General features: G+C 66.4%; 57 protein-coding genes (2 of these 57 running past the window's edge). 27 read left to right on the forward strand and 30 right to left on the reverse strand.

The window, feature by feature from the left end; translation table 11 throughout:
* A protein-coding gene (locus LZ585_RS03110) for a DUF4175 domain-containing protein (protein WP_315857629.1) crosses the window boundary here: on the forward strand, window positions 1-964 show its 3' end. Its footprint begins 1,577 nt before the window's first position; 964 of the gene's 2,541 nt are visible here — the last part of the coding sequence; its start codon lies beyond the left edge, outside the window; it ends in the stop codon at window positions 962-964.
* Here the strand turns inward: LZ585_RS03110 and LZ585_RS03115 are convergent, their stop codons facing one another.
* The gene (locus tag LZ585_RS03115) at window positions 965-1,690 is read right to left on the reverse strand and encodes a zinc-ribbon domain-containing protein (protein WP_234854991.1); all 726 of its coding nucleotides are present in this window, start codon (window positions 1,688-1,690) and stop codon (window positions 965-967) included. It lies immediately after the preceding gene.
* A 70-nt stretch (window positions 1,691-1,760) separates the two neighbouring features.
* Between LZ585_RS03115 and LZ585_RS03120 the strand changes: the two genes are divergently transcribed.
* From LZ585_RS03120 to LZ585_RS03130, 3 genes are read left to right on the forward strand one after another with little or no spacing between them, the layout of a single operon-like run.
* Window positions 1,761-2,435: a cell division ATP-binding protein FtsE gene (locus LZ585_RS03120; protein ID WP_234854992.1), complete on the forward strand. Its 675-nt coding sequence runs from the start codon at window positions 1,761-1,763 to the stop codon at window positions 2,433-2,435.
* Complete coding sequence (locus LZ585_RS03125; RefSeq protein WP_234854993.1) at window positions 2,432-3,358, forward strand: cell division protein FtsX; 927 nt, start codon at window positions 2,432-2,434, stop codon at window positions 3,356-3,358. The genes LZ585_RS03120 and LZ585_RS03125 overlap by 4 nt, the downstream gene beginning before the upstream one ends.
* Window positions 3,355-4,140: a lysophospholipid acyltransferase family protein gene (locus tag LZ585_RS03130; RefSeq protein ID WP_234854994.1), complete on the forward strand. Its 786-nt coding sequence runs from the start codon at window positions 3,355-3,357 to the stop codon at window positions 4,138-4,140. The genes LZ585_RS03125 and LZ585_RS03130 overlap by 4 nt, the downstream gene beginning before the upstream one ends.
* A gap of 6 nt (window positions 4,141-4,146) precedes the next feature.
* On the opposite strand, the gene LZ585_RS03135 is transcribed toward LZ585_RS03130, so the two are convergent.
* The 3 genes from LZ585_RS03135 to LZ585_RS03145 form a co-directional block, all read right to left on the reverse strand.
* On the reverse strand, window positions 4,147-5,109 hold the full coding sequence (locus LZ585_RS03135; protein ID WP_234854995.1) for an acetyl-CoA carboxylase carboxyltransferase subunit alpha: 963 nt from the start codon (window positions 5,107-5,109) through the stop codon (window positions 4,147-4,149).
* 121 nt (window positions 5,110-5,230) lie between these two features.
* Entirely contained in the window at window positions 5,231-5,770 is a 540-nt protein-coding gene (locus LZ585_RS03140; protein WP_234854996.1) for a L,D-transpeptidase family protein, read from the reverse strand.
* The gene (locus LZ585_RS03145) at window positions 5,767-6,951 is read right to left on the reverse strand and encodes a MalY/PatB family protein (RefSeq protein ID WP_234854997.1); all 1,185 of its coding nucleotides are present in this window, start codon (window positions 6,949-6,951) and stop codon (window positions 5,767-5,769) included. Before LZ585_RS03145 ends, LZ585_RS03140 begins: the two co-directional genes overlap by 4 nt.
* A 77-nt stretch (window positions 6,952-7,028) precedes the next feature.
* Here LZ585_RS03145 and def (LZ585_RS03150) point away from each other — a divergent pair, with 77 nt between their 5' ends.
* From def (LZ585_RS03150) to fmt, 3 genes are all read left to right on the forward strand, one after another.
* Window positions 7,029-7,556: a peptide deformylase gene (gene def, locus LZ585_RS03150; RefSeq protein ID WP_234854998.1), complete on the forward strand. Its 528-nt coding sequence runs from the start codon at window positions 7,029-7,031 to the stop codon at window positions 7,554-7,556.
* Window positions 7,553-8,053, forward strand: a complete 501-nt coding sequence (gene def, locus LZ585_RS03155; RefSeq protein ID WP_234854999.1) for a peptide deformylase — start codon at window positions 7,553-7,555, stop codon at window positions 8,051-8,053. Before def (LZ585_RS03150) ends, def (LZ585_RS03155) begins: the two co-directional genes overlap by 4 nt.
* A gap of 61 nt (window positions 8,054-8,114) precedes the next feature.
* Window positions 8,115-9,008 carry a methionyl-tRNA formyltransferase gene (gene fmt / locus LZ585_RS03160; RefSeq protein WP_234855000.1) on the forward strand — a complete coding sequence of 298 codons (894 nt, stop codon included), beginning with the start codon at window positions 8,115-8,117 and terminating at the stop codon, window positions 9,006-9,008.
* Window positions 9,009-9,078: 70 nt separating this feature from the next.
* Here fmt and secA read toward each other — a convergent pair whose 3' ends face one another.
* Window positions 9,079-11,796, reverse strand: coding sequence for a preprotein translocase subunit SecA (gene secA, locus LZ585_RS03165; protein ID WP_234855001.1), 2,718 nt, complete (start codon window positions 11,794-11,796; stop codon window positions 9,079-9,081).
* A gap of 198 nt (window positions 11,797-11,994) precedes the next feature.
* Here secA and LZ585_RS03170 point away from each other — a divergent pair, with 198 nt between their 5' ends.
* The 4 genes from LZ585_RS03170 to LZ585_RS14850 all read left to right on the forward strand — a co-directional run bounded on the left by LZ585_RS03170 (window position 11,995) and on the right by LZ585_RS14850 (window position 14,759).
* Complete coding sequence (locus LZ585_RS03170; protein ID WP_234855002.1) at window positions 11,995-12,834, forward strand: peptidylprolyl isomerase; 840 nt, start codon at window positions 11,995-11,997, stop codon at window positions 12,832-12,834.
* Window positions 12,834-14,087 (forward strand): bifunctional glutamate N-acetyltransferase/amino-acid acetyltransferase ArgJ, encoded by a 1,254-nt coding sequence (gene argJ, locus LZ585_RS03175; RefSeq protein ID WP_234855742.1) that lies wholly within the window; start codon window positions 12,834-12,836, stop codon window positions 14,085-14,087. Before LZ585_RS03170 ends, argJ begins: the two co-directional genes overlap by 1 nt.
* A 22-nt stretch (window positions 14,088-14,109) precedes the next feature.
* The gene (mutT, locus tag LZ585_RS03180) at window positions 14,110-14,508 is read left to right on the forward strand and encodes an 8-oxo-dGTP diphosphatase MutT (protein ID WP_234855003.1); all 399 of its coding nucleotides are present in this window, start codon (window positions 14,110-14,112) and stop codon (window positions 14,506-14,508) included.
* A 122-nt stretch (window positions 14,509-14,630) separates the two neighbouring features.
* Window positions 14,631-14,759 carry a hypothetical protein gene (locus tag LZ585_RS14850; RefSeq protein ID WP_256445641.1) on the forward strand — a complete coding sequence of 43 codons (129 nt, stop codon included), beginning with the start codon at window positions 14,631-14,633 and terminating at the stop codon, window positions 14,757-14,759.
* Between the two features lie 88 nt (window positions 14,760-14,847).
* On the opposite strand, the gene infB is transcribed toward LZ585_RS14850, so the two are convergent.
* From infB to pip, 6 genes are all read right to left on the reverse strand, one after another.
* Window positions 14,848-17,430 (reverse strand): translation initiation factor IF-2, encoded by a 2,583-nt coding sequence (infB, locus tag LZ585_RS03185; RefSeq protein ID WP_234855004.1) that lies wholly within the window; start codon window positions 17,428-17,430, stop codon window positions 14,848-14,850.
* An 8-nt stretch (window positions 17,431-17,438) separates the two neighbouring features.
* Entirely contained in the window at window positions 17,439-18,059 is a 621-nt protein-coding gene (locus LZ585_RS03190) for an RNA-binding protein (protein WP_234855005.1), read from the reverse strand.
* 18 nt (window positions 18,060-18,077) lie between these two features.
* A complete protein-coding gene (nusA, locus tag LZ585_RS03195) occupies window positions 18,078-19,697 on the reverse strand; it encodes a transcription termination factor NusA (RefSeq protein WP_234855006.1) in 1,620 nt (539 codons plus the stop codon).
* Between the two features lie 3 nt (window positions 19,698-19,700).
* Window positions 19,701-20,318, reverse strand: a complete 618-nt coding sequence (gene rimP / locus LZ585_RS03200; protein WP_234855007.1) for a ribosome maturation factor RimP — start codon at window positions 20,316-20,318, stop codon at window positions 19,701-19,703.
* A 128-nt stretch (window positions 20,319-20,446) separates the two neighbouring features.
* Window positions 20,447-21,529 (reverse strand): glycosyltransferase 61 family protein, encoded by a 1,083-nt coding sequence (locus LZ585_RS03205; RefSeq protein ID WP_234855008.1) that lies wholly within the window; start codon window positions 21,527-21,529, stop codon window positions 20,447-20,449.
* A 63-nt stretch (window positions 21,530-21,592) separates the two neighbouring features.
* On the reverse strand, window positions 21,593-22,567 hold the full coding sequence (pip, locus tag LZ585_RS03210) for a prolyl aminopeptidase (RefSeq protein WP_234855009.1): 975 nt from the start codon (window positions 22,565-22,567) through the stop codon (window positions 21,593-21,595).
* A gap of 48 nt (window positions 22,568-22,615) precedes the next feature.
* Here pip and ubiG point away from each other — a divergent pair, with 48 nt between their 5' ends.
* On the forward strand, window positions 22,616-23,350 hold the full coding sequence (gene ubiG / locus LZ585_RS03215) for a bifunctional 2-polyprenyl-6-hydroxyphenol methylase/3-demethylubiquinol 3-O-methyltransferase UbiG (RefSeq protein ID WP_234855010.1): 735 nt from the start codon (window positions 22,616-22,618) through the stop codon (window positions 23,348-23,350).
* On the opposite strand, the gene LZ585_RS03220 is transcribed toward ubiG, so the two are convergent.
* From LZ585_RS03220 to LZ585_RS03230, 3 genes are all read right to left on the reverse strand, one after another.
* Window positions 23,347-23,820, reverse strand: a complete 474-nt coding sequence (locus LZ585_RS03220) for a MarR family winged helix-turn-helix transcriptional regulator (RefSeq protein WP_234855011.1) — start codon at window positions 23,818-23,820, stop codon at window positions 23,347-23,349. The two genes, ubiG and LZ585_RS03220, sit on opposite strands and share 4 nt — an antisense overlap.
* A 115-nt stretch (window positions 23,821-23,935) precedes the next feature.
* A complete protein-coding gene (gene grxC, locus LZ585_RS03225; RefSeq protein ID WP_234855012.1) occupies window positions 23,936-24,205 on the reverse strand; it encodes a glutaredoxin 3 in 270 nt (89 codons plus the stop codon).
* Window positions 24,206-24,233: 28 nt separating this feature from the next.
* Entirely contained in the window at window positions 24,234-24,971 is a 738-nt protein-coding gene (locus LZ585_RS03230) for a double zinc ribbon domain-containing protein (protein ID WP_234855013.1), read from the reverse strand.
* 30 nt (window positions 24,972-25,001) lie between these two features.
* On the opposite strand from LZ585_RS03230, the gene LZ585_RS03235 reads away from it, so the two are divergent.
* Together LZ585_RS03235 and hemH are read left to right on the forward strand one after the other, a co-directional pair.
* A complete protein-coding gene (locus LZ585_RS03235) occupies window positions 25,002-25,841 on the forward strand; it encodes a methyltransferase domain-containing protein (protein WP_234855014.1) in 840 nt (279 codons plus the stop codon).
* Window positions 25,838-26,866 carry a ferrochelatase gene (gene hemH, locus LZ585_RS03240; protein ID WP_234855015.1) on the forward strand — a complete coding sequence of 343 codons (1,029 nt, stop codon included), beginning with the start codon at window positions 25,838-25,840 and terminating at the stop codon, window positions 26,864-26,866. The genes LZ585_RS03235 and hemH overlap by 4 nt, the downstream gene beginning before the upstream one ends.
* A gap of 37 nt (window positions 26,867-26,903) precedes the next feature.
* On the opposite strand, the gene LZ585_RS03245 is transcribed toward hemH, so the two are convergent.
* Window positions 26,904-27,557 carry a L,D-transpeptidase gene (locus LZ585_RS03245; protein WP_234855016.1) on the reverse strand — a complete coding sequence of 218 codons (654 nt, stop codon included), beginning with the start codon at window positions 27,555-27,557 and terminating at the stop codon, window positions 26,904-26,906.
* A gap of 221 nt (window positions 27,558-27,778) precedes the next feature.
* Between LZ585_RS03245 and LZ585_RS03250 the strand changes: the two genes are divergently transcribed.
* Window positions 27,779-28,291, forward strand: a complete 513-nt coding sequence (locus LZ585_RS03250) for a CAP domain-containing protein (protein ID WP_234855017.1) — start codon at window positions 27,779-27,781, stop codon at window positions 28,289-28,291.
* Window positions 28,292-28,348: 57 nt separating this feature from the next.
* On the opposite strand, the gene LZ585_RS03255 is transcribed toward LZ585_RS03250, so the two are convergent.
* From LZ585_RS03255 to hslO, 6 genes are all read right to left on the reverse strand, one after another.
* Window positions 28,349-28,864 (reverse strand): L,D-transpeptidase family protein, encoded by a 516-nt coding sequence (locus tag LZ585_RS03255; protein ID WP_234855018.1) that lies wholly within the window; start codon window positions 28,862-28,864, stop codon window positions 28,349-28,351.
* 62 nt (window positions 28,865-28,926) lie between these two features.
* Window positions 28,927-30,165 carry a class I SAM-dependent RNA methyltransferase gene (locus LZ585_RS03260; RefSeq protein ID WP_234855019.1) on the reverse strand — a complete coding sequence of 413 codons (1,239 nt, stop codon included), beginning with the start codon at window positions 30,163-30,165 and terminating at the stop codon, window positions 28,927-28,929.
* On the reverse strand, window positions 30,162-32,006 hold the full coding sequence (locus tag LZ585_RS03265) for an ABC transporter ATP-binding protein (protein ID WP_234855020.1): 1,845 nt from the start codon (window positions 32,004-32,006) through the stop codon (window positions 30,162-30,164). Before LZ585_RS03265 ends, LZ585_RS03260 begins: the two co-directional genes overlap by 4 nt.
* Complete coding sequence (locus LZ585_RS03270) at window positions 32,003-33,142, reverse strand: CCA tRNA nucleotidyltransferase (protein WP_234855021.1); 1,140 nt, start codon at window positions 33,140-33,142, stop codon at window positions 32,003-32,005. Before LZ585_RS03270 ends, LZ585_RS03265 begins: the two co-directional genes overlap by 4 nt.
* Window positions 33,139-33,732 (reverse strand): CoA pyrophosphatase, encoded by a 594-nt coding sequence (locus tag LZ585_RS03275; protein WP_234855022.1) that lies wholly within the window; start codon window positions 33,730-33,732, stop codon window positions 33,139-33,141. The genes LZ585_RS03270 and LZ585_RS03275 overlap by 4 nt, the downstream gene beginning before the upstream one ends.
* Window positions 33,729-34,742, reverse strand: coding sequence for an Hsp33 family molecular chaperone HslO (gene hslO, locus LZ585_RS03280; protein WP_234855023.1), 1,014 nt, complete (start codon window positions 34,740-34,742; stop codon window positions 33,729-33,731). The genes LZ585_RS03275 and hslO overlap by 4 nt, the downstream gene beginning before the upstream one ends.
* Window positions 34,743-34,886: 144 nt before the next feature.
* Between hslO and LZ585_RS03285 the strand changes: the two genes are divergently transcribed.
* Window positions 34,887-35,330, forward strand: coding sequence for an NUDIX domain-containing protein (locus tag LZ585_RS03285; RefSeq protein ID WP_234855024.1), 444 nt, complete (start codon window positions 34,887-34,889; stop codon window positions 35,328-35,330).
* On the opposite strand, the gene LZ585_RS03290 is transcribed toward LZ585_RS03285, so the two are convergent.
* Window positions 35,327-36,628, reverse strand: a complete 1,302-nt coding sequence (locus LZ585_RS03290; RefSeq protein ID WP_234855025.1) for a PP2C family protein-serine/threonine phosphatase — start codon at window positions 36,626-36,628, stop codon at window positions 35,327-35,329. The two genes, LZ585_RS03285 and LZ585_RS03290, sit on opposite strands and share 4 nt — an antisense overlap.
* Window positions 36,629-36,689: 61 nt before the next feature.
* Window positions 36,690-37,946, reverse strand: a complete 1,257-nt coding sequence (gene ilvA, locus LZ585_RS03295; RefSeq protein WP_234855026.1) for a threonine ammonia-lyase IlvA — start codon at window positions 37,944-37,946, stop codon at window positions 36,690-36,692.
* A 114-nt stretch (window positions 37,947-38,060) separates the two neighbouring features.
* Here ilvA and LZ585_RS03300 point away from each other — a divergent pair, with 114 nt between their 5' ends.
* Window positions 38,061-39,287: an argininosuccinate synthase gene (locus LZ585_RS03300; protein ID WP_234855027.1), complete on the forward strand. Its 1,227-nt coding sequence runs from the start codon at window positions 38,061-38,063 to the stop codon at window positions 39,285-39,287.
* 99 nt (window positions 39,288-39,386) lie between these two features.
* A complete protein-coding gene (gene mog, locus LZ585_RS03305; protein ID WP_234855028.1) occupies window positions 39,387-39,935 on the forward strand; it encodes a molybdopterin adenylyltransferase in 549 nt (182 codons plus the stop codon).
* A 27-nt stretch (window positions 39,936-39,962) separates the two neighbouring features.
* Here the strand turns inward: mog and LZ585_RS03310 are convergent, their stop codons facing one another.
* The 3 genes from LZ585_RS03310 to LZ585_RS03320 all read right to left on the reverse strand — a co-directional run bounded on the left by LZ585_RS03310 (window position 39,963) and on the right by LZ585_RS03320 (window position 41,470).
* The gene (locus tag LZ585_RS03310) at window positions 39,963-40,313 is read right to left on the reverse strand and encodes a DUF2513 domain-containing protein (RefSeq protein WP_234855029.1); all 351 of its coding nucleotides are present in this window, start codon (window positions 40,311-40,313) and stop codon (window positions 39,963-39,965) included.
* A gap of 67 nt (window positions 40,314-40,380) precedes the next feature.
* A complete protein-coding gene (locus LZ585_RS03315) occupies window positions 40,381-41,097 on the reverse strand; it encodes an LrgB family protein (protein ID WP_234855030.1) in 717 nt (238 codons plus the stop codon).
* On the reverse strand, window positions 41,090-41,470 hold the full coding sequence (locus LZ585_RS03320; RefSeq protein WP_234855031.1) for a CidA/LrgA family protein: 381 nt from the start codon (window positions 41,468-41,470) through the stop codon (window positions 41,090-41,092). The genes LZ585_RS03315 and LZ585_RS03320 overlap by 8 nt, the downstream gene beginning before the upstream one ends.
* Window positions 41,471-41,612: 142 nt before the next feature.
* Between LZ585_RS03320 and LZ585_RS03325 the strand changes: the two genes are divergently transcribed.
* The 4 genes from LZ585_RS03325 to LZ585_RS03340 all read left to right on the forward strand — a co-directional run bounded on the left by LZ585_RS03325 (window position 41,613) and on the right by LZ585_RS03340 (window position 47,569).
* Window positions 41,613-45,065: a chromosome segregation SMC family protein gene (locus LZ585_RS03325; RefSeq protein WP_234855032.1), complete on the forward strand. Its 3,453-nt coding sequence runs from the start codon at window positions 41,613-41,615 to the stop codon at window positions 45,063-45,065.
* A 50-nt stretch (window positions 45,066-45,115) separates the two neighbouring features.
* Window positions 45,116-45,571 carry a RidA family protein gene (locus tag LZ585_RS03330; protein WP_234855033.1) on the forward strand — a complete coding sequence of 152 codons (456 nt, stop codon included), beginning with the start codon at window positions 45,116-45,118 and terminating at the stop codon, window positions 45,569-45,571.
* Window positions 45,571-46,323 (forward strand): glycerophosphodiester phosphodiesterase family protein, encoded by a 753-nt coding sequence (locus LZ585_RS03335; protein ID WP_234855034.1) that lies wholly within the window; start codon window positions 45,571-45,573, stop codon window positions 46,321-46,323. The genes LZ585_RS03330 and LZ585_RS03335 overlap by 1 nt, the downstream gene beginning before the upstream one ends.
* 115 nt (window positions 46,324-46,438) lie before the next feature.
* Entirely contained in the window at window positions 46,439-47,569 is a 1,131-nt protein-coding gene (locus LZ585_RS03340) for a GNAT family N-acetyltransferase (RefSeq protein ID WP_234855035.1), read from the forward strand.
* Window positions 47,570-47,609: 40 nt separating this feature from the next.
* On the opposite strand, the gene LZ585_RS03345 is transcribed toward LZ585_RS03340, so the two are convergent.
* On the reverse strand, window positions 47,610-48,095 hold the full coding sequence (locus LZ585_RS03345) for a peroxiredoxin (protein ID WP_234855036.1): 486 nt from the start codon (window positions 48,093-48,095) through the stop codon (window positions 47,610-47,612).
* Window positions 48,096-48,175: 80 nt separating this feature from the next.
* Here LZ585_RS03345 and LZ585_RS03350 point away from each other — a divergent pair, with 80 nt between their 5' ends.
* The 3 genes from LZ585_RS03350 (at window position 48,176) to copM (ending at window position 50,467) form a co-directional block, all read left to right on the forward strand.
* A complete protein-coding gene (locus tag LZ585_RS03350; RefSeq protein WP_234855037.1) occupies window positions 48,176-49,378 on the forward strand; it encodes an NAD(P)/FAD-dependent oxidoreductase in 1,203 nt (400 codons plus the stop codon).
* 70 nt (window positions 49,379-49,448) lie between these two features.
* The gene (locus tag LZ585_RS03355) at window positions 49,449-50,015 is read left to right on the forward strand and encodes an RsmD family RNA methyltransferase (protein WP_234855038.1); all 567 of its coding nucleotides are present in this window, start codon (window positions 49,449-49,451) and stop codon (window positions 50,013-50,015) included.
* Between the two features lie 80 nt (window positions 50,016-50,095).
* On the forward strand, window positions 50,096-50,467 hold the full coding sequence (gene copM, locus LZ585_RS03360) for a CopM family metallochaperone (protein ID WP_234855039.1): 372 nt from the start codon (window positions 50,096-50,098) through the stop codon (window positions 50,465-50,467).
* Window positions 50,468-50,470: 3 nt separating this feature from the next.
* On the opposite strand, the gene LZ585_RS03365 is transcribed toward copM, so the two are convergent.
* Window positions 50,471-51,643, reverse strand: coding sequence for a pyridoxal-phosphate-dependent aminotransferase family protein (locus LZ585_RS03365; protein ID WP_234855040.1), 1,173 nt, complete (start codon window positions 51,641-51,643; stop codon window positions 50,471-50,473).
* Window positions 51,644-51,786: 143 nt separating this feature from the next.
* Between LZ585_RS03365 and LZ585_RS03370 the strand changes: the two genes are divergently transcribed.
* Together LZ585_RS03370 and ygfZ are read left to right on the forward strand one after the other, a co-directional pair.
* Window positions 51,787-53,544 carry an ABC transporter ATP-binding protein gene (locus LZ585_RS03370; RefSeq protein ID WP_234855743.1) on the forward strand — a complete coding sequence of 586 codons (1,758 nt, stop codon included), beginning with the start codon at window positions 51,787-51,789 and terminating at the stop codon, window positions 53,542-53,544.
* Window positions 53,541-54,260: a CAF17-like 4Fe-4S cluster assembly/insertion protein YgfZ gene (gene ygfZ, locus LZ585_RS03375; protein ID WP_234855041.1), complete on the forward strand. Its 720-nt coding sequence runs from the start codon at window positions 53,541-53,543 to the stop codon at window positions 54,258-54,260. The genes LZ585_RS03370 and ygfZ overlap by 4 nt, the downstream gene beginning before the upstream one ends.
* Here ygfZ and LZ585_RS03380 read toward each other — a convergent pair.
* Together LZ585_RS03380 and efp are read right to left on the reverse strand one after the other, a co-directional pair.
* A complete protein-coding gene (locus LZ585_RS03380) occupies window positions 54,252-54,806 on the reverse strand; it encodes an MOSC domain-containing protein (protein WP_234855042.1) in 555 nt (184 codons plus the stop codon). The genes ygfZ and LZ585_RS03380 overlap by 9 nt on opposite strands.
* A 60-nt stretch (window positions 54,807-54,866) precedes the next feature.
* On the reverse strand, window positions 54,867-55,066 hold the 3' portion of the coding sequence (efp, locus tag LZ585_RS03385) for an elongation factor P (protein WP_234855043.1). The gene runs 364 nt beyond the window's last position; only the last 200 of its 564 coding nucleotides appear in the window; the start codon falls outside the window, past its right edge — the gene reads right to left on this strand; its stop codon occupies window positions 54,867-54,869.

Here is a 55,066-nt window from a genome sequence, read left to right on the forward strand (position 1 = left end):
CAGTCCCGATGAAATCCAGCGGCTGATGGACGAGTTGAAGGCGGCGACGGACGCCTATACCGAGATGCTGGCACAGCAGGGGGAACAGCAGGATCCCTCTGAACGGTTTGCCGAAGGTCAGCCGGGCCAGCAGATCACCAGCGACCAGATCCAGCAGATGATGGACGAAATCCAGCGGCTGATGAACGAGGGCCGCATGGCCGAGGCCCAGGAATTGCTGGAACAGTTCAACCGCATGATGGAGAATCTGCAGGTCCGCCAATCCCGGGGCGGGCAGGGCCAGGAAGGCAGCAGCGGCAACCAGCCGATGAACCGCCTGGCCGATACCCTGCGCGAACAGCAGCAACTGTCGGACGAGGCGTTCCGCGACATGCAGGATCAGTTCGGCCAGGGGCAGATGGGCCAGCCTTCGCCCAATGCGGAAGGCTTGGCCCAACGCCAGCAGCAGTTGCGCAATGAACTGGGCCAGCAGCAAGGCCTGTTGCCCGGCCAGGGATCGCCCGGCGGTGATCAGGCGCGCCGTCAACTGGACGAGGCAGGCCGCGCGATGGAGGATGCCGAACAGGCACTGCGCGACGGCGATACCGGCGGCGCGCTGCAACGCCAGGCCGATGCGATCGAGGCCATGCGCGAAGGGATGCGCGCGCTTGGCGACATGATGGCCCAGCAGCAGGGGCAGCAAGGACAACAAGGCCAGCAGCAGGGACAGGAAGGCCAGCAGCCCGGCGGCGGCGACCGGGCCGGGGAAGGTCAGACCATGGGCCAGCGTCCCGCCCTGGATCCGCTGGGCCGTCAGCGCAGCGGCAATGGCAACGTCATCGCCGGGGGCGATCCCCTGGCCGAGGGCGTTGATCCGGCCCAACGCGCCCGCGACCTGCTGGATGAAATCCGCCGCCGCAGCGGCCAGGCCGAGCGGCCCCAGGACGAACGCGATTACCTGGGCCGCCTGCTGGATCGGTTCTGATCAGCGGATCAGGCCGCTCGCACGGTCCTGCAACCAAAACCGCGCCTCGTCCAGGTCGGCGCGGAATTGCATCAGGCCATCGCCCCATGCACCCCTGCCGGCCAGCGTGGGGGCCAGCAGATACAGCACCACAACCCCCGCAGCCAGCATTACGGCCAGGCCAAAGCCCGCCCCATAGCCGCCCCGCTTGCGACCGGTCCCAGCCCTGGGGGCGGGGGCGTCCTGCCTGACAGGCGCCGGGGCCGGTTCGTTGACGACTGCTGCCGGGACGAGTGTTGCTCGGGCGTGCCGCGTGGGGGCAGGCGGCACCGGTGCGGGTTCCGGCAGGGCGGGATCGACAGGCCTGGGATCCTGATGCCGGGTGATGGTCGTGGCGGGCCATTCGGGATCGGCGGCGGGACGCTGCGCCGGGGCAGGTTTGGCGGGCATGGGTTCGCCGTCATCGGCCGCACGGGCGCGGCGTTCGTGTTCGACCTCATCCCTCAGGATGTCCAGCACGCTGGCGGGCAGGCGGCGGTTCAGCGGGGGCGGGTCTGCGGGCAGTTCCGCAGCCGCGCGGACCTGGGGATCGGACAAGGCCAGTCGCGGCGTGGCGTGCCAGACATTGCCGCAGGCGCTGCACTCGACCTCTCGCCCCTGCGCAGGGATGGCGCCGTCGGGAATGCGGTATTCCGCGGCACATCCGGGACAGATCAACCGTATTTCCGCCATTCCGACCCCTCGCATTCGCCTTTTGGCTGTTCTATCAAGCGCGGGGCCGGCTTCCAAGCCGGGCTGGAAAGAACGGGGGTTGCGCGTGATCGAGATGCGGGATGTCGGCTTCGGCTATCACGGGGGGGCCGAGCTGCTGTCGAACATGACGCTGACCCTGCAGCCGGGTATGTTTCATTTCCTGACCGGCCCGTCTGGGTCGGGCAAGACGACGCTGCTGCGGCTGTGCTATGCCGATCTGCTGCCCACATCGGGGCAGATGACGGCCTTTGGCGACGATGTGCGGCAACTCACGCGCGACGGCATCGCCGACCTGCGCCGCCGGGTAGGGGTGGTTCACCAGGACACGCAGTTCCTGGATCACCTGCCGGTGGCGGAAAATGTCGCCCTGCCGCTTTCGGTGTCGGGGCAGGCGGTGGATATGGACGCACTGCGCGACCTGCTGGGCTGGGTGGGGCTGACCCAGCACGCCCGCGCCATGCCGCCGTCCCTGTCGGGGGGCGAACGCCAGCGCGCGGCGCTTGCCCGCGCGGTGATCCTGTCGCCCGACCTGGTGCTGGCGGACGAACCCACGGGCAACCTGGATTGGGATATGTCGGTCCGGCTGATGCAGTTGCTGATCGAGTTGAACAAGTCGGGCAAGACCGTTCTGGTCGCAACCCATGACCTGAACCTGATCCGCGCGGCCAAGGCGCAGGTTGCGGCGCGCGTGTTGCGGATCGCGAACGGGGCATTGCATCTGGCGGGGGCCGATCTGTGAAGCGGACTGATTTTCGGACATTGAACCTGCGCGCCTTGTGGCAAGGCCTGATGCGCGACGGCGGGACCGGCGACCGGATCGTGCCGCCCACCGGCTTTACCGCGCAACTGACGCTGTTCGCAGCCGCCGCCATGGCCTTTCTGGCGGTCTTTGCCCTGGCCCTGGCCTTGGCAACGGGGCGGCTGGCCGACCGCTGGGCCAGCGAACTGGCGGGATCCGTGACGGTGCGGGTCAGCGCGCCCCTGGAGGAACAGGCCACGGCGACCCAGGCGACCATGCAGATCCTGGCGACAACACCCGGGGCTGGCCAGCCGCGCCTGCTGCCTGCGGATGAGGTCGCGGCCCTGCTGACCCCCTGGTTCGGCCCCGATATGCCGGTCGATGCCCTTCCGGTGCCGTCCCTGATCGAACTGCCCATCGCGGCCGAGGATTTCGACCCCCAGGGCCTGCGCCTGCGGCTGGAGGCCGAGGCGCCGGGTGCGACCCTTGACGATCACACCGAATGGCGCCGTCCCCTGGTCACGGCGGCGAACCGGCTGCGGATGATGGGCATCGTGTCGCTGCTGCTGATCGGGGCGGCCTCTGCATCCATGATCACGCTGGCGGCCAAGGCGGCCTTGGCCGCGAATGGGCAGGTGATCCGGGTGCTGCGCCTGATCGGGGCGCGCGACATCACCATTGCCACCGCCTTTGTGCGCCGGTTCACCAAGCGCGCGGCGGTGGGGGCGACCTTCGGCACCCTGTTCGGCATGGCGGGCATCGCCATGCTGCCGGGCATGGACGCGGCGGGCGGGTTCCTGACCGGGCTTGGCTTTCAAGGCTGGGGCTGGCTGCTGCCCCTGCTGATCCCGGTAGTGGCCGCCGCCGTCGGCTTTTTCGCAACCCGCTGGGCGGCGCTGAAGATGCTGGGGGCGGTGCGATGACGGCCCGGGCGGCATCGCCCATCCCCGGTCCGCTGACGCCCTGGCAATATGTGCAGAACGTGCTTTACTACATCCATGTCGCCCTGGCGACGGTGGTGATCGGATTGCTGGGCCTGCCCGCGCTTTTGTGCGATGGCCGCGCCGGGGCGAACCGGGTCGCAACGCGCTGGATCGGATATATGCTGTGGGCCGCGCGGCTGCATCTGGGCATCAGTTGCGAAGTGCGCGGCACCCCGCCCACCGAAGATTGCATCATCGCCGCCAAGCACCAGTGCTTCCTGGACATCCTGGTCATTGCCCATGCGGTTCCCCGCCGCGCCTTCATCATGAAGCGAGAGGTGATGCGCGTGCCGATCATGGGCTGGTATGCTTGGAAGGTCGGCTGCATCCCCATCGACCGGACCAAGGGCCGCGACGCCATGCGCGCCATTTCCAGCGAGATCAACCGGCGGATTACGGGCGAAGGGCTGGGCCAGTTGATCATCTATCCCGAGGGCACGCGCACCAAGCCTGGCGAACGGCGCCCCTACAAGCACGGGGTCAGCACGATCCGGGCGGGCACCGGCCTGCCGGTGGTGCCGGTGGCGGTCAATACCGGACTGTTCTGGCCGCGCAAGGGATGGGGCATCCGCCCCGGCCGCGCAGTGGTGGAATTCCTGCCGGTCGTCCCCCCCGAGGTTCCCGCCGAAGGCTTCGTCCCCCGCCTGGAAGCCGAGGTCGAGACCCATTCCGACCGCCTGATGGCCGAGGCCGGGTTCGTCCATCAGGTCGATGCTGCCTGACCGCGCTCAGGCGGCCAGGCTTTTGGACCCCATGTCCAGGAATTTCTGACGCCGGTCCCGGATCAGGTCGGCGGGCTTCTTGCCGTCCAGTTCGGCCAGCATCGCGGCGATCTCCTCGCCCACGGCCTTGATGGCGGCAGCGGGGTCGCGCTGCGCGCCGCCCACGGGTTCGCCGATGATGCGGTCGATCACGCCCAGCTTTTTTAGATCCTGCGCGGTCAGGCGCAGCGCCTCGGCCGCGTCGCGCATCCGTTCGGCATCCTTCCACAGGATCGAGGCGCAGCCCTCGGGCGAGATCACCGAATAGATCGAATGTTCCAGCATGGCGATGCGGTTGGCCGTGGCGAATGCCACCGCGCCGCCCGACCCGCCTTCGCCGATGATGACGCTGACCAGCGGCACGCCGATCTCCAGGCATTTCTGGGTTGAACGGGCGATGGCCTCGGACTGGCCGCGTTCCTCGGCGCCCTTGCCCGGATAGGCGCCGGGCGTGTCCACCAGCGTGATGACCGGCAGCCTGAAGCGATGCGCCAGATCCATCAGCCGGATCGCCTTGCGGTATCCCTCGGGGCGCGCCATGCCAAAGTTGTGGTGGATGCGCGTCTTGGTGTCGTTGCCCTTTTCGTGGCCGATCACCACGCAGGGCGCGTCGTTGAAGCGCGCAAGGCCACCCATCACCGCGTGATCGTCGCCAAAGGCGCGGTCGCCTGCCAGGGGCGTGTATTCGGTGAAAAGCGCATCAATGTAATCGCGGCAATGGGGACGGTCGGGATGGCGCGCAACCTGCGTCTTGCGCCAGGGATCCAGCGATTTGTAGAGATCGCGCAGCAGGTCGCCGGATTTCCGGTCAAGCGCCGCCGCTTCTTTCTCGACATCCACGGTGTTTTCGGATTTGCGGGCCAAGGCGCGAAGCTCCTCGGCCTTGCCCTCGATGTCGGCAAGCGGCTTTTCGAAATCCAGATAGACCATGCGGGGTGCGCCTTCGGGCTGTTCGGTTTGCGCCCCTATATGATCGCAGAGGCGTGGGATTGCAACGGAGGCCGGGGGTTTCACACCCCCGGACCCCCGTGGGATATTTTCGTGAAGAAGATCAGGGAAGGATCTCGACCGTCGTGCCGATGCGGGCAGCGGCGTAAAGTTCGCCGATTTCGGCGTCGGAGATGGCGATGCAGCCTGCCGTCCAGTCGCCGGGCAGGATTTCGCCGCCGGGCCGCTGATTGGGCTGGCCGTGGATGAAGATGTCGCCGCCGGGATCGACACCCAGGGCCGCGGCGCGCGCCCGGTCCTGCGGGCGGGGGTAATCCAGGCCCAGTGACAGGTGATAGGCGCTGCCCGGGTTCATCCGGTCGATGGAGAACGTTCCCTCGGGCGTTTTGCCATCGCCCTGCTGGCGCTTGTCTCCGTTCGGCGCGAAGCCGAGGGCGATGCGATAGGTCTTCAGCGGCCGGCCGTCGCGGAAGGCGGTCATGCGGCGGTCGGATTTCCGGATCACGATATGATCCACCGGCCCGGCCAGCCGCGCCGTCAGCGGCGGGAGGGGGAGGGGGCGCGGGGGCGGCAGCATGATCCATGCCGCCGCCAGCAGGAACAATGCCATCAGGGCCGAGAAGAGGCGGGCCAGCCCCCTCATTGCAGGTCTGCGAAGGCGTCTTGCAGGCGCGCCACCGCCTCGGTCACGCGGGCGCGGGGGGTGGCAATGTTGAAGCGCAGGAAGGTCTCGCCCCCCATACCGAAGGTGGCGCCGTGGTTGGCGGCGATGCGTGCGGTCTTTTCGACGCGGGCGGTGAATTCGGCAGGCGCCATGCCCGTGCCCGAAAAATCGACCCAGGACAGGTATGTTGCCTGCAAGGGCATGGACCGCAGGCCGGGGATCGCGCTGATGCCGTCGTCGAAGATCCGCCGGTTGCCGTCGAGATAATCCACAAGCGCGTCGACCCAGGCCGCGCCCTCGGGCGAATAGGCGGCGGCCACCATGTCCATTCCGAACAGGCCCGGAGAGATGCCGCGCGCCATCAGCGCCGCCTTGAAGTGGTCCCGCAGCGCCTTGTCCGCGATGATCGCGTTGCCGATATGGGCGCCTGCGATGTTGAAGGTCTTGGTGGCAGCGGTCAGCGTGACCAGCCGGTCCGCGATGTCCGGGCAGACGGTCGCGGTGACGCTGTGCTTGTGGCCGGGCATCACAAGGTCGCAATGGATTTCGTCCGACACCAGGATCAGGTCGTGGCGGATGCAGAAATCGGCCACCTGGCGCAGTTCCCCGGGCGTCCAGACACGGCCGCCGGGATTGTGGGGGGAACACAGGATCAACAGTTTTTCCCTGCCCGTCAGGCGGCTTTCCCAGGCGTTCCAGTCCATGCGGTAAAGGCCGCCATCCTGCGCCAAGGGCAGTTCCACCAGATCCCGCCCCGCCGCGCGGATCACGCGGGCAAAGGCGTGATAGACGGGCGACATCACGATCACGCCATCACCCGGCTGCGTATAGGCGTCCAGTGCCATCGCCACCCCGTTGACCAGACCGGCACAGGTCAGAATCCAGCCGGTCTCGATCTGCCAGCCGTGGCGGTGTGCCATCCACCACTGGATCGCGCCCAGATATCCTGGGTTGGTGCCGGGATAGCCATAAACGCCGTGAGCCGCGACGGCTTCGACTGCGCGCTGCACGGCGGCGGGTGGGCGAAAGTCCATGTCGGCCACCCACATCGCCAGCCCGCCGTCGTCCGGCAATACGCCGTAAGCCGCCTGCATGTCGTCCCATTTGGAACATTGCGTGCCCACTCGGTCGATGATCTGGTCGAAATCGGGTCTGGTCATGGTCCTGCCTGTGCGCTGTTTTCCCCTGCATACGCCGCTTGTTGCTTATGGTGAAGCCTTGCCCTAAATCGCGAAGGATGAGCAGCCTGCGTCCTATCCTGATCCATCCCGACCCGCGCCTGAAGAAGGTCTGCGACCCCGTGGCCCGCATCACCCCGGATATCGAGGCCCTGGCTGCCGATATGCTGGCCACGATGTATGACGCGCCGGGCGTAGGGCTGGCCGCACCGCAGGTGGGGATCTTGTCGCGTATCTTCGTGATGGACGCGACCCGCGATCCCGAGGCCGAGCGCCGCCCCCTTGTGCTGGTCAACCCCGAGGTGACATGGGAATCCGAGGAACTGAACACCTATGAGGAGGGCTGCCTGTCGATCCCCGAGCAATACGGCGATGTGACGCGTCCCAAGCAGGTGCGGCTGCAATGGCTGGGCTTGGACGGCAAGACGCATGAGGAGGAGTTCGACGGGCTGTGGGCCACCTGCGCCCAGCACGAGTTGGACCATCTGAACGGGATCCTGTTCATCGACCACCTGTCCGCCATCAAGCGCCAGATGATCACCCGCAGGATGGTCAAGCTGAAGCGGGAAAAGGGCCGGGCTTCTTGACCATACGTGCCTTTCTTCCTTATGCCGACCGGCGCCTGCATATCCCCGCCGATCCGGTCGGGGCCGTGACCGAGACGGTGCGGATGATCTGGGACGACATGGTGGACACGATGGAGGCCATGCCGGGAGTGGGGCTGGCCGCGCCGCAGATCGGCATCATGCTGCGGCTGGCGGTGGTGGATGCGTCCGACAAGCGCGGGCAGGCGATCAGGATGGCCAATCCCGAAGTGCTGCATTCCAGCGTTCAGTTCCGCAGCCATGAGGAAGCCAGCCCCAACCTGCCCGGCGTATCCGCCGCCATCAGCCGCCCGCGTGCGGTGACGGTGCGGTTCGTGAACGAGGCGGGCGAAGTCGAGGATCGCGATTTCGTGGGCCTGTGGGCAACAAGCGTGCAGCACCAGATCGACCATCTGGACGGGCGGATGTATGTCGATCACCTGTCGCCCCTGCGGCGCAAGATGCTGGTCGCGAAATCGGCCAAGCTGGCGCGGCGGTGAAAGACCGGGGGCCAGCCCCCGGACCCCCGGGATATTTGACACCAAGCTGAAAGGGCTGCCGATGCGGGTGATTTTCATGGGAACGCCCGAGTTTTCGGTGCCTGCGCTGCGGGCGATTGCTGCGCGGCACGAGGTTGTGGCTGTCTATTCGCAACCGCCCCGCGCAGCCGGGCGGGGGCAGAAGCCGCGCCTCTCGGCGGTTCATGGGGTTGCCGAAGAGTTGGGGATTGACGTTCGCACGCCGCTGCGGCTGCGCGACGCCGCAGATCAGCAGGCCTTTGCGGCGCTTGAGGCGGATGTGGCGGTGGTGGTGGCTTACGGCCTGATCCTGCCGCAGGCGGTGCTGGATGCGCCACGGTTGGGTTGCCTGAACATCCACGCCTCGCTTTTGCCGCGATGGCGGGGGGCGGCACCAATCCATCGGGCGGTGATGGCGGGGGATGCGGAAACCGGGGTGGCGATCATGCAGATGGAGGCGGGGCTGGATACCGGTCCGGTGCTGGCCGAGGCGCGCACGGCCATCGGGGCCGAGGAGACGACCGCCGACCTGCATGACCGGCTGTCGGCAATGGGTGCGGGTCTGATCGTCGACGTGCTGGCCCGGTTGCCGCTGCCGGCGGTGCCTCAGGCGGCGGAAGGCGTGACCTATGCCGCCAAGATCGACAAGGCCGAGGCGCGGGTGGACTGGACCCGCCCCGCCGCCGAGGTTGATCGGCTGATCCGGGGCCTGTCGCCCTTTCCGGGCGCCTGGTGCGAGATTGCGGGCGAGCGGGTCAAGCTGCTGCGCAGTCGCGTTGTCCCGGGGCAGGGCGCGCCGGGCGAGGTTCTGGAGGGATTCACCATCGCTTGTGGCAATAGCGCGGTCGAGGTGCTGGAAGCCCAACGGTCGGGAAGGAAGCCTATGGCAGCGCAGGAGTTGCTGCGCGGGTGGGAACTTCCCGGGGGGCTGGAATAGCGGCCTGACAGGGGCGGACCCCCATCAGGCCGACTTTCTCATGCGGCCCGCTTGAACCAAGCGGCGCGCGTCAGATCGCGCCGTGGCAGTGCTTGAACTTGTTGCCCGATCCGCAGGGGCAGGGGTCGTTCCTTGACGGGTTGCCCCAGGTGCTCACGTCGTTTTCGTCAAAACCCTGGACCAGCGGTTCGGGCTTTCCCGCGTCATCGTCGGACTGGCGGTCGGCGCCATGTTCCATGGTCAGGTGTTCCTGTGACGCCTTTTGCTGCTGGGCCATCTGGCGCAGCATATCCTCGCGTTCCGCCTCGGTCAGGGGGCGGATTTGCGCAAGGCGCTGTGTCACGTCAAGGCGCAGCCCGTCCAGCATGGTTTCGAACAGCTGGAAGGCCTCGGTCTTGTATTCCGACAAGGGGTCGCGCTGCGCATAGCCGCGAAAGCCCACGACCGAGCGCAGGTGTTCCAGCGTCAGCAGGTGGTCGCGCCATTTTCCGTCGATCATCTGCAACAGCACCTGCTTTTCGATGTTGCGCATGTTTTCCGGTCCGAAGGCCTGGGCCTTGTCCGCCTGATAGGTATCGGTCGCCTTTTCGATGCGTTCGCGGATCGCGTCCTGGTCCACGCCTTCCTCGGCCGCCCAGTCGGCGACGGGCAGGTTCATGTTCAGCCGCTCGCGGACGGCGGTCTTCAACCCCTCCAGATCCCATTGCTCGGGATAGGATTTCGGCGGCATGAATTCGTCGATCAGGTCATCGATCACCTGATGGCGCATGTCGGCGGTGATCTCTCCGACCTCGGTGCTGTCCATGATCTCGCGGCGCTGGCTGAAGATCGCCTTGCGCTGATCGTTCATCACGTCGTCGAATTTCAGCAATTGCTTGCGGATGTCGAAGTTGCGGCCTTCCACCTTGGCCTGGGCGCGTTCCAGCGACTTGTTGACCCAAGGGTGGACGATGGCCTCGCCTTCCTTCATGCCCAGGGTGGACAGGACCTTGTCCAGCCGTTCCGACCCGAAGATCCGCATCAGGTCGTCGTCCAGAGACAGGAAGAACAGCGACCGGCCCGGATCGCCCTGGCGCCCGGACCGGCCGCGCAACTGGTTGTCGATCCGGCGGCTTTCATGGCGTTCGGTGCCCAGCACGAACAGCCCGCCCGAGGCCAGCACCTTTTCCTTGTCGGCGGCGTGTTCGGCCTCGATCTGGGCGCGGATTTCGTCGGGGTTCGCCTCGGGGTCGGCCGCAAGCGCAGCCAGCACCTTCATTTCCACGTTGCCGCCCAACTGGATGTCGGTCCCGCGACCGGCCATGTTGGTGGCGATGGTGACGGCGCCGGGCTTGCCCGCGTCGGCCACGATCTGCGCCTCGGCCTCGTGCTGGCGGGCGTTCAGGACGTTGTGGGGGATGTTCTGCTTCTTGAGCAGATCGGACAGCATTTCCGATTTCTCGATGCTGGTGGTGCCGACCAGGGTGGGCTGGCCCTTGGCATGGGCTTCCTTGATCGCCTCGATCACGGCGGCGTATTTTTCCTGCGCCGTGCGATAAACCCGGTCGTGTTCGTCGATACGCGCGATGTTGCGGTTGGTCGGAACCTCGACTACGCCCAGCTTGTAGATTTCGGCGAATTCCTCGGCCTCGGTCGCGGCGGTGCCGGTCATCCCGGCCAGCTTGCTGTAAAGGCGGAAATAGTTCTGGAATGTGACGCTGGCCAGGGTCACGTTTTCAGGCTGGATCGTCACGCCTTCCTTGGCCTCGATCGCCTGGTGCAACCCGTCGGACAGGCGGCGGCCCTTCATCATGCGGCCGGTGAATTCGTCGATCAGCATCACCTCGCCGTCGCGGACCATGTAATGCTGGTCCTTGTTGAACAGCTTCCAGGCGCGCAGGGCCTGGTTGGCGTGATGGACGATGGTCGTCGATTCCGGGTCATAAAGTGTCTGCCCCCCGGGCAGGATGCCGTCGGCTTGCAGGCGACGTTCCAGGAATTCGTTGCCTTCCTCGGTAAAGGTGGCGTTGCGGGCCTTTTCGTCCAACTTGTAGTGTTCTTCGGTCAGCAGCGGGATGTACTGGTTCAGCGTGACGTACAACTCGCTGCGGTCCTGGCTGGGGCCGGAGATGATCAAGGGCGTGCGCGCCTCGTCGATCAGGATCGAGTCCACCTCGTCCACGATGGCGAAGTTGTGGCCCCGCTGGACCATTTCCTCGACGCTGCCCTTCATGTTGTCGCGAAGGTAATCGAAGCCCAGTTCGTTATTGGTGGCATAGGTCACGTCGGCGGCATAGGCGGCGCGCTTTTCAGGCTCCGCCTGGAAGGGATAAACGACGCCCGTGGTCATGCCCAGTTGGCGGAACACCTTGCCCATCCAGTCGGCGTCGCGTTTCGCCAGATAATCGTTGACGGTGACGATGTGGACGCCCTTGCCGGTCAGCGCGTTCAGATAGGCGGGAAAGGTCGCGACCAGAGTCTTGCCTTCGCCCGTCTTCATTTCGGCGATATTGCCCTGGTGCAGGAAGATGCCGCCCATCACCTGCGTATCGAAGGCCCGCAGGCCAAGGGCGCGGCGGGCACCCTCGCGGCAGTTGGCGAAGGCTTCGGGCAGGATGTCGTCCAGGCTTTCGCCCGCCGCCACGCGCCCCTGGAATTCGCGGGTCTTGTCGATCAGCTGCTGATCGGTCAACGGGCGGAACTGATCCTCCAATGCGCTGACCCGGGCCACCAGCCCGCGCGTTCCCTTGACCTTGCGGTCATTGGGGCTTCCAAAGACCTTCTTCGCCAGATTACCGATGCCGAGCATACAAACCTTCGCAATCACGTTGTTGGGAAAGGCGGACGCGGCCGGGCCTACTTGCCGCGACCTGCCGCATTGCCGTATCAGGGGCCTGAACGAAAGCGGCGGCGGCGCCTTCCACGGAGTTGGACCGGGATCTATGCCTCGCCCGCGCGACTGTCAACGCTGGCCCGCCCCCTGGGCCGCATGAGCAAAGGGATCCCCATGCTGAAATCGTCCATTCTGGCCGCCCTGCTGGCCACGGCCCTGCCTTTCGCGGCTTATGCCCAGGACAAGGGCGCCGGTACGGTCGTCGCTACCGTCAACGGCACCCCCATCACCCTGGGCGAGATGATCGTGATGAAGGAAGCCGCGTCCCAGGATCCGCAGATGGCCGATATGCCGGATTCCGCGCTGTACGAAATGATGCTGGACCAGTTGATCCAGCAGACCGCCGTGGCCGCCGCCGGCAAGGAAAGCGCGGGCGTGCGTGCGCAGCTGGAAATCCAGCGCCGCAACACCCTGGCCGCCGCCGCCATCACCGAGGTGACCAGGGCGCAGCCGACCAACCAGGAAATCCAGGCGGCCTATGACGGGCTGTTCGCGGCACAGGAGCCGGCCACCGAATATTCCGCCGCCCATATCCTGGTCGATACCGAGGAAAAGGCCAACGAGATCAAGGCCCAACTGGACGGCGGCGCGGAATTCGGGGCCTTGGCCGAACAGAACTCGACCGGTCCCAGCGGGCCGAACAAGGGCGATCTTGGCTGGTTCGCAGCCGACCAGATGGTCAAGCCCTTTGCCGATGCCGTCAGCGCCATGGAAAAGGGCCAGATCTCGGACCCGGTGCAGACGGAATTCGGCTGGCACGTGATCAAGCTGAACGACACCCGCCTGCGCGAGGCTCCTCCGCTTGACGAGGTGCGCGAGCAGATCAGCCAGATGGTCCTGCGCGACAAGGTGCAGGCGGAAATCGAGCGCCTGACAGCCGAAGCGACGGTCGAGAAGACCGAGGGCATCGACCCCGCCCTTCTGAACAAGACCGAACTGCTGGAGACGGAATGATGGGCAAGGCCGGGCTTCCCGTATCGCCCCTGGCGCCCGCCCGCTTTCCCGACCTGCCGGTGATCGCCGGCATCGAATTCGCCAGCGGTGCCGCAGGTGTGAAATACCAGGGCCGCACGGATGTGACGCTGATCCGCATCGCGCCGGGATCCACCCTGGCGGGCGCGTTCACCAAATCCTCGACCCGCGCGGCCTGCGTGCTGGACAACCAAGCCAAGCTGGCGATGGGCGGCGATGCACCCGACGGGGCGGCGATCATCGTCAATTCCGGCAACGCCAACGCCTTTACCGGCGCGCGGGGCCAGGAATCGGTCGATGCCGTGACGGATGCGGTGGCGCAGGCCACGGGCGTTCCGGGAACCCGCGTGTTTTCATCCTCGACCGGCGTGATCGGCGAGCCGCTGCCGCATGACCGGATCATCGCCATCGTGGGCGATCTGGCAGCATCGCTGGACGCAGGCGGGATCGCGGATGCGGCGCGCGCGATCATGACGACCGACACCTTCCCCAAGGGTGCGCAGGCCGTGGTGGCGGGCGAGGGCGGGGATATCCGCATTGCCGGCATCGCCAAGGGATCGGGCATGATCGCACCGGACATGGCGACAATGCTGGTCTATGTCTTCACCGACGCGACCATCCCCGCGCCGTTGTTGCAGCAGGCATTGTCGTCGGGGCTGGATGTGACCTTCAACGCGATCACGGTGGACAGCGACACATCGACTTCTGACGCGTTGATCCTGGCCGCGACTGGGCGCAGCACGGCGGCGGCGATCACGTCGCTGGAGCATGGCACGGGGGCCGCCTTCGTGACCGCGCTGCACGGCGTGATGCGCGAGTTGGCGCAGCTTGTCGTCCGCGACGGCGAGGGGGCGACGAAATTCGTCGAGGTTCGGGTGACCGGGGCTGCGTCGGATGCCGATGCCCACAAGGTCGCCATGTCCATTGCCAACTCCCCGCTGGTCAAGACCGCCATCGCGGGCCAGGACGCCAACTGGGGCCGCATTGTCGCCGCCGTCGGCAAGTCGGGCGCCGAGGCTGATCGCGATCGCCTGACCATCCGCTTTGGCGACATGGTGCTGGCCGAGAACGGCTGGCGTTCGCCCAGCTATGACGAGGCAGCGGCAAGCTCCTATATGAAGCAACAGGATCTGGTGATCGGGGTCGATCTGAGGCTGGGGCAGGGCGCGCGCACCGTGTGGACCTGCGACCTGACCCATGGCTATATCGACATCAACGCCGACTACCGGTCGTGAAGGTCGTGTCGGAGACGCGCAGGTGAAGACCGTTCTTGTCGCCGCCGTGGCGCTGATCGACGCCGACGGGCGCGTGCTTCTGGCGCAGCGCCCCGAAGGCAAGTCGATGGCCGGGTTGTGGGAGTTTCCGGGCGGCAAGATTGAACCCGGCGAAACGCCCGAGGCAGCCCTGATCCGGGAACTGCACGAGGAACTGGGCATCGACACCTGGACAGCCTGCCTGGCGCCGCTGACATTTGCCAGCCACGCTTATCCTGACTTCCATCTGCTGATGCCAGTATTCGCCTGTCGCCGGTGGAAGGGAATCGTTCAGCCTCGAGAAGGGCAGCAACTGGCCTGGGTCCGTGCCAGGGATTTGCGCAATTACCCCATGCCGCCGGCGGACGTGCCCCTGATCCCGATGTTGCAGATGTGGCTTTGAGGACGCATTTGGGGGGCAATCTTTTTCAAACTGCCCCCCAAATGTCCTAGACCGCCGCATCGTTAATACTCTGTGAACGGTTTCATGACAGGCTGGTGGCAGAGGGAACAGGAGGGCTTGACATGATTCGCACGATTTCGATCGGCAGCCATATTCTCATCCAGGGGCTTTTCGAATGTCTCGCCCCCAACGGGAAAATGGTTGTCCGCATCGGCGCACGCACTTTCGAGGGAACGCCGGTCACGCGCTGATCCGGAACACGACGCACCACGACGAATGCAGAAGGGGCGGCCATGCAAGGCCGCCCCTTTTTGTCGCCGCAGGGATCGATGCGCCGCCTTACAGCGTGCGCTCGACTTCCTCGCGCTCAAAGATTTCGATGACATCGCCCTTGCGGATGTCGTCATAGTTTTCGAACGCCATGCCGCATTCCTGGCCGGAAATGACTTCCTTGACCTCGTCCTTGAAGCGCTTGAGCGTCTTCAACGTGCCTTCGTGGATCACCACGTTGTCGCGCAGCAGGCGCACGCCTGCCGAACGGCGTGCCACGCCTTCGGTGATCAGGCAGCCTGCGACATTGCCCACGCCGGTGACGCGGAACACTTCGCGGATTTCGGCATAGCCGATGAAGTTTTCGCGCACTTCGTTGGACAGCAGGCCCGATGCCGCCGCCTTGATGTCGTCCACCAGGTCATAGATGATCGAGTAGTACCGGATCTCGACACCCTTCTGGTTGGCCGAATTGCGGGCCGGGGCGTTGGCGCGGACGTTGAAGCCGATAACGGGGGCATTGCTGGCCTCGGCCAGACCGATATCGGATTCGGTGATCGCACCCACGCCGTAATGCAGGACACGAACGCGAACCTCGTCGTTGCCGATCTTTTCCAGGGCCTGCACGATGGCCTCGGCGGAACCCTGCACGTCGGCCTTCACGACCACCGGCAGTTCGGACACGCTTTCATCCGCCTTAGCCTTGGCCATCAGCTGTTCCAGCGTGGTCGCGGCACCGGCGGCAGCGCGTTTGTCCTTGGTCTGCTGGATGCGGTAGTTCGCGATCTCGCGCGCCTGGGCTTCGGTTTCCACCACGTTCAGCACGTCGCCTGCGGCAGGGGTGCCGTCCAAGCCCAGAACCTCGACCGGGACCGAGGGTCCGGCCTCGTCCACACGTTCGCCCTTGTCGTTGATCAGCGCGCGGACCTTGCCCCACTGTTCGCCCACGACAAAGATGTCACCGCGCTTCAGCGTCCCGTTCTGAACCAGAACGGTGGCAACAGGACCGCGGCCCACGTCCAGCTTGGCCTCGATCACGGCGCCCTGGGCGGCACGGTCGGGGTTGGCCTGCAGTTCGAGGATCTCGGATTGCAGGGCAATGGCTTCCAGCAGTTCGTCCAGGCCCTGGCCGGTCTTGGCCGATACTTCGACATCCTGCACGTCGCCGGACATCTTCTCGACCACGACTTCCTGGTGCAGCAGCGAGGTGCGCACGCGGTCGGGATCGGCCGAGGGCTTGTCGATCTTGTTGATCGCCACGATCATCGGCACCTTGGCGGCCTTGGCGTGGTTGATCGCCTCGACCGTCTGCGGCATCACCGCATCATCGGCGGCAACCACCAGCACGACGATATCGGTGACTTGCGCGCCGCGCGCCCGCATCGAGGTGAAGGCCGCATGGCCCGGCGTGTCCAGGAAGGTCAGAACCGCGCCAGATTCGGTTTTCACCTGATAGGCGCCGATATGCTGGGTGATCCCGCCCGCTTCGCCAGACACGACATTGGCCTTGCGCAACGCGTCCAGAAGCGAGGTCTTGCCGTGGTCCACATGGCCCATGATCGTGATGATCGGCGGACGCGACTGCAGATCCTCGGCCTTGTCCTGGACCGTGTCGATGACCTGTTCCACATCGGAATCCGAGACGCGAACCGCCTTGTGGCCGAATTCCTCGATCACCAGTTCGGCGGTATCGGCGTCGATGGGCTGGTTGATGGACACCATCATGCCCATCTTCATCAGCGACTTGACGACATCGGCGGCGCGTTCCGCCATGCGGTTGGCCAGTTCGGACACCACGATGGTTTCCGGCAGCTGAACGTCACGCACCTGCTTTTCAGGGCGCACATTGCCCATGGCCTTCTGGCGGGCGCGATCCTGCTTGCGCTTCATCGCGGCCATAGACCGCTGGCGGCCACCTTCGCCGTTGAGCGCCTGGGTCAGCGACAGGCGGCCTGTGCGGCGGCTGTCCTCGGCCTTGGCCTTGGCTTTCGCATCGCTGTCGCCGCCGCTGTCGCGACGGTCGCGGTCGGTGCGGCGCGGACCGGTGGCGATGCCAGGCTTTTCGGCGCGCGAGGCTGCGGCCTCGATCGCGGCACGGTCCGGGGCGGCGGGACGCGCACCTGCCGGGCGGGCCGCGGCGGGGGCGGCTGCACGGGCCGGGCGTTCCGCGGCTTTCGTTTCTTCCGTGCGCTTGGCCAGTTCCTCGGCCTCGCGGGCAAGGCGTGCTTCTTCCTCGGCCTTGAGGCGGCGGGCTTCCTCGCGCTCGCGTTCCTCACGCTCCTTGGCCTCGATCTCGGCGCGGCGGCGCTCGCGTTCTTCCTCGCGCGCCTTTTCATCGATCAGACGCTGGGCGGCTTCCTCGACTTCGCGCGACTTGGCGGCGGCAAGCGCCTTTAGCCGGCGCTCCATCTCGGCGTCGGAAATGCCCGCAGGGCGTTTCGAGGGATCGCCCGCCATGCGCGCCGTCAGCGGGTTCTTTTCTTTCTGGGCATCCGTCATCTGGGTGGCGCCCGGCTTGGGCACCACGACGCGCTTGCGTTTGGTTTCCACGACAACGCTCTTGGTGCGGCCATGGCTGAAGCTTTGCTTGACCTGGCCCGAACGGCCGCTGCCGCCGAACCCCAGAGTCGATTTTCCGTCTTTGTCGCTCATCTGCGTCTTCATTCCTTCCCGGCCGCCGTATTGCCGCCGTCATGCCCGCGCAGACCCGTCAGTCTGCCGGCTTCCAAGATCACCTTGTCCGTCAGTCCACCCGCCGCAAGCGCGCCGTGTATGACATGATCGCGCCCGAAGGACAAACCCAATTCTGATGCGGTCAGGCAGCCAAACCAGCGTCCGCCGGTCGGCGTCCACAGCTTGCCCTTGCCGCGTTCCGATCCGTCGCTGGCTTGAAGCAGCACCTTTGCGCGCCCCTCGGCCAGCCACCCCTTCACTTTCTCGAACCCGGCGACCGCGCGGCCCGACTTGCGCGCCAGCGAGACCAGTTCGACCAGCCGCCGGGCCACGCCCGCCTCGACCATGTCGGCCAAGCCTTCGGGTGCCTTGACCGGCGCCTTGGCGGCGCGGGAAAACAAGCCCTTCCCCGCAGCCTTGTCGATGGCCGCGCGATCCGCGCTGACCCAGATGCCACGGCCCGGCAGCTTTTCAGCCAGGTCCGGCACGACCGTGCCATCCGGCCCGGCCACGAAACGGATCAGTCCAGCCTTGGGCTGGACTTCCCCGGTGACGATGCAGCGCCTTTCGGGCTGATCATGATCCTTGATGCGACCACCGCGACTCAAGCGGACAAATCCGGGGCATCACGCCCCGGCCTCCTCGGTCGTGTCGTCGCCGTCTTCGACATCGGCGGCGCCGTGCAGTTCCGTCGGATCGACCCAGCCCAGCATCACCCGGGCAGTCATCACCATGGTTTGGGCTTCTTCCAGCGACACTTCGTACGGTTCCAGCAAGCCTTCATCCTTGACGCGTTGGCCATTCACCGTGGTCCAGCCACCGGCCAGTTCCCAGTCGGCGCAGGTGGCGAAGTCTTCCAGCGTCTTCACGCCGTCCTTGGCCAGTGCCTCCACCATCTGGGGGGTCAGCCCCTCGAATTCAATAAGGCTGTCCTCGGCCCCAAGCGCGCGGGCGTTTTCAAGCGCGGCCTTGTTCTTGGCTTCCAGGACGTCGCGGGCGCGGGCCTGCAGCTCCGATGCCGTGCCATCGTCCACCCCTTCGATGGACAGCAGCTCGTCCAGATCGACATAGGCCACTTCCTCCAGATCGGTGAAGCCTTCGGCGACCAGCAGTTGCGCAAAGAATTCGTCCAGATCCAGGGCATCCATGAACAACTGGGTGCGGGCGTTGAATTCGGCCTGGCGGCGCTTGGATTCCTCCTCCTCGGTCAGGATGTCGATATCCATCCCGGTCAGCTGGCTGGCAAGGCGCACGTTCTGGCCGCGACGCCCGATGGCCAGCGACAACTGTTCGTCGGGAACCACGACCTCGATCTTGCCGGCTTCCTCGTCAAAGACGACCTTGCTCACCTCGGCGGGCTGCAGGGCGTTGACCAGGAAGGTCGCCTGGTCGTCGTTCCAGGGAATGATGTCGATCTTTTCGCCCTGCAACTCGCCCACGACGGCCTGGACGCGGCTGCCGCGCATACCCACGCAGGCGCCGACCGGGTCGATGCTGTTGTCATAGGAAATCACGGCGATTTTCGCGCGGCTGCCCGGATCGCGGGCTACGGCCTTGATCTCGATGATGCCGTCATAGATTTCGGGCACTTCCATCTTGAACAATTCGGCCATGAACTGCGGGTCGGTGCGCGACAGGAAGATCTGCGGCCCGCGCGTTTCGCGGCGCACATCCTTGACATAGGCACGGATGCGGTCGTTCGGGCGATAGCTTTCGCGGCCGATCTTTTCGTTGCGGCGCAAGATCGCCTCGCCCCGGCCCACATCCACGATGATGTTGCCGTATTCCTCGCGCTTGACGATGCCGTTGATGATGGAACCGGCGCGGTCCTTGAATTCCTCGTACTGGCGGTCGCGCTCGGCCTCGCGAACGCGCTGCAGGATCACCTGCTTGGCCGATTGCGCGGCGATGCGGCCCAGTTCCACGGGGGGAACCTGGTCCACGATCTCGTCGCCGACCTTGGGATCGGCCAGATAGGGACGGGCCTGCTCCACGGTCAGCTGCGCCTGGTAATTCTCGACCGCATCATCCTCGACCACGGTGCGGATGCGGGTAAAGCTGGCGTTGCCGGTCTTGCGGTCGATCTTGACGCGGATGTCCATTTCCGCCCCATAGCGCGACTTGGCGGCCCGGGCGAGGCTGTCCTCCATCGCCTCGATGACCAACTCGGGCTCGATCATCTTTTCGCGCGCGACGGCTTCGGCAGTTTGCAGCAGTTCAAGCTGGTTGGCAGAGGTGATTGCCATCACTCACTCCTTGGCATTGGCGCTGTCGGCGCCGTCGGTGTCTTCGGTTTCGATTTCGTCAAAGGCGGTTTCGTCCAGGTTTTCGATCTGGACGCCGGCTTCCTTTTTCTGGCGCAGCATCTCGCGGATCAGGTCGTCGGTCAGAACCAGCTTGGCGTCCGACAGCCAGTCGAACTGCAGCCCGATGGTCTGCGTTTCGCCCGCCTCGTCGATGTTCAGCAGAACCTCGTCGCCTTCGACCCCCGCTAGGACGCCCTTGAATCGCTTGCGCCCGTCAATGGCCTGGTTCGTTTCCAGCCGCGCCTCGTATCCCTCGAATGCCTCGAAGTCCTTCATCCGGGTCAAGGGGCGGTCGATGCCCGGGCTGCTGACTTCCAGGTGATAGTTGTCCTCGATCGGATCCTCGACATCCAGGGTGGCGCTGACCGCGACCGAGATGTCGCCGCAATCGTCCACGTTGATGCCTCCTTCGGGACGGTCTGCCATAATCTGCAAGGTCGCGGTCTTGCCGCCTTGCAGGCGGATGCGCACCAGTTCGAATCCAAGATCCTCAATCACCGGGGCGATGATCTCGGCCAGACGCCGGTCGATGGCCGTCTTGGCAATCAGATCGTTCGACATGAGATCCTTTCGGATATGAAAAAGGGCCCTCAGCGGGCCCATGCGAATGTGTCCGGTGGGCAGGGTTTGGACGCCTGCACCGCTGTTGAGCGCGATATAGGGCAATTTGCCCTGCGACGCAAGAGACCTCAGACCGCCTCGCGATTTTCCGTCAGCGCCAGCAGACGATCCACCATGGACAGCACCTCATCGGGGTCGATGCTGAATCCATCCTGTTCAGTGCGCCCGATGACCATGCCGCAGTGCAACTCGAGAGAGCGCATCCACTCTTGCGCCGCCGTATGAAGCTGAAAGGGCGGTTGCAAGACAAGAAGCCCGCCTCCCTCCCACAGGGCATATATCGCATGACAAGCCTGGCTTCCCTCGACCGTTATCACAAGCGAGGCATCAAGGATATTCTGGACGAAGGAAGCCGTATCCCCTTCCGGGGTGACGATACTGATGCCGCGATCTTCAAGCCTTTGGCGCAGTTCGTCCCAATTGGTGATCTCTCTTTTCTTGGCGCTTGCCCCACGCCGGATGAAAACGATCTTCCCTGAAGCCTGCCTGTCACGCACGTGCTCCCGCAGGCGTCTGCGCAGCGTGCGATAGCGCTCGGTCTTGCGCCTGCCAAAGCCCAGATCCCGGAGAAGAATCAGGTTATCGGTCTGCATGACATCCTGTTCTTGCCAGTCTTGACGAAAGGCACCTTCATAATAGGCCATGTCCGACCACGCATGACGCCGCACGGACCATAAGGCGGGATAGTCCCGAAAGGCCTCAAAGGCGGTGCAGTCGTCCCCAAGCCAATGTCCAAAGAACTTGAGCCCTTGCAACGAGTTCGCAAGCACGATCTCGGGCTGTCGGACGCTGCCCTTCAGCGCGCGACGGAAGCCAACATGGTCGTCGCGAAGCCTGTGACGGGCTTGCGGGGTAATTACGGTGCCCCCCAGAACGACCGCAGGACCAAGGCGATAGATGCTCATGGGCGCTTCTGTCCAGCGGGTGTCGGTCCATAGCCGCATCATGAAATCTAGGCTGCGGTTGAGGTTGCACCTCGTCACCCGGTCAAGTTGCTCAGGTTCGTAGAGGGCAGGCCGGGATGTGACCTGACCCGGCGTATACTCGGCTTCGGGTTCTGGCAGCGGCGTAAACAGACTGGGGCGGTTGTTGAACCTTGCCGTCATCTTGGCGACATTCGTGGCGATCCACGCTGCGGCTGGCGTTGTCACAATTACTTCCTATCGCAATGAATATCTACAGCCGAGCGTTGGCAGATTTTGATGAAAGAGTGCTTAACCCTGCTTGTCCCGCCAGGCATCCATCACCTGCACCAGTTCTGCGGCAATCCGCGGTTCTGACAAGGCGTGGCCCGATGCCGGCACCAGCCGCAGGTGGCAGCCATCCCAGCCTTCCGCCAGGCGCCAGGCCGACAGCGGCGGGCAGACCATGTCGTATCGGCCCTGCACGATCGCGGCGGGCAGGTGTTCGATGCGATGACGGTCGCGCAGCAACTGCCCCTCGTCCAGAAAGCAGCGATTGGTGAAATAGTGATTCTCAAGCCGGGCAAAGGCGCGGGCGTAATCCGAGGGCGCGTGGCTTATTGCCGCCGATTGCAGCCCGGCAAGCGCGTTTTCCCACATCAGCCAAGGCTGGGCATAGCGGCCTTGGCGGCCAGTGTCCTCGGAAAACAGCCGCTTGTGATAGGCGGCGATCAGGTCGCCGCGTTCGGATTCAGGAATGGGGTCGCAGAACTGCGCCCAAAGGTCCGGGAAGAACCGCCCCGCGCCGCCGCCGTAGAACCAGTCCAACTCGCCTTGCGTGCCCAGGAAGACGCCGCGCAGGATCAGGCCGGTCACGCGATCCGGGTGGGCCTCGGCATAGGCGAGGGCCAACGTCGCGCCCCAACTGCCGCCGAACAGCAGCATTGATTCTAAGCCCAGGGTCCGGCGAATCTCCTCGATATCGGCGATCAGGTGCCGCGTGGTGTTGGCATGGACAGAGGCCTGGGGACGGGACCGCCCGCAGCCCCGCTGGTCGAACAGGATCGCCCGGTAATGCGCGGGGTCGAAGAAGCGCCGCATGAAGGGGCTGCACCCGCCGCCGGGGCCGCCATGCAGAACCATGACCGGGCAGCCCTGGGGATTGCCGCTTTCCTCGACATAGATCTGATGGCCGTCGCCCACCTCCAGCATATGCCGGGCGAAGGGTTCGACGGCCGGATGAAGGCGGCCATGCGATGCGGCGATTTGTCCTGCCAATCGGTCCATCCCCTTAATATAAGCGCAGATGAACCCGCCCGCCAGAAGGACAAGTCCATGACAAGCATCGACCCCACCGAGATCGCCAAGTTCGAGGCGATGGCTGCCGAATGGTGGGATCCCAAGGGCAAGTTTCGGCCTCTGCACCTGATGAACCCGGTGCGGCTAGATTACATTGGTACGCAGATCGCCGCCGAATTCGGATGCGACCGGTGCAGCCTGCGGCCGTTCGAGGGGCTGCGCGTGCTGGACATCGGCTGCGGCGGCGGGCTGGTGGCGGAACCGATGGCGCGGCTGGGCGCGGATGTCATGGGGGCCGATGCGGCGGAAGGCAACATCGCCGTGGCCCGGGTCCATGCCGAAGGGCAGGGGCTTGCCATTGACTATCGCGCCACCACGGCCGAGGCTCTGGCGGCGGACGGCCAGCGTTTCGATATTGTCCTGGCATTGGAAATCATCGAGCACGTGGCCGATCCCGCCGCCTTCGTCGCCACCTGCCGCGATCTGCTGCGGCCGGGCGGGCTGGTGATCCTGTCCACGCTGAACCGCACGGCGAAAAGCTTTGGCGCGGCGATCCTGGGGGCGGAATGGATCCTGCGATGGCTGCCGCGCGGCACGCATGATTGGTCCCGATTCATCACGCCCGACGAACTGGCCGGCATGGCCCGGGGGGCGGGCCTGACGGTGGCGGACCGGCAAGGCATGGTCTTCAACCCGATCAGCTTTGGCTGGCGCCTGTCGGATCGCGACCTGTCGGTGAACTACATCCTGACCGCGCGGCACGAGGGTTAGGCGCCGTCGCCTTCCAGCCGAATGCGCAATTCCCGCAACACCGGCAGGGCGACGCGCACCTTGTCCGCGCCGATGTCGCGCACGACTTCGGCGATCAGGGGCATGAAGGCGGCGATGGCGGCATTGCGCGCCGCCCGGCCCGCCGGGCTGATCGACACGAACTTGCGCCGCGCATCGTCCCAGTCGGGCCGGATATGGACATGGCCCGCCCATTCCAGCCGCGACAGGGTGTTGGTCATGGCCCCGCGCGTGACATGGAACGCCTGGGCCAGTTGCGCGGGGGTGCGTTCCTCGTTCACATGGGCCAGCAGGTTAAGGACCGAGAAATGAGAGATCTGCATTCCGCGCGGCAAGGCCTTGCCGATCAGGTTGCGCGACAGTTGCTCGGCGATCAACACCTCGGCGAACAGGCTTGCGGCAAGCCTGTCATTGGCCCGGGGGCGGTCGGTATGGGTCGCAGGCAAGGTCATGGATCCAAAGGCGAAAGAAGGTGATGTCGCGGCGCGGGGCGAAGCCGGGACCGTGCCCCGCCCAACGCCCTGGGGTCAAGCCCGACAATGGCCGGACCTTGCGTCACGGGCCGCGTCAGGCGGCGCCTGCCAGCAACGCGTCCAACTTGCCCTGGCGTTCCAGGTCGAACAGGTCGTCGCAGCCCCCCACGTGCCGGTCGCCGATGAAGATCTGCGGCACCGTGCGGCGGCCCCCGGCGCGCTGCGTCATCTGCGCGCGCACCGACGGATCGGCGCCCACGTCGATTTCGTCATAGGGGGCGTTCTTGTCGCGCAGCAATCCTTTGGCGCGGATGCAGAAGGGGCAACTGCGGGTGGTATAGATGGTGATCGGGGCTTGGGTCATGGGTGGTTCCTTTCCTGTGACCCCGTATCTAGTCATCCTTGACCGCCCTTGCCAGAACCGCGACCGAAACCGGTCCCGATCCCGCTGCCAGCAGCGCGTCCGCCGCGGCGCTCAGGGTGGCGCCCGAGGCCATCACGTCATCGACAAGCAGCACGGGCCGCCCTGCCAGGGCCGCCATGCGCCGGGGGTTCACCCCGAGCGCGCCGGCGACATTGGCGAAACGGTCGCCGACCCCGCGATGATCCTGGCCGGGCGTATGACGCCGCCGTATCAGCAGGTCGGGCAGGTGCAAGGCCCCGTGCGCCCGCGCCACGCGCCCCGAGATCAGCGCAGCTTGGTTATACCGCCGCTTCAGCAGCCGCCGCAGGTGCAGCGGCACGGGCGCCACGATGGTGTCGGGCTGCATCAAGGGTGCGGCCGTGCGTGCCAGCCAACCCGCAAGGGCAGGCGCCAGGTCGGGCCGGTCGCCGTGCTTCAGCGCCAGCACCAGCCGCCGCCCCGTGCCTGCGTAGACCATGGCCGCCCGGCCTTGGCCCCAGGGCCGGGCCATCACCATGCAATCGTCGCAGGTCAGGGTCGGATCGGGCAGGCTGGTCCCGTCATCGGGCAGGGGAACCCCGCAGCGTGCGCAGGCCGTCCCGGTGATGAAGCGCGTGTCGGGAAAGCAGGCAGGGCACAGTTGTCCCGGACCTTCGGCTCCGCCTGCCACGGGGGCGCCACAGGCCATGCATTGCGGCGGATACAGCAGGCGCAACGCGCCTTTCATCGCCCCTTGAAGCACCCTATGTTCCCCTTCATGAAAATGCCCGAACCCAACCATCGTCCCGCGCTGACCGACCGGCCCGCGCTGCTGCGCCAGCGGGACCGCGCGATCGGGCAGGGCCTTGTCGATGTCCTGCACCGGCTTGCCGCCGACGAGATCCAGGATAGGCTGTCCGAGATTAACAGAAGGTTTACCGCCCCCGCCCTGGTCACGGGATTTCCCGATCTTTGGGGGCAAGCCTTTCCCGATGCCCGCGTCATCCGCGACGATCCCGTGCTGGACCTGCAACCCGGCGCGCATGACCTGATCATTCACGCCATGGCGCTGCACTGGGCCGACGATCCTGTGGGCCAGATCGCCCAGTGCGCACGGGCCTTGCGTGAAGACGGGCTGTTCATCGCCGTCTGTTTCGGCGGCCAGACCTTGCACGAGTTGCGCGGCGCCCTGGCCCAGGCCGAGGTGGGACTGACCGGCGGCCTGTCCCCCCGCATCCTGCCCATGGGCGAGATCCGCGACATGGGCGGGCTGATCGGCCGTGCGGGGCTTGCCTTGCCGGTGGCCGATCTGCTGCCGCAGAAGGCCAGCTATCGCGACCTGATCCACCTGGCCCATGACCTGCGCGCCATGGGCGAGGGCAATGCAATGGCCGCCCGCCTGCGCCGCCCGACCGGTCGCGCGGTCTTTGCCCGCGCTGCCGCCATCATGGCCGAACACCACGCCGACCGCGACGATCCGTCCCGTATCGCCGTGACCTTTGATCTGGTCTTTCTGACCGGATGGTCGCCCTCGGACACGCAGCCCAAGCCCCTGCGGCGGGGATCGGCCACCACACGACTTGAAGACGCGCTGAAAGAAATCAGGACCAAGACATGAAGCCAGCCCACGCGCCCGCCGACCATCCCTCGATCCCGAAGAAGAAGACGGGAATCCTGATCGCCAACCTGGGCACGCCCGACGGCTATGACTATTGGTCCATGCGCCGCTATCTGAACGAATTTCTGTCCGACAGGCGGGTGATCGACTATCCGGCCTGGAAATGGCAGCCGCTGCTGCAGGGGATCATCCTGACCAAGCGGCCCTTCACCTCGGGCAAGAACTACAAGCTGATCTGGAACAAGGAAAAGAACGAAAGCCCGCTGATGACCATCACCCGGTCCCAGACCGAGGCGCTGCGCGAACGTGCCCAGGCGGAATGGGGCGACAGCGTGATGGTCGAGTTCTGCATGCGTTACGGCAATCCGTCCACGCAGGACGTGCTGGACCGGATGGTCAAGGCGGGCTGCCAGCGGATCGTGTTCCTGCCGCTTTACCCGCAATATGCGGGGGCGACCTCGGCCACGGCGAACGACCAACTGTTCCGGGCGCTGATGGCGCAGAAATGGCAGCCTGCGGTCCGCACCTGCGAGCCTTATTTCGACCGGCCCGATTACATCTCGGCCCTGGCCGCATCGGTGCGCCGCACCTTGGGCGACAAAGTGCCCGCCAAGCTGGTTGCCAGCTATCACGGGATGCCCAGACGCTATCTGCTGGAGGGCGATCCTTATCACTGCCAGTGCCAGAAGACCTCTCGCCTGCTGAAAGAGGCTTTGGGCTGGCCCGACGGCGTGATCGACACGACCTTTCAGTCCGTCTTCGGAACCGAGGAATGGTTGCGCCCTTATACCGTCGAACACGTGGCCGAACTGGCGAAACGCGGCATCACCGACATCGCGGTGATCTCTCCCGCTTTCTCCTCGGACTGCATCGAGACGCTGGAGGAGATCAACGGCGAGATCCGCGAAAGCTTCGAACATGCAGGGGGCAAGGAATTCACCTATATCCCCTGCCTCAACGACGACCCGGGGCATATCGAGGTGATGCTTGAGGTGGTTCGGGAAAATCTTGCGGGATGGGTTTAGGCGCTGCACGGAAAAGGGGGCCTTTCGGCCCCCTTTGTCAGATCACCAGAACCTGCGTGCCGATCTTGGTCAGGTTGTACAGTTCCAGGATATGTTCGTTGTACAGCCCGATGCAGCCGTTCGACGACTTGCGCCCGATCTTGCGGGTGTCGTGCGTGCCGTGGATGCGGTAATATTGCCAAGACAGCCACAGCGCATGGGTGCCCAAGGGATTGTCCGGGCCCGGCGGCACGAAATCCGGCCATTCCGGATTGCGGGCCTTCATTTCAGGCGTGGGCGACCAGCTTGGGCCTTCGACCTTCTTGATGATCTCGGTCCGGCCGGTGCGGGTCAGTTCCGTGCTGACCGGGATGGACGAGGGATAGACCCGATAGGTGCTGCCGTCCTCGGACCAGAAATGCACCGCGCGCGAGGTCAGGTCGCACAGGATTGCGCCATTCGCCAGCGTCTGGAAATGAGGCTGCCAGCTTTGGCCCGAAAAGCTGGAAATGTTATGGCGTCCATCGGCGTTCGGATCGAACTGCACCGCCCCTGCATCGGGCGTTGCGCCGGGGATCGGCGCGCCCTGGATCGGCTGGCCCGTATAGGGGTCGTATTGCTGGGCAAGCGCCGGCATCGCCAGGCCGGCGGCACCCAATGCTGCGGCCGAACCCAGGAAGGCCCGGCGGCTGATCGTGGATGATTTGCTCATCTTCACATGTCCTTCGAAGGATGGCCGTTCTTGCTGGACGGCCTTGACCACTCCGCCTCATGCGGCAGGAACGACCTATACGACCGGGCAGCGATTCCGGCAATTCAAACTGCTGTGGGGCCAAGATGCCACAACAGCGCCGGTTCACGAATTCGTGGGTTTGATCGGGTCATGGTCCTTCGATAGATCTGCGCCATAAAAACACGAGGGATGGCGAAAACATGCCGAATTACAAGGTGATCGCGATGCTGTCGCTGATGGCGCTTGCCGCCTGCCAGCCGCGCAGTTTGCCGCCGGTCGGGCCCGGCGGGCAGGCGATGCCCACGGGCAACCAGATCAGCGCCGCCGAGGAACAGCAAATTCCCATCCGCGTGTTGCAGCAAATCAACACGCTTCGGGGAAACATCGCCGCGCCCTCATTGACGCTGAACCCGCAATTGTCGGCCGCCGCCCTGGCCCATTCGCGCGACATGTCGGCCCAGAACCGGGCGTGGCATTGGGGATCGGACGGATCCTCGCCGCTGGACCGGGCGCGCCGGGCCGGATATTTCGGCACGGTCATCGGCGAGAATATCTCGGAATCCTATGAAAACGACGTCCAGACCCTGACTGCCTGGATGGGGACACGGGACACGCGCGACGTGATCATGGATCCGGCCGCCACGAGCCTGGGGATTGCCTGGTATCAGGAACCATCCGGCAAGCTGTGGTGGACGCTGCTGACCGGCAGCTGATCGCCGAAATGCAAAAGGCCCCGGGCGTCCGGGGCCCTGTTCCATGGGCGGCGGGGATCAGGGGTTGATCACGATGGGAACCCCGGGGCGCAGCATCGCATAGACCTCCTCGATCTCCTCGTCCTTGACGGCGATGCAGCCTGCGGTCCAGTCGCGATTGCTTTGGGCGAAACGGTTGCCCTCGGGGCCACGGCCATGGATGAAGATGTCGCCGCCTGCGTGACGGCCCAGTGCGGTTGCCAGGGCGGCATCCTGCGGGTTGGGATAGGACACGCCAACCGAAAGGTGATACCGGCTGCGCGGGTTGAAGCGGTCTATGAAGTAAACCCCCTCGGGCGTCTTGCCATCGCCTTCGAACTGCTTGTGGCCCACGGGCACGTTGCCCAGGCCCACGTCATAGGATTTCAGCACGGTCGTGCCGTGCAGAAGATACATCTTGCGGGCGCCCTTGTTGACCACGACCTGGGTCACGGCTGGGCCGTTATAGCCCTTGAACTTGCTTTCCGGCTTGCCGCAAGCCGCCACAAAGGCGAGCAAGGAAAATGCGACGGTGCGGCGAGTTGGCTTGAACATCACTGCCTCTGGCGTTTTTGATTTTTTATGGATGTTTCTTATCACAAGGCAATGTGATCTGGCTAGGTTCTGACAAATTCCGCCACGGTTTCGACGTGGGGCGACCAGCGGAACTGATCAACCACGATCAGTCGATCCAGCACAAATCCACCTTCGGCAAGAAGTTGCGCATCCCTTGAGAAATTGACCGGATCGCATGCCACGAAGGCCAGGCGATTCACCCGGGATGCCGCAATTTCCCGGACCTGGGCCTCGGCCCCGCCCCGAGGGGGGTCGATCACGATTGCGTCAAAGCGGTTCAGCTCGTCGGTCATCAGCGGGCGCCGGGCCAGGTCGCGAATCTCGGTTGTGACGCGGTTGAGGCCTGGCGCGCCCCGCCAACCGGCATCCAGCGCGGCAAGGGGCGCGGCCAACCCCTCGACCGCGTGGACCGATGCAGTTTCCGCCAAGGGCAGGGAAAACGTCCCGCAGCCAGAAAACAAATCGACGATCCGGGTTGCCCCTGCCGTGAAATTCCGCACCGCCCCCAGCAGCGCCGCCTCGCCCTCGGCTGTTGCTTGCAAAAAGCCGCCGGGCGGAGGGAGAACCCGCGCCCGGCCCATGGGCAGGGCGGGCGGACGGCGGGTGATCGGCTGTACGTCCCCCGTCTGATCCTGCCACGTCAGGCGGGCCAGGTCGCCTTCCTCCGCCAGGGCGGCGAGGGTCTGGAACAGACCGGGATCCAAGGGCTTTCCGCCCGTCACGGTTAGGTCCAGCCCGGCAGGGCCATGGATCACGGTCATGGACAGCTCGCCGCCGCGAGAGGCGCCGGCGGCGGTGATCCGCCGCAGCAAGGGCAGGGCGGCGGTGATCTCGGGGCGCATGACGTGGCATTCCGCCAGATCCACGATCACGTCGGATGCGCGGGCATGAAAGCCGACAAGGGCGCCCTTTTTCGTGCGCCTGCCCGACAGCACCGCCCGCCGCCGCGACCGGGGGGGCGAGACATAGATCCCTGCGATCGGCACGGGCAATCCGCGCACGGCCAAGGCTGCGGTCACCACCTGCTGTTTCCAAGCGGTCGTAAAGCCTTCGGTCGCGTGCATCAGCGAACACCCACCGCAGGCGCGGTAATGCGCGCAAACGGGCCGCACCCGGTCGGGCGAGGGGGTGACGATACGCGGGGCAGCGATGCGGCCGCCCTCGGCCTCGCCCTCGATTTCTTCGCCCGGCAAGGTCAGGGCGGCAAGGGCGCGGCCCGCGTTGCCCACGGCCACCCCGTCGCCGCGCCGGCCCAGGCGTTCGACGCTCCACAGGGTCATTCCGCCGCTTCCTCGGTCCCCAGGAAGCCGCCCGACTGACGGTTCCAGTAACGGGCGTAAAGCCCCCCGCGCGCCAGCAGTTGCGCATGGCTGCCCTGTTCAACGATCTGCCCGTCGTCCATGACGACGATCCGGTCCAGCTCCGCGATGGTGGACAGGCGGTGCGCGATGGCCAGCACGGTCTTGCCCTTCATGGCGCGCACCAGGGCGTCCTGGACCTGGGCCTCGACCTCGCTGTCCAGGGCGCTTGTGGCCTCGTCCAGGACCAGGATCGGGGCGTCCTTGAGGAAGGCGCGGGCAAGCGCGATCCGTTGGCGCTGTCCGCCCGACAGCTTGACCCCGCGTTCGCCCAGATGCGCGTCATAGCCTTTGCGCCCCGCGTGATCCTGAAGGGTCAGGATGAAGTCATGCGCCTCGGCTGCCCGTGCGGCAGCCTCGATCTCGGGCTGGGTGGCGCCGGGGCGGCCGTACAGGATGTTGTCGCGGGCCGAGCGGTTGAACATCGCCGTTTCCTGCGTGACCATGCCGATCTGGCGGCGCAGGCTTTCTTGGGTCACATGGCGAAGATCCTGCCCGTCGATGCGGATCGCGCCCTTTTCCACGTCGTAAAGACGCAGCAGCAGCGCGACCATGGTGGACTTGCCCGCGCCCGAGGCGCCGACGATGCCGACCTTTTCGCCCGCACGGATATGCAGGTCCACGTCCTGCAACCCGCCAGCATCGCGGCCATAGGCAAAGCCCACATGATCGAAGTCGACGCGCCCCGCGACGCGGTCCAGCGGCAGGGCGTCCGGCGCATCGGTCAGGGCATGGGGCGGGGACAGGGTCTTCATGCCGTCCTCGACCTCGCCCACGCTGCCCCAGATGCCCATCAGCGCCATGCTGACCCAGCCGGTCATCTGGCTCAGGCGCATGGCGATGGCGCCTGCCGCCGCCACGTCGCCCGGCGTGGCCTGGCCCTGCCGCCACAGCATGATCGACCCACCCACCAGGATCACGGGCAACACGCCCGCGATCACCATCAGCGACATCCGAAAGGTGCTGCTGACCACACCGAAATCCAGCGCCCGGTCGCGGAATCCGGCCATGGCGCCCAAGGCGGCGCGATCCTCGTGTTCGGCATGGGCAAACAGCTTGACGGTCTTGATGTTGGTGATGGTATCGACGACCTGGCCCGTGATCATCGCGCGGGCCGATGCGCGGGCACCCGATTTCGCCCGGATGCGCGGCAGGAAGAACTTGATCAGCACCAGATAGGACAACAGCCACAGGATCAGGGCCACCGCCCCCCAACCATCGACGGACACCAGAAACGCCGCCGATCCCAGGATCGAGGCCAGGGCAAAGGCCACCACGTTCACCATCTCGGATGCGACATCGGTGACGGCGCGGGCGGTCTGCATCTGCTTTTGCGCCAGGCGGCCCGCGAAGTCGTTGTCGAAGAAGGCGACCGAATGGCCCATCGTCCAGCGGTGGATGCGCGACAACACAAGGGGCAACACGTTCGGGCCGATGATCACGCTGGATGTGGCCGTGGACAGGCCGAAGATCACGGGACGCAGCAACAGGAAAAATCCTGCAAATGCCGCCACCAGAAGTCCGTTCTGGGACCAGAAGGCACCCGGATCGCCCGTGGCGATGGCATCGACCACCCAGCCCAGTAGCACCGCCGCCACGACATCCGCGACCCCGCCCAAGGCCGAGGCGATGGCGGCCAGCGTCAGCCCTCCGCCGGCCCCCGCCAGGCACCAGCGGAAAAAGGCCAGCAGCGTCGCGGGCGGCGGACCGTCGGCGGGGCGAAAGGCGTCGATCAGGCGGCCGAGGTGGTGGTGCAGGGTCATGGGGCCTCTCCGGCCAAAAGGGCGATGTCGATCAAGGCAGGGGCGGGCATGGCGAAGCCCGCGTCGATCCAGGCATCTTCAGCAGCTTTCAGGCCCCGGCCTAGGGCGGGGCCTTGTAGATGCGGTTGCAGGTCGGCGGCGGCGATGGGCAGCGGGCGGACGGCCTCCTGCGCAGCGGGCCAGCCGGGACGGAGGCCGGACGGGCCGGTCTGCACCAGCAGCGCAGCGCCATGGGCCAGATCGCCGTGCAGGCGATAGGCGATGCGGCCAAAGGACCAGTCGTTGGCCAAGGCGGTGACAAGGGTGCGATGGTCGCGCGCCTCGGACCGCGACAAGCGCAGGGCATGGGCCAGGTCTGCTTGCGACAACGCCGCAAGGCGCGCCAGCCAGGGGGCGGGGGATTGGAGCGCATAAAGCCGATCCGGCGTCGCATCCGGCAAGACCTTGTCCAGCACGCCCGTATCCTGCATCAGCCGGACGGCGGGCACCGGATCGGGGGCCATCAGCAGCTTGCGCAGTTCCTGCCCGATGCGTTCGCGCGAAATTCCGTCCAAGCCATCGCGCAAGCTTTGGCAGGCCGTCACGGCCGCAGGATCGGCGTCGCGGCCATACCAGGCGAGAAAGCGGAAAAACCGCAGGATGCGCAGGTAATCCTCGGCAATGCGCCGGGCGGGATCGCCCACAAAGCGCAACCGGCGGGCGCGCAGGTCGTCAAGGCCCGCAATTGGGTCGATGACCATGCCATGCCGGTCGGCGTAAAGCGCGTTCATGGTGAAATCGCGCCGCCGGGCGTCCCCGTCCAGATCGTCCGAAAAGGCCACGACTGCATGGCGTCCATCGGTTTCGACATCATGGCGCAGGGTCGTCACCTCGAACCCGCGCCCGTCGGCCACGACCGTCACCGTGCCGTGGTCGATGCCGGTCGGCACAGGCTTCAATCCTGCCCGTTCTGCAAGCCGCATCACGGCGTCGGGCGGCGCATCGGTGGCCAGGTCCAGATCGCCTACTGGTTCGCCCAGCAACGCGTTCCTGACCGCGCCCCCCACCAGCCAGGCGCGGTGCCCGCCGGCCTCGATGGCGTCGAAAACCGATTGCAGGGAAGGATCCCCCGTGACCTGGGCTGGAAGTTGCGTCACGCCCCCATCCTCTTGGCCAGGCTCAGCAGGATCCGCGCGGTCGCGCCCCACAAGTAGTATGGGCCAAAGGGCGCCGCGTGATAGCTGCGCCAGCCTTCGCGCCAGCGCCGGCGTTCCACGCGATAGCGAGAAGGATCGGCGACATGGGCAAAGGGCAGGGTAAAGGCTTCGTCCACCTCGCCCGGTTCGGGGCGGGGGTCGAAGGGGCCGCGGATGATGCCGATGACGGGGGTCACGGCAAAGCCTGTCACAGTTCGGTGGGGGGGTAGGGTGCCCAGCAGATCGACCTGCGCGGGATCCAGCCCCACCTCCTCCTGCGCCTCGCGCAGGGCGGCGGCAATGACGTCGGCATCCGCCGGATCGACCTTGCCGCCCGGCAGGGCGATCTGGCCGGGATGGTGGCGCAGCCCCGATGCGCGCTTGGTCAGGACCAGCCGGCCGTTGTCCTGATGGAACGCCGCCAGCACCCCCGCCGGACGCAGGTTGCCCGCAGGGGGTGCCACGTCCGGGTTCAGGTCGTAATCCGATGTCGGCCCCGCCGTGACGGACAGGGCCTGGCGCAGGCGATCCTCGGACCAGTCCGGGATCACTCGGCCGCCCTGTCGGACAGGGGCTGGCCGTCGGCATCCAACGTGGCTTCGAACCCCAGGCTTTGCGGGTCGAATTCGTAATGCGCGCCGCAGAACTGGCAATCGGCGGTGACGATGCCCGCATCCGTGGTCATATGCGCGATGTCCTTGGCCGAATAGATCGACAGCGTGTTGCGCACCCGGTCGGCAGTGCAGGAACAGCCGAATTCCACCCGCTGCGTGTCGAAGACGCGCGGTTCCTCCTCGTGGAACAGGCGCAGCAGCAGATCCGTGGGCCCGACCGAGGGGCCGATCAGTTCCAGCACTTCGACCGTGTCCAGCAACAGGTTGGCGCGGTTCCAATCCTCGGATTCGGCGCCTTGCAGGATGTCGGCGGCCTGGATCAGCCCGCCTTCACCGCTGCCGCCTTCGCCTTGCATGGAGGTGGCAGGCAAGGTTTGCAGCATCACGCCCCCGGCGCGCCAATGGCTGTCCTGGCCTGTCAGGCGCGACATTCCGCTGGCCAGCTGGAACCGGGTCGGCAACTGCTCGGATTGCGCGAAATAGGTTTGGGCGCAGGCCGACAGCGAACCGCCGGCAAGCGGCGTGATCCCCTGATAGGGCAGCGAGCCTTGGCCCTGGTCGATCAGGATCGCAAAATACCCCTCGCCCACCTGCTGAAAGGGCGGACGGTCGTCCAGGCGGTCGGCGTCAAAGCTGGCCCAGGCCCGGATGCGGGCGGGTGCGCCGTCGTGTTCGGGGGCATAATAATCGGCGGCCAGCGTGCGGATCGCGCCATTGCCGCGGACCTGCATGCTCAGCTTCCAGCGCAGCTTGACGGTCGGGCCGACGAGGGCCGCCAGCAGCGCCAGTTCGGCCACCATGGCACCCACGGGCGCGGGGTAATCGTGGCGCGACAGGATGTGGTCCAGCACCCCGTCTAGGCGCGCGACACGGCCGCGAATGTCCGAACGGTCCAGCTGGAACGGCAAAACCGTGTCGTCCCACGCGATCTGGTTGATCTTGCTCATGCGTTATTCCTGAAATCCTGGGCAGGCCCGCGCAGGGCGGGCCGGGTCGCGCCCAATATAGGATGTTTGCCGGCAATCCCAAGGGGGCGGCTTTCGCCCGTCCCATGGCTGCGCTAGAGGGGGCGCGAACGACCGGAGACCCCGATGATCCGCCGATACGGCCATCCCCCGCAACCCGGTCAGCGTCACAGGTTGCGCCCGGGCGCCTATGCCCTGCTGGTTCGCGACGGACGGCTGCTGCTGACCCACCAGTCCGCGCCGGAAGCCGAATTCCAACTGCCCGGCGGCGGCATCGATCCCGGCGAATCCGGGTTGCGCGCCCTGCACCGCGAGGTGTTCGAGGAAACCGGCTGGACCATCGGCAACGCCCGCAGGCTGGGCGCCTATCGCCGATTCGCTTTCATGCCGAATTATGGGCAATACGCCGAAAAGCTGTGCCACATCTGGATCGCCCGCCCGATCCTGCGCTTGTCCGCCCCGACCGAGTTGCATCACAGCGCCCGTTGGACCAGCCCACGTGCTGCCATGGACCTACTGGCCGACCCGGGCGCGCGAGCCTTCCTGGCCCGGTTCCGGCACGTGATCTAGCGGCCGGGCAGGGGCAGGGCTTCGGCGGGGGCCAGATATTCGATCAGCACCGCGGACATATCGTCCTGTCGTTCGCCCCGGCAATATTCCGACACCGACCAGGCCATGGATTCCAGGAACACATGGCCGCCCAGAAAGGCGTTGGTGCGCAGGATCGCCTCGACCCCGTCGTCGCCCAGCAGGCGGCCTGCGGGGCTCGTGGCCTCGGTGATGCCGTCCGAACAGATCAGCAGCCGGTCGCCCGGTTCCAGCATCAAGTCGATCTCGTCGAAGATCGGATTTTCGAAGACGCCGATGGGCATTCCGCCATTGCCCAAGGGACGGACGGTCCCGTCCGCGCGTTGCAGGACCGGATGGGGATGGCCCGCCTGCACCATCCGCAGCCGCCCCGTCGCATGGTTCAGATCGGCATAGATCATCGTGTAATAGGTGTCGGTCGCCATCTCCTCGAGCATCATGTTGTTGAAGAAATGCGCCAAGGCAGCCGGGCTGACTGCATCGGTCCCGGTTTGTGCTGCGCGCAGGGCGACGTTCTGGTCGGACGATCCCGACAGATGCACCGACAACTGCGCCGTCAGCAGCGCCGCCGTCACCCCATGGCCCGACACGTCCAGGGCGTATATGCCCACCCGGTCCTCTCCGATAGGGAAAAATCCCACCAGGTCGCCGCCGATATGGCCCGCAGGGCGCAGCAACAGCGACAGCTGGATCGACCCGAAACGGCCCGACCGCTGCTTGACCAGGCCTTGCTGCAGCTTCCGCGCCTCGGTCAGGTCGCGGTCGATGGCGGCCTGGGTGTCGCGCAACTGGTCCAGGGCCGTGCGAAGTCGGGCATTGCTGGCGCGCAAATCCTCCTCGACCCGCAGGATGCGTTCGCCGGCGGCCAGGCGCACCAGCAATTCCTGTTGGGTGACGGGCTTGGTCAGGAAATCGTCCGCCCCGGCCTCCAGTCCTCGGGCGATATCCTCGTTGTCCTGGGCCGAAGTCAGCAGCACGAAATAGCCGTAGTTGCGCCGTTCACCGGCCCGGAAGGCCCGGCACAGATCCAACCCGGATTCCATTCCCGCCCGGCCGGGAAGGGACCAGTCTGACAGGATGATGTCGGGTTCGTTCCGCTGGCACAGTTGCAGCGCGTCGGCGACCGACCCCGCCTCCATCACCTCGTAATGGGCGCGCTTCAGCTGGGTCGCGAAGATGCGCCGTTGCGCGGCATTGGGGCTGACAACCAGGACGCGCCGCGTCAGCCGGTTCGTGGACGGCTTGGCAAGAACAGGGGTCTGGCGATTCGCGCGTTTCATGCCAAGGTGATAACACCTTGGCGGTAAAGGCCCCGTTAAGCGCCAAGTCGATAGCCGAAGATCAGACCAGCAACTCGGCCAGAATTTCGTCGTTGGTGATGTCGCGGTAAACAAAGCCCGCGTGATCCAGCCGCGTCTTCAGCGCGGTCAGGTTCTGGGGCGCCGATGTTTCGATGCCGATCAGGATCGAGCCGAAGTTGCGCGCCGATTTCTTGAGATATTCGAACCGCGCGACGTCGTCGTCGGGACCAAGCAGTTCCAGGAAATCGCGCAGCGCGCCGGGACGTTGCGGCAGGCGCAGCACGAAATACTTCTTCACCCCGGCGAAGCGCTGGGCGCGTTCCTTGACCTCGGGCAGGCGCTCGAAGTCGAAGTTCCCGCCTGAGCAGACGCAGACCACGCGCTTGCCGGTCAGATCGCCCAGGTCGCCCAGCACGTCGATGGCAAGCGCGCCTGCGGGTTCCAGCACCACGCCCTCGGTGTTCAGCATCTCCAGCATGGTGATGCAGATGCGATCCTCGGGCGCCAGATACACGTCCTGGGGGCTGAAGCGGCGCAGCGCCTCGAAGGGCAGGGCGCCGATGCGGGCCACGGCGGCACCATCGACGAAATTGTCCACGGCAGGCAGGGCCACCGGTGCGCCCTGTTGCAGCGCGGCTTGCAGGCTGGCCCCGCCCAGCGGTTCTGCAAAGGCGAAGGACACATCCGGGGCCATGTCGGCAAAGTATCGCGTGATCCCGGCCGACAGTCCGCCCCCGCCCACGGGCAGCACCACCAGGTCGGGCGCGCCGCCCAGTTGTTCCAGTATTTCAAGGCCCACGGTCGCCTGCCCCTCGATCACGTCGGCCGAATCGAAGGGGGGCAGGAACTGCGCATCCTGCTGCGTGGCAAAGGCCTGGGATGCGGCCAGCGTCTGGTCGAAGTAATCCCCGGTCAGCACGATCTCGATCGCGTCGCCGCCAAAAATCTTGGTCTTGTCGATCTTCTGCCTGGGCGTCGTCACCGGCATGAAGATCGTGCCCCTGGCCCCGAAATGACGGCAGGCAAAGGCCACGCCCTGCGCGTGATTGCCCGCGCTGGCGCAAACGAAATGCGCATTCGCCGCCTGGCCCGGCACGACCCGCTTGCGCATCGCATTGAACGCGCCCCGCAGCTTGTAGCTGCGCACGGGGGTCAGGTCCTCTCGCTTGAGCCAGATCTCTGCCCCGAACTTGGCTGACAGGTGGTCGTTGCGCTGCAGGGGCGTCGGCTCGAACAGGTCGCGGATTGCGATTTCGGCGTTGCGGACCAGGGCGGCAAAGGAGGCAAGGTTTTCCATGCGCCTGCGCATGACGCGAAAGCGGGCGTTTGGCAAGGGGACGCGGTCTGCGGCCCTTGTGACACCGCGCCATCTGCCTTATGGCCCCGGAAACTTTGCCGAAGGGTTAACCGCATGTCTGACGCGCCGAAAAAAGTCGTCCTTGCCTATTCGGGCGGGCTGGATACCTCGATCATCCTGAAATGGCTGCAGACCGAATACGGCTGCGAGGTGATCACCTTCACCGCCGACCTGGGCCAGGGCGAGGAACTGGAACCGGCGCGCGCCAAGGCCGAACTGCTGGGCATCGCGCCGGAAAGCATCCACATCGAGGATCTGCGCGAGGAATTCGTGCGCGACTTCGTGTTCCCCATGTTCCGCGCCAATGCGCTGTACGAGGGGCTGTATCTGCTGGGCACCTCGATTGCGCGTCCGCTGATTTCCAAGCGGCTTGTGGAACTGGCCCACCAGCACGGGGCGGATGCGGTGGCCCATGGCGCGACCGGCAAGGGCAACGATCAGGTGCGGTTCGAACTGTCGGCCTATGCGCTGGATCCGTCGATCAAGGTCATCGCGCCCTGGCGGCTGTGGGATCTGACCAGCCGCACCAAGCTGATCGAGTTCGCCGAACAGAACCAGATCCCCATCGCCAAGGACAAGCGCGGCGAGGCGCCCTTCAGCGTGGACGCGAACCTGCTGCACACCTCCAGCGAGGGCAAGGCGCTGGAAAATCCCGCCGAGGCCGCCCCCGATTACGTTTATCAGCGCACCGTGAACCCCGAGGATGCGCCGGACCAGCCGGAATTCGTGGAAATCACCTTTGAACGCGGCGATGCGGTGGCGATCGACGGTCAGGCGCTGTCGCCCGCCACGATCCTGACCCGGTTGAACGAGTTGGGTGGCAAGCATGGCATCGGCCGGCTGGACTTCGTGGAAAACCGCTTCGTCGGCATGAAGTCGCGCGGCATCTATGAAACGCCGGGCGGCACGATCCTGCTGGAAGCCCATCGCGGGATCGAGCAGATCACGCTGGACAGCGGGTCGGGCCACCTCAAGGACAGCCTGATGCCGCGCTATGCGGAACTGATCTATAACGGCTTCTGGTTCAGCCCCGAACGCGAGATGCTGCAGGCGCTGATCGACAAGTCGCAGGAACACGTGTCGGGCACCGTGCGGCTGAAGCTTTACAAGGGGCTGGCCACCTGCGTCGGCCGCTGGTCGGACCAGTCGCTTTATTCCGAGGCCCATGTCACCTTCGAGGACGACGCGGGCGCCTATGACCAGAAGGACGCGGCGGGCTTCATCCGCCTGAACGCGCTGCGCCTGAAGCTGGTCGCGAACCGCAACGCGCGGAACAGGTAAGCCGCCCGCATCACGGACAAAGGGCCGCGGCACCCCCGCGGCCTTTTCTTTTGCGCGGCCCTGTCCCACAGTGGCCGGGTCCAGCAGAAGGCCCGCCGCATGACCGCCCCCGCAACCGATCGTCCCGCCCGCATCAGCATCGTCACCGTCAGCGACCGCGCCGCCCGCGGCGAATACGAAGACAAGGGCGGCCCCGGCGCCGAGGCCTGGCTGCGCGACGTGGTAACCTCGCCCATGCAGATCAGCCAGGTGATCATCCCCGACGGGCGCGAGGGCGTGGCCGCGACCCTGCGCGAACTGGTCGAGGGCGGGGCCGACCTGATCCTGGTCACCGGCGGCACCGGTCCCGCCCCCCGCGACCAGACGCCCGAGGCGGTGATGGACGTGGCCGAAAAGGAACTGGAAGGCTTTGGAGAGGAAATGCGCCGCGCGTCCTTGCGCGAGGTGCCGACCGCGATCCTGTCGCGTCAGACGGCGGTGATCAGGGACGCGACGCTGATCATTACCTTGCCGGGGAAGCCTGCGGCGATTGCAACGTGCTTGAACGCGGTCTTTGCGGCGGTGCCTTATTGTCTGGATCTGATCGGGGCGGCGAGGGTAGAAACGGATGCGGGAAAGGTGAAGGCGTTTCGACCGGGAACAGAGTGAAAGCGTGAATAAGTATGCGCCTTTGTCTTAGATCGTTATCCCAAGTTTGGTGCTTAACTCTTGTTTCATATATGCTACTGCAATGTCTTTCATTACGCTTAAACCAACACCTCCCACCTTTGCGGCAGAATCCTTTGTTTTCTGCCATATTCCTTCGTCTCTGATTGATGTTAGATAGTCGTGGCCTTGGTTTGTAATGCGGAATACACCTTTATTTACTTCTTGAAAAAACCCTGCATCCGTAAGCCACTTAGCATGCATGTGACGCTTTAAGTCGTCATTGGAGGGACTCATATGTAGAGGCGCAAGAAGGAAAGGCTGATTGCTTTCCTCCGCTTCAAAGAGCAAGGATCGAATAAAATCGTCATCGCGTTTCAATTATTTTCTCCTTCAACTTAGTCATTTAGCGATGGTGACGCAGAGTGCGATAAAGTTACTACAATATTCACCCCAACCACCCCACCACAATCGGCGCAATGACCGCTGTCAGCACCGCGTTCAGCCCCATCCCGATCCCCGAGAACGCGCCTGCCGTCTCGTTCACCTGAAACGCCCTTGCCGTCCCAATTCCATGTGCGGCGACCCCCACGGCGAAGCCGCGCGCGCGCCAGTCCCTTACCCGCAGCACGTTCAGCAGGGGCGTCACGATGATGGCCCCGAAAATGCCGGTCAGAAGGACCAAGGCGGCGGTCAGGGTCGGCTGGCCGCCGATCCGCTCGGCGATGCCAATGGCGACGGGGGCGGTGGTGGACTTGGGCGCGAGCGAGGCGAGGACCGGGCCGCTGATCCCGAAGGCGCGGGCGATCAGCAGGGCCGACACGATCGCCACGCCCGATCCCACGACCAGACCTGCCAGCATCGGCCAGGCGGCGCGGCGCACGCGGGGCAAGTTGTCATAGAGCGGCAGGGCCAGGCAGACCGTGGCGGGGCCAAGCATGAAATGCACGAACTGCGCGCCCTCGAAATAGGTGGCGTAATTGGTGCCTGTCGCGCCCAGCAGCGCCGCCAGCAGGATCACCGCGATCAGCACCGGATTGGCCCAGCTTTGCCGCCCCGCTGCGCGAAACAGCGCGTCGCCGATCACATAGGCCACCAGCGTCGCGGTCAGCCACAGCAGCGGCCCTTGGGCCAGATAGGACCAGATCAGCGCCGGGTCAGTCATCCCTCGCCCCCTTCAGTGCCGAAGGATCGACCGTCCCCGTCCACCGTGCCACCCACTGGAAGGCCAGCGCCCCCGCCGCGATCGCCAGCACCGTGGACCCCATGATCGCAAGCGCAAGCCCGATGCCATGTTCCTGCAGCACCGGCAGGTGGGCCACGACACCCACCCCCGCAGGCACGAAGAACAGCGACAGATGCGACAGCAGGCCCTGGGCAGTCGGCCTCAGCCGCGCGGCAAGCGCCGGGCGCAGGATGCAGGCCGCGACCAGCAGGCAGAGCCCCACGACCGGGCCGGGCAGGGGCAGGTCCAGGGCGCGGGACAGGATCTCTCCGACCAGCTCAAAGGCCAGAATCAGGGACAGGGCGGTGATCATGGGCCAATGGTAGCAAGAAACCGCCCGTCGACTAGGCCGATCTTGTGGAAAGTGTGTTGCGTTGCGCCAGATATAGCGCGGACAGGTTGACTCGGACCCCTGTCATGCGACAATCGGCATAAGAACAAAAAGGAACCACTGCTTGCGCTTCGACCGTCTGCGACTGAACGGCTTCAAAAGCTTCGTGGACCCGACCGACCTGGTCATCCGCGAGGGGCTGACGGGCGTGGTCGGCCCGAACGGCTGCGGCAAGTCGAACCTGCTCGAGGCGCTGCGTTGGGTCATGGGCGAGAACCGCCCCACCGCCATGCGCGGCGAGGGGATGGAGGACGTGATCTTCGCGGGCACCGCCCGCCGTTCGGCCCGCGCCCATGCCGAGGTCGTGCTGACGGTGGACAACCGCGACCGCCTGGCCCCTGCGGGTTTCAACGACAATGACCAGTTCGACATCGTGCGCCGGATCACCCGCGACGCGGGGTCGGCCTACAAGATCGGCGGCAAGGACGTGCGGGCGCGCGACGTGCAGATGCTGTTCGCCGATGCCTCGACCGGGGCGCACAGCCCGGCCCTGGTGCGGCAGGGCCAGATCAGCGAACTGATCAGCGCCAAGCCCCGGTCCCGTCGCCGGATCCTGGAGGAGGCGGCGGGGATCAGCGGGCTTTATCAGCGCCGCCACGAGGCCGAACTGAAGCTGAACGGGGCGGAAGCGAACCTGACGCGCGTCGATGATACGCTGGACCAGTTGTCCACCCAGGTCGTGTCGCTGACCCGGCAGGCCCGCACCGCCGCGCGATACCGCGACATCGGCGCGGCGCTGCGCCTGGCCGAGGGGGCGCTGCTTTATCGCCGCTGGTCCGAGGCCGAGGCGGCGCGGCTGGCCGCAGCCGAGGCGCTGACAACGGCGATCCGCGATGCGGGCGCCGCCGAGGCGGCATCGCGTGAGGCGGCTGCGCGGCGAGAGGCGGCGGACGCGGCCCTGCCCGCGTTGCGCGAGGAAGAACAGGTCGCCGCAGCCATCCTGTCGCGCATCCTGGTCGAACGCGAGGCCCTGGATGACGACGATGCGCGTGCCGCGCAGGCCGTCATTGGCCTGCAGGCGCGCATCGCCCAGCTTGCCCATGACATCGACCGGGAAGAATCGCTGAACCGCGATGCCGGCGAGGTGGTCGAACGGCTGGCTGCCGAGAAAGCCGCGTTGGAGCACGCCGCCCAGGGCCATGACGACCGCCTGGACGCTGCCGCCCATGCTGCCGAAGAGGCTGCCGAGGCGCTGCGCGAGATCGAGGCGCGGCTGGCGGAACTGACCGACGAGGCCGCCCGGCTGGCGGCGCAACATCAATCGGCGGAACGGCTGGTGGCGGATTTGCGTGCCATGCTGGCCCGGTCCGAACGCGCCGCCGCCGACGCACAGGCCGGTGCCGACCGCGCGGCCGAGGCCGGCGCCGCAGCCGAAGAAGCACTTGCCGTGGCGGAACAGGCGCAGGAAGCCGCCGCCGGGCGCGCCGAAGCCGCCGAGGACGCGCTGGCCGCCGCCGAGGCCGCCCGCACCGAGGCCGAGGCGGTCGAATCCGCCGCCCGCATCGCACGGGCCGAGGCAGAGGGTGAGGCCGGTGCGCTTGCCGCTGAAATGGCCGCATTGCGGCGGCTGGTGGAACGCGGTGGCTCCGGGGGCAGGGCGATCCTGGACAAGGTCGCGGTCGCCAGGGGCTACGAGCTTGCCCTTGGCGCGGCGCTTGGTGACGATCTGCGGATGGGACTGGCCGGAATGGGCGAAAGCGGCTGGCATCTGCTGGCCGCCTGGGACGATCCGCAGCCCTTGCCGGACGGCGCGGACGCCCTTTCGCTTCATGTCGATGGTCCCGATGTTCTGGCGCGACGGTTGTCTCAGGTGGGGCTTGTTGCGGATGCCGCTGCGGCCGACCTCTTGCAATCCGCGTTGCAGCCCGGCCAGCGTCTGGTCACGCCTGCGGGCGATCTGTTCCGCTGGGACGGGATGCGGGTCATGGCGAGCGAGGCCTCGTCCACCGCTGCGCTGCACCTGCAAAAGGTGAACCAGCTTGCGGAATTGGCGGAACAGGCCGCCGAAGCCGAGGCCCGGGCCGATGTCGCCATCCAGGCGCATGAGGACGCGCGGGCCGTCCTGTCGGACGCCACGGCGACCGAGAAATCCGCCCGCGATGCCCGGCGCGACGCCGAACGGAGCCTGTCGGATGCGGCCCGCGCCCTGACGCGAACGGAATCGGATCTGTCGATGGCCCGCAGCCGTGCTGAATCGGCACGCGCGGAACTGGCCCGGCATGGGGCGGATGCCGATGACGCGCGCGGCCGTTTGGCCCAAGCCTGCGCGGCATTGGCGGAATTGCCTGATCGGGACGATGCGGCCGCAGCCCTGGACCATGCCCGCACCGGGGTCGAGGCCGCGCGGATCGCCACCATGGCGCGCCGCGCGGCCCTTGACGAATTGCGCCGCGAGGGCAGCGACCGTTCCCGGCGCCTGCACCAGATCGCCAAGGACCAGGCCGGCTGGACGCAGCGGCTGGAACAGGCCGTGACGCGCGCCGCCGAACTGATCGACCGGCGCGACGCCGCGACGGACGACCTGGCCCAGGCGCAGGCACAGCCCGCCTTGCTGGCTCAACGCCGTTCCAGCCTGGCGGAACAGGAAGCGCAGGCGACGGCGCGATTGTCCGACGCCCGCGATGCCCTGTCTGCCGCCGAGGATGGGGCCCGCAGTGCCGCCCATGCCGAACGGGAAGCCGAGCGTGCCGCATCCGAGGCCCGCGAAGCCCGCGCCATGCGCGAGGCCCGAACCGAGGCCGCCCGCGACGCGGAAGCCGCCGCCCGCCAACGCATTCAGGAAGAGGCCGAGACGACGCCGCAGGCGTTGCTGGCCTCACTGGGGCAGATCGACCCGGATACGCCCGCCGCCGCACTTGACGACCGGATCGCCCGGTTGCGCACGCAGCGCGACGGATTGGGCGCGGTCAACCTGCGCGCCGAGGAAGACAAGCGAGAGCTGGAAGCCGAGCGCGACCGGCTTGCGACTGAGAAGACCGATCTGGAAGACGCGATCCGCACGCTGCGCGCGGGCATCACCAGCCTGAACCGCGAAGGGCGCGAACGGCTGCTGGCGGCTTTCGATGCGGTGAACGCGAATTTCACCACGCTGTTCACCACCCTGTTCGGCGGCGGAGAGGCGCGGCTGGTGCTGGTCGAATCCGACGATCCGCTGGATGCGGGACTGGAAATCCTGTGCCAGCCTCCGGGCAAGAAGCTGTCCACCTTGTCGTTGCTGTCCGGGGGCGAGCAGACCCTGACCGCCATGGCGCTGATCTTTGCGGTGTTCCTGGCCAACCCCGCCCCCATCTGCGTGCTGGACGAGGTGGACGCGCCGCTGGACGACGCCAATGTCAGCCGCTTCTGCGACCTGCTGGATGCAATGACGCGGCGCACCGATACGCGTTTCCTGATCATCACCCACCACGCCGTCACCATGGCGCGCATGGACCGGCTGTTCGGCGTGACCATGGTCGAACAGGGCGTCAGCCAGCTTGTCAGCGTGGACCTGAAGCGCGCCGAGGCTCTGGTCGCGTGACAGATGCCTTGCTAGGCTGCCGCGCGAATCCGAGCCATACGAGGGACATCATGAGCATCGAAGCGATCCTGGCCGACAAGGGCATCACCCTTCCCGCAGCCCCTGCGCCCGCCGCGAACTATGTGCCCTTTGTGCAGACCGGCAACCTGGTCTTCGTGTCCGGCCAGATCAGCCAGGACGAGGGCGGATTGATCAAGGGCCGCCTGGGCGACGGCATGACGGTCGAGGAGGGCGCCGCCGCCGCGCGCCGCTGCGGGCTGTCGCTGATCGCGCAACTCAAGGCTGCCGTGGGCGATCTGGACCGCATGAAGCGCGTGGTCAAGCTGACGGGCTTTGTGAATTCCACCCCGGATTTCACCGACCAGCCCAAGGTGATCAACGGCTGTTCCGACCTGATGGTCGAGGTGTTCGGCGACGCAGGCCGCCATGCCCGCGCCGCCGTGTCCGCCGCAGCCCTGCCCCTGGGCGTCGCGGTCGAGGTCGAAGCCATCTTCGAGGTGGCGTGATGGCGCTGCCCGCCGCCTTTCTGACAAAGCCGATCGCCCATCGCGGCCTGCACGGCCTTGGCATTCCCGAAAACAGCCTTGCCGCCGCGCAAGCCGCCATTGACGCGGGCTATGGGATCGAACTGGACATCCAGCCCGCCCGCGACGGCACGCCGATGGTGTTTCACGATTACGACCTCGCGCGGCTGACGGGCAGCCAGGGCCTTGTCACGGATTTCGCCCCCGATTCCCTGGCGGTCCGGCGTCTGATGGGGACCGACCACCCTATCCCGACCCTGCGGCAGTTCCTGGATCTTGTCGCGGGGCGCGTGCCCCTGCTGATCGAGATCAAGGACCAGGATATGTCGCTTGGCCCTGACATCGGGCGGCTGCACGAAAGGGTGGCGGATGTCCTGCAAGGCTATGGCGGGGCGGTTGCCGTGATGTCCTTCAACCCCCATGTGGTCGCGGCCTTTCACAAGCTGGCCCCTGCCATCCCTGTCGGCCTGACGACCTGCGGCTACGCCGAGCAGGACTGGCCCGGCATCCCCGAGGAAACCCGCAGCCACCTCGCGGGGATCAACGATTTCGACCAGTCGGGCGCCTGCTTCGTGTCCCATGACAAGCACGACCTTGCCAATCCGCGCCTTGACGCGCTGAAGGCGCAAGGGGTGCCAGTCTTGTGCTGGACGATCCGCAGCGCAGCCGAGGAGGCATTGGCCCGTCGCGTTGCGGAGAACATCACCTTCGAGGGCTATCGGGCCGCGTCCTAGCCGGGGGTTTCACACCCCCGGACCCCCGTGGGATATTTGGGCCAAGATGAAAGTCCCCGGCTTTTCTGAACAGGCAGCCGCTGACAAACCTGTCCCGAGCGCCTAGCTTTGCCCCATGAACGCGCTGACCCTGAACACCCATCCCGCCATCGCCGCGATCCCGCCCGACACTTGGGACGCGCTTGGCGACGGCAATCCCTTTACCACGCATCGCTTTCTGCTGGCCTTGGAGGAATCCGGGTCGGTAGGGCGGGGGACCGGCTGGCAACCCTTGCACGTCACGCTCGAGGCAGAGGGCAAGGTGGTGGGTGCGGCGCCGCTCTATGCCAAGTCCCACAGCCAGGGCGAATACATCTTCGACCACGCCTGGGCCGAGGCTTATGCACGCGCGGGCGGGCGCTATTACCCGAAATTGCAGGCGGCGGTGCCATTCACCCCCGTCACCGGCGCCAGGCTGCTGACGCGCGATCCTGCCATGCGCCAATCGCTGCTGGCGGGTCTGACGCGGGTCGCGGAACGGGGCGGGGCGTCGGGGGTCCATGTGACCTTTTGCACCGAAGCCGAAGCAGAGGCGGGGGCCGGGATCGGCTTTCTGCCTCGCGTCACCCAGCAGTTTCATTGGCTGAACCGAGGTTACGGCAGCTATGACGATTTCCTGGCCGCGCTGTCGTCTCGCAAGCGCAAGGATTTGCGCAAGGAACGCAGCAAGGCGCAGGCGTTCGGCGGCACGATCCGGCACCTGACGGGCGACGACCTGCGGCCCCATCATTGGGATGCCTTCTGGGCCTTCTACCAGGATACCGGCAGCCGCAAATGGGGGCGGCCTTATCTGACGCGCGCGTTTTTCGACCACCTGCACCAGACGATGCGAAACGACATCCTGCTGGTCCTGGCAGAACGTGACGGACAGCCCGTTGCAGGGGCGCTGAACTTCCTGGGGCCGGACGCCATCTATGGCCGCTATTGGGGCTGCGTCGAGGATCACCCGTTCCTGCATTTCGAACTGTGCTATCACCAGGCCATCGACGTGGCCATCGCGCGCGGCCTGTCGCGGGTCGAGGCCGGCGCCCAGGGCGAACACAAGCTGGCGCGCGGATATGAACCGGTCGCCACCCATTCTCTGCACTGGGTTGCCGACGAAGGCTTTGGGCGTGCCCTGGCCGATTATCTGGACCGCGAACGCGACGCCATGGGCGATGAGATCGAGGCCCTGGCCGGGTTCACCCCCTTCCGCAAGGAAGGCTAGACCGGCAGGCTGCCCCGCCGGTCCCGAATGGATCGGGTGATCAGGCCTTTTCCAGCAGCCCCTCGCCCGCGCTGACAGTGCATTGACCGGGGCTGTCCTCGACCTGCAGAACCTCGATCTCTCCGTCCTTCAGCAGCGCGGCAAAGCGTTTGCAGCGGCCGTGAAGTCCTGCGGGAGGAGCGTCGAAATTCAGCCCGAGCGCCTTCGTCAGGCTGCCGTCGGCATCCGCCAGAACCTCGATCCCGGCCGTATCGGCACCAGTGGATTTGGCCCAGGCATCGGCCACGAAGGGATCGTTCACGGTCATGCAGACGATCCGGTCAATGCCCTTGGCCCGGAAGGCGTCGGCATTGCGCACGAAGCTGGGCATATGGGCATTGGTGCAGGTGCCGGTAAAGGCGCCCGGCACGCCGAACAGGGCGATGCGGCCCCGGGACAGATCGGCGCTGTCCACGGCTTCGGGACCATTCGCGCCCACGCGCAGCATCTTGCCCTGCGGCAGCTTGTCTCCGACGGTGATGGTCATTCCTGTTCCTCCTGAATTGCAACGGATTCGCGGCGACTATAGGGTGCGGCCCCAAGACAGGCCAGCGTGCGGGGACCGGCATGAAGATCGTGATCGTGGGGGCGGGACAGGCGGCGGCGTCCATGGCGGCGCGGCTGCGCGCCAAGGGCCATGGGGACGAGATCGTCGTGGTCGGTGCCGAGCCTTCGCCTCCTTATCAGCGCCCGCCCTTGTCCAAGGCCTATCTGCTGGGACAGATGGGGTTGGACCGCCTGGCGTTGCGGTCACCGGAATGGTGGGACGACCAGCGGATCACCCTGCGCCCGGGCGAGACCGCGACGGCTGTCGATCCGGCACGACGCATCGTCACGACCGGCACGGGTGAGATCGGCTATGACGCCCTGGCCCTGACCACCGGCGCGTCGGCCCGCCGCCTGCCCGCCGCCATGGGGGGCGATCTGCCCGGCGTTCATGTGATCCGCAACCTGGCCGATGTGGACGCGCTTGCCCCGCAGATGCAGCCGGGCCGCCACCTGATCGTGATCGGCGGCGGCTATATCGGGCTGGAGGCTGCGGCCGTTGCTCGCAAGCTGGACCTGGCGGTGACGGTGATCGAGGCCGCGCCGCGCATCTTGGGCCGGGTCGCTGCCGTCGAAACGGCGGACATGATCCGCGCCTTGCATCTGGGCCACGGGGTGCAGATCCTGGAAAACACCGGCATCTCGCATATCACTGGCACGGACCGCGCAACGGGGGTGGCGCTGAACGACGGCCGCGAACTGCCTTGTGACCTGATCGTCACGGGCATCGGCGTGCTGCCGGAAACGGACCTGGCCCAGACTGCCGGGCTGGTGCTGGACAACGGGATCGCCACCGATGCTTGGGGCCGGACATCGGATCCGGCGATCTGGGCTGCGGGCGATTGCGCAAGCTTTCCCTGGCAGGGTAGACGCCTGCGACTGGAAAGCGTGGGCAATGCCATCGACATGGCCGAGGCCGTGGCCGACAATATCCTGGGGGCTGACGAACCTTATCACCCCAAGCCATGGTTCTGGTCGGACCAGTTCGACGCCAAGCTGCAGATCGCGGGCCTAGGAACCGGCCATGACCGGATTGTCACGAGGGTGGGGGATGGCCAGCACGGCGGGTCGGTCTGGTATTTCCGCGACGGATCCCTGATCGCCGTGGATGCGCTGAACGACGCTCGCGCCTTTATGATCGGCAAGCGCCTGATCGAAGCGGGCCGCAGCCCGGACCCCGACGCCATTGCCACGGCGGCCAACCTCAAGACGCTGCTTGCCTGATGCCTCTTCTTTACGGAAATATCCTGGGGGGCACGGGGGGCAAGGCCCCCCGCCGTCGCGGGACGCCAGCATGAGGATTGTCGGGGGTACCCTGCGCGGGTTGAAGCTGGCCGATGTCGGTACGGGCGACGCAGCTGCCCATCTGCGTCCCACGACCGACCGCGTGCGCGAGGCGATCTTCAACCTGCTAGTCAACGGCAGCCATGGCAATCCGGTCCCCGGCGCACGGGTTCTGGACCTGTTCGCAGGCACGGGCGCCCTGGGGCTGGAGGCGCTGTCGCGCGGGGCGGCCTGGACCAGCTTTGTCGAGGATGGCGCCAGGGCGCAGGCTTTGATCCGCAGCAACATCGCCAAGGCCCGCGCGGCGGATGCGACCGCGTTGCTGCGCCACGATGCCACGCGGCTGGGCGCCAATCGCGAGGCGGCCTATGGGCTGGTGTTCCTTGATCCCCCTTACGCGCAGGGCTTGGGGGAACGGGCCATCGCCTCGGCCCTGGCGGGGGGCTGGGTCGCCCCCGGCGCGGTGGTGGTGTGGGAGGAAAGAAGACCCCCCCTGATCCCCAGCCCGCTGATCCCCATCGACCAGCGGCGGTATGGCGACACGGTGGTCACGCTGGCCCGGATGCCCGGGGCCTAGCGCGGATGTGATTCCGCCCGCGCTTTCCCTGGCTGCCCGATTGCGCCAGTCTGCCCAGGCAAGCCGCAAAGGAGGTTTCGATGACCGCATCCATCCGCCGGGGCCTTGGCCTCAGCCCCGTCCTGTTCGCCTTGGCCTTTGGCGCCTATGCCCAGGAACCGGGACATGATCACGCGGGCCATGGCGCGCCGGACGATGCCGCAGCGGCCTATGAGGCCGTGATGCAGAAGATGCATGGCGACATGGCCATGGAATCCTCTGGCGACGCGGATGTCGATTTCGTGCGCGGCATGATTCCGCATCACCAGGGCGCCATCGACATGGCCAAGGTTGCCCTGGAACATGGCGACGACCCGGAAATCCGCGCCCTGGCCGAAGAAGTCATCGCCGCACAGGAAGCCGAGATCAAGATGATGCAGGACTGGCTGAAGAAAAACGGCCACTCCCAATAGGCATCACGCCGGCTCCGCCAGCACCCGCGCGGCCGCGGCCAGTCCCCCCGGCCCGTGCGGGATGCCAAGCGCCGTCATGCCCGCCTGCATCGCGCCAAGCGCCGCCAGGATCATCCCCGCATTGGCATGGCCCATATGGGCCACCCGCAGCGCGTTTTCCGGCTGATCGGCCCCCAGGCCCACGCCCAGCGTCACGCCGCAATGCGCCGCCGTCCAGGACCGCAGCCCGTCCGCCCCCGGCAGAACCATCGCCGTGACCGAGGACGCGCGCGCCGCCGGGTCGCCGACCGACAAGCGGATGCCCGTATCCCCCTCGCCCCATCCGTCGGCCGCCGCCCAGACGGCGCGGGCCAGGGCCGCGTGGCGGGCCCAGACGGCGAACAGGCCTTCCTCGTCCAGGATCATCCGCATCGCCTCGTCCAGGGCGAAGATCTGCTGGACCGGCGGCGTGCCGCCCCAGAACCGCCACAGCGCCTCGGCATTGGCGCGGGCGTGCCAGTCCCAGTAAGGGGTCGTCAGGCGGGTGCGCCCGCGCGCGGCCGCCTTGTCGGAATACCACACGAAGCAGGTGCCGGGCGGGCACATCATGCCCTTCTGGCTGGCCGCGATCAGCACATCGACGCCCCAGTCGTCCATCATCATCGGCGCGCAGCCCAGCGATGCGATGGCATCCACCACCAGCAAGGCAGGGTGGTCGCCCATGGCGTCGCGCAGGGCGGGAATGTCGGCCATGATCCCGGTCGCGGTGTCGATTTGGCAGACCATCACCGCCTTGATCGCGCCGGCCCTGTCCTCGGCCAGCCTGCTTGCCAGCAGGTCCGGGTCGGCGGGCAGGCTGCCGAAGTCCAGCCGCTCCACCGCTACGCCCATCGCCTCCATCTGCTGCGCCCAGGACCGCCCGAAATGGCCCGAGGTCAGCGCCAAGGCCTGGTCGCCGGGGTTGAACAGGTTGGCGCCCGCAGCCTCCCATGCGGCATGGCCGTTGCCGATATAGGGGGCCAGATGCGCCTGCGTCCCCGCGAGCCGCTTCAACTGCGCCATCACGGTCAGGTTCAGGTCGGCCAGTTCGTCGCCATAAATATCGGGCGAGGCGCGATGGGCTGCGCGCAGCACCCGGTCGGGGACGGGCGAGGGGCCGGGAATGGCGATCACGGGGCGACCTGCGGCAAGGCTCATGGCGTTCATCTGTCCTTCACATCCTGCAAAATCGCTAGTGCCCGCGCGGGCGAAGGTCAACGCCCCTTAGCGCCCTGCCTTGCCGCCGGGGCCTGGGTCGGGCTAAGGCTGGAACCAACCCGGACCGGTAACGAAAGGCGCGCCTGCCCGTGACCCCATCCCCGACCCAACCAAGCGCCACCGGCCTTTTGCGCCGGTTCTGGACCGATTACCTGCGCATCCACCGCGCCAGCATGGCGGGGGCATTCGCGCTGATGACGCTGGAAGGGTCCACGCTTGCGCTGATTTCCTGGATGCTGAAGCCCTTGTTCGACCGGGTCTTCGTGGGCAAGGAAGCGGGTGCGATCTGGTGGGTCGGCAGCGCGATCATGGGGATTTTCCTGCTGCGCGCGGTGACGCTGATCGCCAGCCGGTCGCTGCTGTCGCGCATCTCGCTGGGGATTTCCACGGGCATGCAGCGCGACCTGCTGGCCCATGTCATGACGCTGGACGGGCGGTTCTTCCAGGCAAACCCGCCCGGCGCGATGATTGAACGCATCCAGGGCGACACCATCGCCGTCCAGGGCGTCTGGGCCACGATCCTGACCAGTGCCACGCGGGATGCGATATCCTTGGTCATGCTGTTCGCGGTGGCGGTCAGCATCGACCCGCAATGGACGCTGGCCGCCCTGATCGGCGCGCCCATCCTGATCCTGCCCGCCGCCATGGTGCAGCGCTACATCCGCCGCAAGGTGCGCCAGAACCGCGCTAATGCCAGCGCCCGCGCCACCCGACTGGACGAGGTGATGCACGGCATCGCCTCCATCAAGCTGAACCGGGCCGAAGACGACCAGACCCGCCGTTTCGCTGACATCGTCGCCCGCATCCGCCAGTCCCAGGTCAAAGTCGCCGCGATGGGCAGCGTCGTCCCCGCCCTGACCGACATCGTCACGGGCCTGGGCTTTGTCGCCGTTCTGGCCCTGGGCGGGCGCGAGGTGATGGCGGGCGAACGCAGCATCGGCGATTTCATGTCCTTTTTCACCGCGCTTGCGCTTGCCTTTCAGCCCATGCGGCGGCTGGGCGGGCTGGCAGGCACCTGGCAGACGGCCGCGGCCAGCCTGGAGCGGATTTACCAGGTGTTTGACATCCAGCCGCGAATCCGGTCGGGCGCGCGCCTCCAGCCGCCCGCCGAAACCACGATCCGCTTCCAGGATGTCTGGCTGTCCTATGACGACAAGCCCGTCTTGCAGGGTCTGGACTTTACCGCCGAGGCGGGCAGGACCACGGCGCTTGTGGGGCCGTCCGGCGCGGGAAAATCGACCACGTTCAACCTGCTGACCCGGATGGTGGATCCCGACCGTGGCCAGGTCACGATTGGCGGAGTCGCGGTGCAGGATTTCGACCTCTGCGTGCTGCGCGACCAGTTTTCGACCGTGGCGCAGGATTCCGCGCTGTTTGATGAATCGCTGCGCGACAATATCCTGATGGGGCGCCCGGGTGCCGACGATGCCGCCTTGTCGCGGGCCATGGACGCGGCCCATGTCAGCGATTTCGTGGGCGCCTTGCCCAGGGGCCTGGACAGCCCGGCAGGTCCGCGCGGATCGGCCCTGTCGGGGGGGCAGCGCCAGCGCATCGGCATCGCCCGCGCCATCCTGCGCGACGCGCCCGTGCTGCTGCTGGACGAGGCGACGAGCGCCCTGGACACCGCCAGCGAACGGCTGGTGCAGGCGGCGCTGGAAACGCTGTCTGAGGGGCGGACGACGCTGGTCATCGCGCACCGCCTGTCCACCATCCGCAACGCCGACAAGATCGTGGTGATCGAGCAGGGCCGGGTTGTGGAACAGGGCGATCATGCCCAGTTGATGGCCCAGGGCGGCGCCTATGCCCGCCTTGTCGCCCTGCAATTCGGAGAAAGCCAATGACCCGCCAGATCATCCGCGTCACAGGCGACGACCGCGTGGCCTTTCTGCAAGGGCTGGTCAGCAACGACGTGAATCGCGCGCCCTGCTGGGCCGCGCTGCTGACACCGCAGGGCAAGTATCTGGCCGATTTCCTGATCCTGCCCGATGGCGATGCGCTGCTGATCGACGTGGACGCCCGCTTGGCCGATGACCTGATCCGCCGCCTGGGGATGTACAAGCTGCGGTCCAGGGTTGCCATCGAGCCTGTCGCCCTGACGGTCGCACGCGGCACCGGGCCTGCGCCAGAAGGGGCCATCGCCGATCCCCGGCACCCGGCGCTTGGCTGGCGGTCCTATGGCGGCACGGGCGACGACGGCACCGATTTCGATGCCATCCGCGTGGAACAGGTGATCCCCGAAACCCTGGTCGAACTGATCCCGAACGAGACCTTTATCCTGGAGGCAGGGTTCGAACGCCTGCACGGCGTCGATTTCCGCAAGGGCTGCTATGTCGGCCAGGAGGTCACGGCCCGGATGAAGCACAAGACCGAGCTGCGCAAGGGCCTGACCCGCCTGCGGATCGAGGGCGAGGCGCCGGTCGGCACGCCGATCATGGCGGATGGAAAAGAGGTGGGGACGCTGTTCACCCAATCGGGCGGCCATGCCCTGGCGCATGTGCGGTTCGACCGCCTGGGGCCGGATATGCAGGCAGGGTCGGCGCGGCTGTTGTCAGACTAGCTTGCGGACCGGATCGCCCAGGGCGACCTCTCCGTCCTGTTCGACCGAACACAGGATGCCGCGCAGGCGCAACTCGGGGTGGCCGGGCGCGGTGATCCAGTCCTTCGCCGCCTTGCCGTAACGCACCTTCCATTTGACGCAGCCGTCGTTGAACACGTCAGACACCCGCAGCACTGCCGAGCCTGCGCGCAGCAGGGTGCCCACAGGCAGGTTCGCGTGGCTCGTGTCCAGGTCGCAGACGATCGTGTCGCCGGGGTGGGGCGTATTGTCCCGGTCCAGCCAGACCGCATCCATCACCCGGCGCGGCAGGATCGACACCTGGATGCGCGGATCGGGCGATCCGTCGGCCAGCCGGAGCCAGGGCGCCGTCCGCCAGCGTTCGCCGGGAATGCCGTCGGCGCGCGTCAGGGGCAGCCGATCCGGAAAGCTCCGCTGGTTGAAGCCGGGGCGGAAGCACAGGCATTCGGCCCGCGCGTCGTCCCTGGGCGCAGACAGCACATGGGGCAGGGCGCGGGACAGGTCGTCGGCAGTGACGTGGGGCATCATTTTGAACCGGGTGCGGACAGAAAAACGCCCCGGACCGGCCGGGGCGCCAAGAAGAACGGCTCAGGCCCGTTCGCTGTACTCAAAGACCTCGGTGTTCACGATGATCTTCTCGCCCTCGCCCACGAAGGGCGGGATCATGATGCGCACGCCGTTGTCCAGGATCGCGGGCTTGTAGCTGTTGGCAGCGGTCTGGCCCTTCACCACCGGTTCGGTTTCCGTCACGGTGCAGGTCACTTTCTGCGGGATCGACACCGACAGGG

The sequence above is a fragment of the Paracoccus everestensis genome (assembly GCF_021491915.1).
Lineage (GTDB): Bacteria > Pseudomonadota > Alphaproteobacteria > Rhodobacterales > Rhodobacteraceae > Paracoccus > Paracoccus everestensis.

Bases quoted from the DNA above. Each gene is read 5' to 3' on its own strand.
- LZ585_RS03340 (WP_234855035.1), top strand. From the start codon at position 46,439: ATGAACGCGCTGACCCTGAACACCCATCCCGCCATCGCCGCGATCCCG.
- LZ585_RS03250 (WP_234855017.1), top strand. From the start codon at position 27,779: ATGCCGAATTACAAGGTGATCGCGATGCTGTCGCTGATGGCGCTTGCC.
- secA (WP_234855001.1), bottom strand. From the start codon at position 11,796: ATGCTCGGCATCGGTAATCTGGCGAAGAAGGTCTTTGGAAGCCCCAAT.
- LZ585_RS03330 (WP_234855033.1), top strand. From the start codon at position 45,116: ATGAGCATCGAAGCGATCCTGGCCGACAAGGGCATCACCCTTCCCGCA.
- LZ585_RS03345 (WP_234855036.1), bottom strand. From the start codon at position 48,095: ATGACCATCACCGTCGGAGACAAGCTGCCGCAGGGCAAGATGCTGCGC.
- LZ585_RS03350 (WP_234855037.1), top strand. From the start codon at position 48,176: ATGAAGATCGTGATCGTGGGGGCGGGACAGGCGGCGGCGTCCATGGCG.
- LZ585_RS03245 (WP_234855016.1), bottom strand. From the start codon at position 27,557: ATGAGCAAATCATCCACGATCAGCCGCCGGGCCTTCCTGGGTTCGGCC.
- LZ585_RS03140 (WP_234854996.1), bottom strand. From the start codon at position 5,770: ATGAGGGGGCTGGCCCGCCTCTTCTCGGCCCTGATGGCATTGTTCCTG.
- hslO (WP_234855023.1), bottom strand. From the start codon at position 34,742: ATGAGCAAGATCAACCAGATCGCGTGGGACGACACGGTTTTGCCGTTC.
- LZ585_RS03365 (WP_234855040.1), bottom strand. From the start codon at position 51,643: ATGAGCCTTGCCGCAGGTCGCCCCGTGATCGCCATTCCCGGCCCCTCG.
- LZ585_RS03285 (WP_234855024.1), top strand. From the start codon at position 34,887: ATGATCCGCCGATACGGCCATCCCCCGCAACCCGGTCAGCGTCACAGG.
- LZ585_RS03355 (WP_234855038.1), top strand. From the start codon at position 49,449: ATGAGGATTGTCGGGGGTACCCTGCGCGGGTTGAAGCTGGCCGATGTC.
- LZ585_RS03135 (WP_234854995.1), bottom strand. From the start codon at position 5,109: ATGGTCTATCTGGATTTCGAAAAGCCGCTTGCCGACATCGAGGGCAAG.
- infB (WP_234855004.1), bottom strand. From the start codon at position 17,430: ATGAGCGACAAAGACGGAAAATCGACTCTGGGGTTCGGCGGCAGCGGC.
- pip (WP_234855009.1), bottom strand. From the start codon at position 22,567: ATGGACCGATTGGCAGGACAAATCGCCGCATCGCATGGCCGCCTTCAT.
- grxC (WP_234855012.1), bottom strand. From the start codon at position 24,205: ATGACCCAAGCCCCGATCACCATCTATACCACCCGCAGTTGCCCCTTC.
- LZ585_RS03235 (WP_234855014.1), top strand. From the start codon at position 25,002: ATGAAAATGCCCGAACCCAACCATCGTCCCGCGCTGACCGACCGGCCC.
- LZ585_RS03290 (WP_234855025.1), bottom strand. From the start codon at position 36,628: ATGAAACGCGCGAATCGCCAGACCCCTGTTCTTGCCAAGCCGTCCACG.
- LZ585_RS03145 (WP_234854997.1), bottom strand. From the start codon at position 6,951: ATGACCAGACCCGATTTCGACCAGATCATCGACCGAGTGGGCACGCAA.
- LZ585_RS03220 (WP_234855011.1), bottom strand. From the start codon at position 23,820: ATGACCTTGCCTGCGACCCATACCGACCGCCCCCGGGCCAATGACAGG.
- fmt (WP_234855000.1), top strand. From the start codon at position 8,115: ATGCGGGTGATTTTCATGGGAACGCCCGAGTTTTCGGTGCCTGCGCTG.
- LZ585_RS14850 (WP_256445641.1), top strand. From the start codon at position 14,631: ATGATTCGCACGATTTCGATCGGCAGCCATATTCTCATCCAGGGGCTT.
- def (WP_234854998.1), top strand. From the start codon at position 7,029: ATGAGCAGCCTGCGTCCTATCCTGATCCATCCCGACCCGCGCCTGAAG.
- LZ585_RS03255 (WP_234855018.1), bottom strand. From the start codon at position 28,864: ATGTTCAAGCCAACTCGCCGCACCGTCGCATTTTCCTTGCTCGCCTTT.
- LZ585_RS03320 (WP_234855031.1), bottom strand. From the start codon at position 41,470: ATGATCACCGCCCTGTCCCTGATTCTGGCCTTTGAGCTGGTCGGAGAG.
- LZ585_RS03335 (WP_234855034.1), top strand. From the start codon at position 45,571: ATGGCGCTGCCCGCCGCCTTTCTGACAAAGCCGATCGCCCATCGCGGC.
- rimP (WP_234855007.1), bottom strand. From the start codon at position 20,318: ATGTCGAACGATCTGATTGCCAAGACGGCCATCGACCGGCGTCTGGCC.
- LZ585_RS03230 (WP_234855013.1), bottom strand. From the start codon at position 24,971: ATGAAAGGCGCGTTGCGCCTGCTGTATCCGCCGCAATGCATGGCCTGT.
- ubiG (WP_234855010.1), top strand. From the start codon at position 22,616: ATGACAAGCATCGACCCCACCGAGATCGCCAAGTTCGAGGCGATGGCT.
- argJ (WP_234855742.1), top strand. From the start codon at position 12,834: ATGGGCAAGGCCGGGCTTCCCGTATCGCCCCTGGCGCCCGCCCGCTTT.
- LZ585_RS03130 (WP_234854994.1), top strand. From the start codon at position 3,355: ATGACGGCCCGGGCGGCATCGCCCATCCCCGGTCCGCTGACGCCCTGG.
- hemH (WP_234855015.1), top strand. From the start codon at position 25,838: ATGAAGCCAGCCCACGCGCCCGCCGACCATCCCTCGATCCCGAAGAAG.
- copM (WP_234855039.1), top strand. From the start codon at position 50,096: ATGACCGCATCCATCCGCCGGGGCCTTGGCCTCAGCCCCGTCCTGTTC.
- ygfZ (WP_234855041.1), top strand. From the start codon at position 53,541: ATGACCCGCCAGATCATCCGCGTCACAGGCGACGACCGCGTGGCCTTT.
- LZ585_RS03260 (WP_234855019.1), bottom strand. From the start codon at position 30,165: ATGACCCTGTGGAGCGTCGAACGCCTGGGCCGGCGCGGCGACGGGGTG.
- LZ585_RS03300 (WP_234855027.1), top strand. From the start codon at position 38,061: ATGTCTGACGCGCCGAAAAAAGTCGTCCTTGCCTATTCGGGCGGGCTG.
- ilvA (WP_234855026.1), bottom strand. From the start codon at position 37,946: ATGGAAAACCTTGCCTCCTTTGCCGCCCTGGTCCGCAACGCCGAAATC.
- nusA (WP_234855006.1), bottom strand. From the start codon at position 19,697: ATGGCAATCACCTCTGCCAACCAGCTTGAACTGCTGCAAACTGCCGAA.
- mog (WP_234855028.1), top strand. From the start codon at position 39,387: ATGACCGCCCCCGCAACCGATCGTCCCGCCCGCATCAGCATCGTCACC.
- LZ585_RS03115 (WP_234854991.1), bottom strand. From the start codon at position 1,690: ATGCGAGGGGTCGGAATGGCGGAAATACGGTTGATCTGTCCCGGATGT.
- LZ585_RS03315 (WP_234855030.1), bottom strand. From the start codon at position 41,097: ATGACTGACCCGGCGCTGATCTGGTCCTATCTGGCCCAAGGGCCGCTG.
- LZ585_RS03265 (WP_234855020.1), bottom strand. From the start codon at position 32,006: ATGACCCTGCACCACCACCTCGGCCGCCTGATCGACGCCTTTCGCCCC.
- LZ585_RS03380 (WP_234855042.1), bottom strand. From the start codon at position 54,806: ATGATGCCCCACGTCACTGCCGACGACCTGTCCCGCGCCCTGCCCCAT.
- LZ585_RS03170 (WP_234855002.1), top strand. From the start codon at position 11,995: ATGCTGAAATCGTCCATTCTGGCCGCCCTGCTGGCCACGGCCCTGCCT.